The sequence below is a fragment of the Catenulispora rubra genome, from assembly GCF_015356825.1.
GTDB lineage: Bacteria > Actinomycetota > Actinomycetes > Streptomycetales > Catenulisporaceae > Catenulispora > Catenulispora rubra.
In genome coordinates this window covers 1-46,067 of the sequence record NZ_JAACYW010000063.1, presented here as the reverse complement: position 1 = coordinate 46,067, position 46,067 = coordinate 1, and the positions used below count along the sequence as shown (strand labels likewise).

The window sequence follows — 46,067 nt, the reverse complement described above, 5'->3', positions numbered from 1 at the left end:
CAACAACTCCACAGCCCCCGCCCCAATCCCCGCATGGTCCTGCGCCACCGTCGTCAACCCCGGCCGCACCAACGATGCCGCTTCCACATCATCGAACCCGACAACCGAAACCTCCCCAGGCACCGCCACCCCAAGATCCCCCAGCGCCCGCAGCACCCCGACCGCCATCCGATCGTCAGCGGCGAACACCGCGGTCGGCGGCTCGGCCAGCGCCATCAGCCGCCGCGCGCACTCGTACCCGCTCTCCTCGGTGTACTCACCGGAAACGACATACTCGGCCCGCACCGCCGTACCCGTCCGAGCCATCTCGAACCGATACCCGACCAACCGCTCCACAGTCGGCATAAGCGAAAGCGGCCCCGTCACAGTCGCGATAGCACGGTGCCCAAGCCCGTGCAGATACCCCACCGCCGAAGCCGCCCCAGCCCGATGATCGGAAGCGACATACGTCGTGCGATTCCGATACAACGGCAAATCCACCGCCACACACGCCAACCCAGAAGCAGTCAGCGCAGTAAGCGCCGGATGCCCCTCATCAACGCCCATGACGATCACGCCGTCCAAGCCATGCCGGTGCGCAGCATCGACATAAGCATCCACCCCATCCTGCGGACGCGCGGCAGCAAGCATCACCAGGTCAGTACCCGTCGCGCTCAACCTTCGCCGGATACCGGTGAAGACATCAACGAGCAACGGATCGCGCCGCCCTGCACCAACGCGAGCGCCACCGCCAGCGCCGTTGCCATCACCACCACCATCGGCGTCAACGCCCACGCCACCATCCGCATCCCACACCATGCCGACAGCGCCAGCCACAGCCCCAGCCACGCCCTCAACATCCGCGACTTCACCGCTCTCCGGGGTCTCGCTCATGCCCGGCACCGTACCCCGACCCCGTTCAGAACGGATACCGCGCCTGAGTCCCCCGCGCCGTAATCCACCGCGTCTCAGTAAACGCCTCGATATTCGCCGCACCCCCGAACCGCACCCCGGTCCCAGAAGCCCCGAAACCGCCGAACGGCGCCACCGCCTCATCATTGACGGTCTGGTCATTAACATGAACCAGCCCAGTAGGAATCCGCTCGGCAAGCTCCAACCCGCGCATGACGTCAGCAGTCAGAATCCCCAGCGCCAGCCCATAAGGCGACGCCGTAGCCAACGCGACAGCTTCGTCAAGGTCATCAAAAGCCCGCACCGGCGCCACCGGACCAAAAACCTCCTCGGCATAGGCCGGCGAGCTATCCGTCACATCAGCCAGCACAGTCGGACGATAGAAGAGCTCTTCATAAGTCCCACCAGCCACCAACCGAGCCCCACCATCAACACTCGCCCGAACCAGACCGTGGATCTTATCCCTCTGGCCAGCATCAATGATCGGCCCCAGCGCCACCTGCTCCGTCGCCGGATCCCCAACCGGCAGCTGCTCAGCCTTCTCCGCAAGACGCGCAACATATTCCTCAGCAACGGAACGATGCACCAGGTGGCGTCCAGTGGTCATGCAAACCTGGCCCTGATGGAAGAACGACCCCCACGCAGCAGTAGAAACAGCAAGATCCAGATCCGCATCCGGCAACACGATCAACGCCGAATTGCCACCCAACTCCAGATGAGCACGCTTCAGATGTTCGGCCGCAGCAGCGCCGACCTTGCGCCCCGCCGCCGTCGAACCGGTAAAAGAAATCACCCGCACCCGCGGCTCAACCACCAACGCCGCCCCGGCCTCAGCACCGCCCGGCAGCATACTGAGCACCCCCTCAGGCAGCCCAGCCTCCTCGAACACACGCTGAATCACCACGCCACCAGACACCGCCGTGCGCACATCCGGCTTTAGAATGACCGCGTTACCGAGCGCAAGCGCCGGCGCCACCGAACGTATGCCAAGAATGAGCGGCACATTGAACGGCGCGATGACCCCGACCACCCCAGCCGGCACCCGACGCACCAGACTGAGCCGAGGCTCAGCCGACGGCAACACCTCGCCAACCGGACGCGAGGCGAGCGCCGCAGCCTCGTAGCACTCCTGAGCAGCAGTGACCGTCTCAAAGGCGGCCTTCCCAGGGATACTCCCGGCCTCGCGAATCAACCAGCCCTGAATCTCCTCGGCATACCGGCCGAACAGATCACCAGCCCGCCGCAACACAGCGGCACGCTCGGTGTACGGCAGCCGCGCCCAAGCACTCTGGGCCTCCACAGCACGCTCTGCCGCGACGGCAACGTCATCAGGACTCGCGATACCAACGCGCTCAAGCACCGAACCAGTGGCAGGTTCAACAACGGACCCAGTGCCACCGGAAACGGCGGTCCAACCGCCGATGAAAGCCTTGCCGGACCATATGGCGGGATCGAGAAGGGACATGCTGGACTCCTGTTCTCGGGTTGTCGAGAGTTTCGCAGAGCCCTGCACTCACGTCTACGCGGCCGTTACCACGCCGATGCCGCCGCAGACAGCCACGCCACAGACAGCCTCCGACATCACCGCCGGCCGCAGACCGACCTCCACCTCCTGCCTGCGACCGATGCCGCCCCAGGCATCCGAATCAACTTTCCGGAGACAGGCAGCTCGCGGAGACACGTCGCATTTCGGCCAGCGTCGTACGGCTGTGCAGCATCAGACGAGCCTTCCGCACCTCACCCAACGTGACCCGTAATGAGCTCGTAGAAGATCGGCTGCCCCGTCGTCGTCACCCGATGCAGAAAGCGAGTCCGTTCCGTCACGACGAAACCTCCATCGGCCACCAGCCGTTTCACCGCAGCACCGAACCCGTCCGGGTCGGCCTCATCCATCCACCGCTCATCGATCGTGAATGCCACCGGCGCGCCTGGCAGCAAAACCGCGAGCGCGTTTTCCAGCGCCCGCGGCGTGGCATGCGTGCCGCCGAACGCTCCCGCGGACACCAATCCCCCAAAGGAGTACCGACCTAGCGCCTCGCGCAATGCGTCACCGAGCAAGAAGTCTCCCACCACATAGTCGACGTAGACATCCGGCCGGTCACGAAGACACGCCATACGCGCCGCCAGCAGCGAATCGACCCCGACGATTCGCCCCACACCGCCGCGCCGCACAAGTTCGCCAACCAATCCCGTACCGGCCCCGACGTCAAGCACCGTCACCGAATCCAGGCCCAGGTCCAGGTCCAGGTCAAGGCGCGCGGCCGCCTTCACGAATCCCTCGGCCACAACCTGCGGCGATCTGCATTGCAGCCGCTCCTGAACGACGTACTCGTAAAGGCCAGGCACTGCATAAACTCGCTCGTAGTCATGCAAGTGCACTACATCGTGCTCACTCAGCGCTATGTACTCGCCGTCCATTTCCGGCGGGCCGAGCAGTCGAACACCCGCAAAAGCATCTGTCATATCCACGACGCTACGCGACCGGTTCCGTCCACCACCACTGGGCCGAACCTCCCGCCGCCGCTACCGCTGCCGCCGCTGACGTAGCCGCCGCTCCCCCCGCTCCCGCAACCTTTCACCCCACCCGGCCGTGTCTGGTGGTGACTGCTTGAGTGACTGGCAGCACGGCGGAGAGGGGGCACAGTGGCAGACGCTGAAAGTTTCGACGAGTTCTACCGGGGGACATCGCCCCGGCTGATGCGGTACGCGTACGTAGTGACCGGCGACATGTCAGCCGCTCAGGACCTGGTTCAGGAAGCGTACGTCCGAGCGTGGCAGCGCTGGCCGAAGTTGGCGCAGTACGACCAGGCTGAAGCCTGGCTACGGATGGTCGTCTCCAGACTGGCTACGGATCGCTGGCGCCGGATCGGCGTCCGGCGCCGGGCGGCGGCGGCCGCGCGGTCACCGGACCCGGTGCCGCCGCCCTCGGAGAACACCGTCCTCCTGGTGACCGCGTTGCGCGCCCTGCCGGTGCCGCAACGCACGGCGCTGGCGCTGCACTACCTGCTCGACCTGCCGATCGGCGACGTCGCCGCGGAGACCGGCGCGAGCGTCGGCACGGTCAAGTCCTGGCTGTCCCGCGGCCGCGCCGCGCTGGCCGAATCCCTGGACCGCCGGGACCCGGCGGCCGCCACCGAATCGGGCCCGAGAGGAGTCACCGATGCCTGAGTTCGAAGAGCTGCTGGCCGCCGTGCGCACCGACTGCGCGGCCCGTCCCTTGCCCGCGGCCGAGGAGCTGCGCCACATCGGCAGCCGACGCAACCACCGGCGGCGGGTGCTGGTGACCGGAACGGTGGCCGCCACCGTCACCGGTGTGGCGGTCGCCGCGGCGTTGGTCGTCCCAGGCCGCGCGGCTTCTCCGCCGCCGGTCGGCCCGGCCACCACATCCACGTCGCCGTCCACATCCACCAGCCAGATCGGCGGAGCACCCCCAACCTGCCAAGCCAGCCAGCTCGGCCCGACACCGGCTATCCATACGGGAATCGCCGGCGGCAGTCTCGGGATCACGGTCACGTTCACCAACCAGAGCACCACAACATGCCGCCTCGACGACTCCGTGACCTTGTGGAGCGCCGAACCCAAGCTCCCCCCGACCCGGGTCCCGACGACGCCCAGCGGGAACCCCGCACCCGTATTGGCGCCAGGGGCAAAGGGCACGGCGCGGATCGAATGGACCGACGGCTACGGCGGCTACCAGTCGTCAGCCCCCGAATGCAACCAGCCCAAGCACTACCACGGGCTCTTCATCGTCGAGGGCGGCGCCAGATTCCCGTTGCCAGGCATCACCCTCGACGTACTGTGCGGAGGCGTGTTCGCGGACTGGGAAGCGTCGTAACTCTCCTGGCGGCGTCGCCCTGCGACGCCGCCCACAGTCAACCGGTCACGAACCAATGTGAAAGTCAGCCGCAAGCCGCTCCATAACCGCCTTCGTAACAGCCGCGTCCACCTGCTTGGTCAGCTGCTGGCGGCTGCCGAGGTTCGTCAGCAGGGTGCGCAGGTCGAGGTCGTTGACGGTGCGGCGCAGGACGTCGTCGGTCGTCAGGGTCTTGTCGATGAGGGCGTCGGGGATCGCGCCGATGGCGATCTTGCGGAAGCCGGTGATGCCCCCGGCGTCGACCGCCTCGCGGACGAGTTGCGATGCCTTCGGGAGCTTGCCGGCTGCCTTCAGGGTGTCGATGGCGGTGAGCAGGCCGGCTCGCAGTGCGTTGATCTGCGCGTCGGTGTGGGCGCCGGGCTGGGCGATCTGGAGGGCGAAGGCCTCGCGGGAGATGCCGAGCTGGCAGGCGGCGGCCTCCAGGCCGGTCAGGACGACCTCCTCGGTCAGGCCGTCGATCCCCGTCGACACCGAGCTGGCCGGTTGGACGACGCACGAGGCGGCCGGGCGGAGCGGGCTGTAGCTGCCGCCGCCGTTGGCGAGTTGCACGGCCAGCACCCCGCTCACCAGCACGACGGCCAGCGCGGGCAGCGCCGCCGCCCGCAGGCGGTCCACGACGGTCATCGCGCACCCCCTCGACGAACCGGGATCAGGGCCAGCAACGCCGTGAGCGCGAGTCCCGCACCGATCAGGAAGGCGTTGCGGAACGCATGCGTGGCGGCCCGTTCGAGCTGAGCGTTGAGATCACGCTCAAGCTGCGCCGCAGCGGGCTTCTCCACCGCGGGCAGGTCCAGCTGTCGGAACGCGGGGTCCAGGTCGGGCACCCGGCCGCCCTCCATCTTCAGCTGATCGGCGAGCCCGCGAGCGATCGTGATCTTGTCCTGGGGCGCCAGCGGAGCGTTCAGCACCAGCGCCGTGATGGCTTCCTCAGCGGGCGGCTGGGCACTGCGCAGATCCGCGACGAAAACCGGCGTGAGAATCGCGAGCCCCAGCACCACCCCCGCGTGCCGGGCCGCGATCGTCCAGCCGCCGTGCAGGGAATGCGGCGTGCGGCCGTCCATCGCCTGCAGCGTCAGGGGATCCAACGTCAGCCCGAGCCCGAGTCCGACGAGCGCCTGCGGCGCGATCGTCCACGCCAGACCGGCCGACGGCAGCAGCGCCAACCCGGCCAGCCCGCCCGCGATGAGCAGGCACCCCGACATCGTCTGCGCCATCGGCCCCGCACGCAGCGTCCGGATCAGCGGCCGGGCAAAGAGCGCCGCGAGCGGGATCACCGAGACCGTGACGGCTGCGACCGCCGGCGACCGACGCCAGCCGTCGACCAGCAGCAGCACGAACAGGAACAACGCCGCGGTCAGCGCTGCCGAAAGCAGCGCCAAGGCGATGTTCGGCTGGATCCGTACAGGGTGCTTCTCTACGTCCTCGGCGGGGCCCTGCCCGTTCTTGCGGCGCCTGGCCAGCGCGGCAGGAACGGCGAGCGCCGCGATCGGCACCTGAACGATGAAGATCGAGCGCCACGAGAAGGCATCGGTGAGCAACCCACCGGCCACCGGACCGACAGCGGTCCCGAACACGCCGGCGGCGATCCACCACGCCGTCCCCCGCCGCTCGCTCAGTTCGTCGACCAGGAGCTGAAGGCTCCCGACCACCGCGAACGCACCACCGACCGCCTGGATCGACCGGGCGGCGATCAGGACGCCCATGGAACCGGCGACCGCGCACATCGCCGAAGCCCCGGCGAACACCGCGATGCCGACGGCGCACCAGACAGCCGGATCCTGCTTCTTGAAGAACCACGCGGCAGGCCGGGCGACGACGGCGAGAACGAGGTTGAACGCGATCAGCACCCACGCGACCTGACCCACCGTCGTGTGCAGGCGCTGCAAGATCTCCGGCAGGGCGAGGGTGACCACGGCCGAGTCGGCCAGAACGCACCCCACGGTCAACGCGAGAAGGACTGCTCCCGCCCGGCGCATCTAGAACCCCGGCTTCGGGTCGGTGAGCCGCTGCGCGACGGGCCGAAGCCGGGCCTGCGCGACGGGCCGAAGCCCGGCGTGCCCGAGTCGGCCGTCCGCGGTCAGCATGCCGTCCGGCCTCGGCCCTCGGCGCTGCCGAACCGCCGTCCGGTCTGGTCAGAAACGGTGTACACGCAAGCTCCTCCCTGTGGCAACAGCACTCTACGTGGGCGTGGCAGTGCATGGCGCTGTAGGTGGGCAAGGGAGCCGTTTGTTCTCGTCCAGTTTCCCCGAGCCTGCCCGGTCGACACCACTTGAGAAGAGCGCGATCCCGCAGGACATCCGCCTTCCCCGAGACCCGCGAAATGCCGAGATCGCCGACTCGGGGGCGCTGGCCGAATGGGGCGTCCAGGAGGTGAGTCCCGGGCCGCTCGTAATCGACGACCGCTCGAGCCGCTCTCAACGGCCGGCGCCGGACAGCACCCCGTCGAGCTCCCGCCGGGAGGAGATCCCCAGCTTGGCGAACGTCTTCCCCAGGTGCCACTCCACGGTGCGCGGGCTCAGGAACAACTGCGCACCGCCGGTGCTTTTCCTGGTACGGGTCCCGCTGGCGGGGAGCTTTGCCCTCATCCTATGAACAGTCGTCTGCCAGGCTCGTATCTGGGGAGTTGTCATGCGTCACGCCGACGACCGTCACCCCGTTCCGCTCCAGGATCCGGACGAGTTGTTCGAAGTGCGCCACGCCGTCGACGGCGTCGTCTTCGTTGTCGTCTCGGCTGTCGGCCAATGCCTGCCGGATCTTCGCCGAGTCCTGCCAGACCACGGTGAACGGCGGGTGCACGCCGAAGCCCGCTCCCAGGCAGTCGTCCAGCGCGTCCAAGCCCCAGCCGTAGTAACGGCCCGGTCCGCGCAGGGCCTCGCCGAGGGCGCAGTGCAGGGCGCGGACGTCCGTGACGGCTTCGTGGCCGACGTGGTAGGTCCGGCCGGACACGTCGGGTTCGCGGCCGACATGGTTGCCGAGTGCGAGCATCAGCCACTCCAGACGTCCGGCGGGGCCGTACCTCGCCCAGGTCCCGAGCACGTCCGGGACCCCCTCGTACCAGTCGTCCCAGACCTGGCCCGCCGCCAGCGGCGGAGGGTCGTAGACGCCGTCGAACAAGGCGATGTCCACGAGACCGGCTCCCAGCTCCGAGGGCTGTACGTCCGCGACCCGCAGCAGGAGGCTGCGGCGCGCCATCGGCCGGCCGGTCCGGTCCAGCGCCACCAGGGCGAACCACTCGTCCTCGTCGGGGTCGGCGAGCACCGCCGCGAGTTCCTCGGTCATCGTGCAGCCGAGGAGGTCCAGGGGCCTCGGTGAGGGCTCCAACCGGCCGTCGTAGAGGCCTGCGACGCTCTGACAGGTTCCGACGGTCTCGCCGTCATGGTGGACGACGAAGCGCGTCGCCTCGAACGGCTCGGCGCGGCCGCGCGTCGGCTCGCCGACTCGGGCCCGCGCCCTGAGCTGCGGCAGCTCGCGATCGGCGGGGTCGACGACACGGGCCGTGACGGTGACGTCGGAGAGCGTCCACCAGTCCAGGGGCCGTCCAGCGTCCCAGACCGCGATCAGCAGCTCACCGAGACTCGTGCCGTCTGCCATCGCCCGACCGACCGACGCGTGGAACGCTTCGGTGAGCTTGCAGCCGCCGAGCGTCAGAGCCTCCAGCGGAAGCACCGGCGGATCCGCGAACAGGCCCGCGACGTCCACGCAGTGGCCCAACAGGCGCTCCTGCCCGGACGCGTCCTCCCGCATCAGCGCGTATCTCGTCGTCATGCACCCTCGCTGCAGTGAGCTCACCGGAAGTCGGAACGCCATGATGTCCCAACCATCCCTAGCGGCGGCGGCCGCGGGTGGCGGGGAAGGCCGACCAGGCGTCGCGGAGGTTGTGCAGGGCGGCCAGGATCTGCTCGTCGCTGGAGGTCAGGGTCGTGCGGAGGTGTGGTGAGGGGCGGCCGTCGCTGCGGTAGATGCCTCCGTACCCGACCGTTGTGCCGTGCGCGTGGGCGAAGGCGACGAAGTCGGCGCTGTCGCGTAGTGGGAGTCGGATCCACTGGGATGGGCCGATGCCGGCGGCCTCGTTGCGCCAGTCGGGCAGTTCGTCGTGGAGGAACGCTGAGGTGAGGTGAGTGCGGCGTTGCATTTCGGACTGGCGGTGCGCGGTGATGTCGGCGTGGTGCGGCAGTAGCTTGGTGAGGAGGATCTGGCTGGGGATCGATGATCCGGCGTCTGTTCGTGACTTGATGCGCACCGCGGTCTCGACGAGGCTCGGGTGCAGGCGGATCCAGCCCATCTTCAGGCCGCCCCAGTAGATCTTGTTGAACGACCCGACGGTGATGATGTTCCGGTGTTCGGCGAGCGCTGCGATGGGAGTGGGGGCCGGGGTCGGGTGGTAGTCGGCGAGTGTGCGGTCGTCGAGCACTACGACGCCGGTTTGTGCCAGGTGGACGAGTGTCGCGCGGTCGGCGTCGGGGAGGCTGCGGCCGGTGGCGACGTTGCAGGTGGCCATGACCACGGCCATTGTCGCGCGGGTCTTGCGGGCCAGGCGCACGAGCGCGTCGGCGCCGAGGGTGCCGTCTCCGGTGCGGACCGGCACGATGCGCACGCCGATGCGGCGGAGGAGTTCCAGGGTGGTGGGGTAGGTCGGTGATTCGACGATGACGATGTCGTCGGGGGAAAGCAGCATCTCGAACGTTAGTGAGAGCGACTGCGTGGCTCCTGTGGTCGCGACGAGGGCTTCTGGTGTGGTCGGCAGGCCGTTTGCGGTCAGTGCTGCGGCGATGGCTACGCGGGTGATGTCGAGGCCTGCGATGGCGTAGCCGCTGCCTGGTTTGGCGCCGTTCGGTTGTGCGGTGAGGAGATCGTCCGCGCTGAGGGTCAGCGCCTCGCGCGGCAGGCCTGTGACGTCGGGGAAGGTGGCGGCGGCGATGCCTGGGTCGGTGTCGCTCCCGAGCCGGTACTTTCCACGCAGGCCGCGCGGTAGCAGTGCCCGGGTGGTGGCCGCAGCCGTGTCGGCTGCTGCGCTGGCTGCTGTACTGGCTGCCGCGCCGGACCGGCCCGCGACGAAGGTGCCCGCGCCGTGAACGCGACGGACTACGCCGCGTTTGGCTAGCAGTTCCATAGCGCGCGCCGTCGTGCTCCGGCTGATGTCTAGTGCTGCTGCCAGGTTTCGTTCCGAGGGCAGCATCCAGGCGTGGAGCAGTTCGCCGCGTTCTACGGCGTCTTCGATGGCGTCTGCCAGGCGCTGCGCGAGCGGGCCTGCGCCGTTGCGCCACTCCCCTAGGAGCGCCGGCATCTCGGTGCGGTGAACGGTCCGCGAAGAATCCAATTCTGGCTCCAGTGGACCCTGGCCAGCTGCTTAGCCTGCGTTTGCTTGCGTTTGCCTGATGAAGCAGACCATATCGCCATAGCCAGGAGTTGCGTCATGAACCTTCCCAGTCAGACGACTGTCTTGCAGGTCTCTGATACGCACCTGTCCCCCGATTTCGCGGCGGGTACCGAAATGTGGACGGCAGCAGTGCGCTATATCGAGAAGACCCGCCCCGACCTGGTCATCCACACCGGCGACGTCGTGCACGATGACCCGGATTGCGATCGGGACCACGAGTTCGCTGCATTCCAGATGCGGCGGCTCAGCACGCCGTGGCGGATCGTTCCGGGCAACCACGATATCGGGGACAGTCCGCCCGATCCGTTCCGCGGGCTGGTCAGCGCTGAGCGGCTGGAGCGGTTCCGGCGGTACTTCGGGGCCGACCGGTGGTCGGTTGTTATCGGCGGGTGGCAGCTGATCGGGCTGAACTCGCTGCTGTTCGACAACCATCTTGCCGCCGAGGAGGCCGAGCAGTGGGGCTGGTTGGAGGAACGTCTCCGGGAGGCGGATGGTCGGCCGGTCGGGGTGTTCATGCACAAGCCCCCTGCGATCAACTCCCTCGATGAGGATCTGCACGTCAACAAGTCGATTGGATTGACGTCGCGCGGGCGCCTGCGCGCTCTGGTCGAGGCGGGCGCCGTGAGGCTGATTGGCTCTGGGCACTTGCATGAGCACGTGGTGCTCTACAGCCAGGGTTACAGCCACGGTGCTCTGCTCGTCGGCGCACCGGCGCTGGGGCCGTTACCGGCGGGTACCGCAACTTGGAATCTCGGGCTGCGCTGCAACGGTCTCGTTGAGTACCGCTTCTTGGGGGATACGGTGCGGGTTCGGTTGCTTCGGGAGGCAGATTTCAGGCCGGCCTAGGCTTCGGCCCTGCCTAGATTTCAGCCCTGCCTAGATTTCAGCCCGGCCCAGACTTCAGCCCGGCCTAGCGGTCCAGGTCAGCTGTGGTTGTGGGTCGCCGGATCATCCCATCGGCCTACGCCCGCGCGTGCGGCGCGGCGGGCTTACCTAGCATCCAACGGGGGGCGTCAGAGCTAGCAGACTCGTGCGGAAGGAACCGGCTCATGGCTGAGAACGGCACTCGCGTCAAGGCGGCGGACAACCCCATGGTGTACGTCATCCTCGACGGCAAGCGGCGCGCGCTGGACGAACCGTCCTACGTGAACATCTTCAGCGACTGGGAGGGCATCGACGAGATCAACGTCGCCGACCTCGAGGACGGCGGCGCTATTCAGGCCGGGTACATCGGGAGCGCGAACGGCGAGACTTACCTGGTGGCTGACACGGTCAAGTATCGGATCAACGGCAACGCCACTGCGGACCGGCTGCATCTGAAGGTTGGGGAGCCTCGGATGCTGTCGAGCGAGGAGTTCGGGGCGCTTAGTGATGGAGCGCAGTTGGGCTGACGGCTTCAGCGTCGGTGTCGGCGTCGATCGGGCCGGTGTGAGTGCAGGTCTTCCGGAACCGCGCTCGCACCGGCCACTGGGTAGGGCTGGGCTGGGCGAGTGCAGTTGATCTGGGGTTTTACAGGCGATTTTTACGGCTTCGCGCATGGTTTGATGACCTCGCAGGGGGACGCAGTTCGGTTGAGTCCCGCATGCCGCGCTGGCGGCCGCCGGTTTTCGTGGACAAGACCACGCATGAGCCCGAGTCACTGCGCACGCGTTTGGGTCGGCGGCTGTCTGCCGCGTTTGGTGGGCGCCTTGAGGCCTCTGGCGGGCCTCCTCGACGAGGGGGCGACCCGCGCGTCGGGTTGTTTGCCGCCGGCCCGCGACTGTTCGGCTTTCTATCCGCTGTTGCCTGCGTCGCGCTGCCTGCTGGCGGTGCTGCTTGTGGTCGCCGAGGTTCTGGGTCCCTCGCCGCGTCATCGCCGTAAACGGAACCAGAACCAACACCCCGCATGGTCCTTCGGACCCCCTCACCACACCACCAGCCGCGCAGCCACGTCACCATGGGTGGCGGCCGAGGCGCCGGTCCTCGTCGGGACCGCCAACCTGGGCGCACCGTCACCATGGGCGGCGGCCGAGGCACCGGTTCTCACCGGCACCGGCAACCTGGCCGCACCGTCACCATGAGCGGCGGCCGAGGCACCGGTCCTCGTCGAGACCGGCAAGCTCGCCACACCGGCATCATGAGCGGCTGCCGAGGCACCGGTCCTCATCGGAACCGGCAACCTGGCCACACCGGCCCACTTGCCGCCCCGCTGATGCTAACCGCCGGCGCCCAGCGCAACCGCGCCGCTCACCTGAGCCCCGCGTGCATCAAGCCCCCGCGCCGCTCTAAATCTAAGCGGCGCCCCGAGCCCGGCGCGGCTGCTGGCCGCGCGCGCCGGGGTTCGCCTGGGTGTTGCGCGTCGCGTGGGCTGGCCGGCTGCGGCGGCTGCGGCCGGAGCCGTTGGCGCCGCCGGAGCCTGTGCGGCGGGGGCGCTCTACGACCGGGTCGGGGATGGTGACTGGGATGCCGGTGGGGACCTTGGCGCCGGTGATGCGGGTGAGTTCGGCGTCGCCGGGTTGGGTGTGGGCGGTGTGGGGGGTGATGCCGGCGGCGGCCATCATGCGGGTCATGTCGCGGCGTTGGGTGGGGAGGACCAGGGTGACCACGGTGCCTGATTCGCCGGCTCGGGCTGTGCGGCCGCCTCGGTGGAGGTAGTCCTTGTGGTCGGTCGGGGGGTCGATGTTGACGACCAGGTCCAGGCCTTCGATGTGGATGCCTCGGGCGGCTACGTTGGTGGCGATCAGGGCGGTGACCTGGCCGTTGCGGAACTGGGTGAGGGTGCGGTTGCGTTGGGGTTGGGATTTGCCGCCGTGCAGGGCTGCCGCCTTCACGCCGTTGGCGAGGAGGTCGCGGACCAGGCGGTCGGCGCCGTGGCGGGTGTCGGTGAACATGATCAGGCCGCCGTCGCGGGAGGCGATGTGGGCCACCGTGGCGTTCTTGTCGCCGGGCTGGACGTGCACCAGGTGGTGCTCCATGGTGCTGATGCTGGCGGCCGAGGGGTCCACCGAGTGGGTCACCGGGTCGGTGAGGAAGCGGCGGACCAGGCGGTCGATGTTGCGGTCCAGGGTGGCCGAGAAGAGCATGGTCTGCCCGCCGGGCGCCACCTGGTCGAGGAGTTCGGTGACGTCGGGCAGGAAGCCCATGTCGGCCATCTGGTCCGCCTCGTCCAGCACCGTGACGGTCACCTGGTCCAGGTGGCAGTCGCCGCGCTGGATCAGGTCCTTCAGGCGGCCGGGGGTGGCCACGACGACCTCCACGCCGGTGCGCAGGGCCTGGGCCTGGCGGCCGATCGACATGCCGCCGACGACGGTCGCCATCCGGACCTTGACCGCGTCCGCGTAGGGCGTCAGCGCCTCGGTGACCTGCTGGGCCAGCTCGCGGGTGGGGACCAGGACGAGCGCCAGCGGCTGGCGGGGCTCGGCGCGGCGCCCGGCGGTGCGCGCCAGCAGGGCCAGGCCGAAGGCGATGGTCTTGCCGGAGCCGGTTCGGCCGCGGCCCAGCACGTCGCGGCCGGCCAGGGCGTTCGGCAGGGTCGCGGCCTGGATCGGGAACGGGGTGAGGACGCCCTGGCGGGTCAGGGTGGCGAGCAGCGCCTGGGGCATGTCGAGCTCGCTGAAGTCCTCGACGGCGGGCAGCGCCGGGGTCTGGGTGACCGGGAGGGCGAACTCGCTGGTCGCGGACGAACCCTGGCGGCCGGCGGACGGGTTCCCGGCCCGGCGGCCGCTGCCACCGCCGCCGTTGCCGGCGCGGTAGCCGGATCCGGATCCGGACAGACGCGAGCCGGAGCCCGCGCTCTGCTTGAAGTCGCGCTCGGAGGAGCGGTTGGGACGGCTGGAACGGTTGGAGCGGGTCATAAAACCTTCTTCAAGAGGCACGTGGCACTAGGACGCCGGGCCGCACCGGACCGCAGAGGGGTCACGCGAACGAGCCGGAAAGACGTGGGGCGTGGACGGTGGAACCGTTCGGCACGTCACCTACGGTCGGTGCACACCCACGGCAGCGGGGCCAAATGGCGTCGGCACAAATGAAGTGCACCTATCGTCTCCAACCGGTAGGTGCACACAGGTTTCTGGAACCACAACCGCAACGAGTTCAAGTATAGCAGTCCAGGTCCTGATGAGAGCGCATCCTCAGACAAGACGTCGACAAAGCGTGCGGGGGCGGGGGCGAGCGGGGATCGGCCAGGACGAGCGAGTACATCAGTGCACTCATCCCTGTGGGCTCATCCCCAGGGAGGATGATCCACCCCGACACCCCTCCCGTGGGCGGATGTCATGCCTCTGATACCGGCCTAACGTGGTGATCATGACCGGTAACCCATTGCGCACCAAACGAATGGCGGCCGCGCTCGCCGCGGTGGCCGTCGTCGCGGGAGCCCTGGCGTCAGCCCCGGTATCCGCATCTGCCGCCAGTCCCCCGGCCACGACGAGCACGACAAGCACGACAAGCACAACGAGCGCGACGACCACCCTCGCCGCCCTGACCGCCGGCGGCGCCCACTTCGCAGTCGACATCCGCAGGACCGAATACGGCATCCCGCACATCCTCGCCGGCGACTACCCCAGCCTCGGCTACGGGTACGGCTACGCGTTCGCCCAGGACAACATCTGCGTCATGGCCGACCGGATGCTGACGGTGAGCGGCGACCGATCCCGGTTCTTCGGGCCGACCGCGACCGTGCAGGATCCGCTCAGCGGTCGGAACACCAATCTGCAGAGCGACACCTATTACCAGAGCGTGCGGCAGTCGGGCCTCGTGCAGCACCTGCTCACGCAGCCGGCGCCGCTCGGCCCGACGGCGCAGGTCCGCCAGCTGGTCGACGGCTACGTCGCGGGTTACAACCGCTACCTCCGCGACACCGGCGTGGCCAACCTGCCCGACGCCACCTGCCGGGGGCAGGCGTGGGTGCGGCCGATCACCGCGATGGACCTGTGGGACAACGTCCTCGACGTGGACAGGATCGCCGGAAGCGCGCACTTCAAGGCCCCGATCGCCGACGCGGTTCCGCCGGCTGCCGGGAAGACCGCGGGGACGACCGCCGGGACGACAGCGACGCCCGCCGCGCCAGCCCTGTCGACCTTGCTTTCCAACACCATGCAAGCCCAGAACAAGAGCCTCGGCAGCAACGGCTGGGCCCTCGGCAAGGACGCCACCGCCGGCCACGACGGCATGCTGCTCGCCAACCCGCACTACCCCTGGGCCGGCTACGCCCGCTTCTACCAGGTCCAGCTGACGATCCCCGGCAAGATCGACGTGGCCGGCGCCAGCCTCTACGGCTCGCCGGTGGTCGAGATCGGCCACACCAAAGGACTCGCCTGGACCCACACGGTGTCGACGGCGGACCGCTTCACCCTCTACCAGCTGACCCTGGCCCCGGGCGATCCGACCAGCTACCTGGTCGACGGCAAGGCCGTGCCGATGACGCGCCAGAACGTGTCCGTCACGGTGCGCGGCACCGACGGGAAGCTTTCGACCGTCGTCCGCACCCTCTACAGCACGAAGTACGGACCCGTACTCGCCAACGGCTGGACCGCCACGAGCGCCGTCGCCCTCGACGACGCCAACGCCGACAACCTCCGCTCGATGAACGAGTGGCTGGCGATGGACACCTCGCAGAACCTCGACCAGCTCCACAAGGCGCAGAACACGTATCAGGCCATTCCGTTCATCAACACCATCGCCACCGACGCCAGCGGCACCGCCTTCTACGGCGACGCCGGCGTGGTCCCGAACGTCACCGACGCCGAAGCCGCGCGCTGCATCGACACCCCCGCGGGCCAACAGGCGTTCCCGGAGGTGTTCATCATGGACGGCTCGACCTCGGCCTGCGCCTGGGGCAGCGACCCCGACGCCATCACGCCCGGCATCTTCGGACCGTCCCGCTACCCGCAGCTGACCCGCAGCGACTTCGTCGCGAACTCCAACGACAGCGCCTGGCTCACCAACCCGGCAGCCCCGATCACCGGCTACCCCGCCATCTACGGCGACACCGCCACCGCGCGCTCCCTGCGGACCCGGCTCGGGCTGACCATGATCGGCCAGCGGCTGGCCGGCACCGACGGCCTGGGCGCGCCGGGGTTCACGCTGAGCGATCTGCAGACCGTCGAGCTCAACGACCGCAACCTCAGCGGGGAGCTGGCCCGGGACGCGGTCGTCGCGATGTGCAGGGCGAACCCGGTCCTGACCGCCGACGACGGCACCCGCGTGGACGTCGGCGCCGCCTGCTCGGCGCTCGCGGCCTGGGACGGCCGCGGCGACGCCGGGAGCCACGGCGGCGCGCTGTGGCAGGCCTTCTTCACGCAGCTCGCCAACAGCTTCGACCAGCAGACGTGGTGGCGGGTGCCCTTCGACCCGGCGCACCCGGTCACCACCCCCGGCGGGTTCGTCGCCGACGACCCGAACGTGCAGCACCCGCTGGCCGACACGGTGCAGCAGTTCACGGCCAGGAAGATCCCGGTGGACGCCGCGCCCGGCGACGTCCACAAATGGGACGGCGTCCCGCTGAACGGCTGCTCCGACGAGGAGGGCTGCTTCGACGTGGTCGGGGCGTCCCCTGACTCGGGCCAGAACTCCTCGGTCTCCGACGGCGCCTTCGGATCCAGCTTCGTCATGACCGTCGAGCTGACCCCGTCCGGCCCGCACGCCCGGACCATCCTCACCTACTCCGAGTCGTCGAACCCTTCTTCACCGCACTACACCGACCAGACCGTTCTCTTCTCCCACAAGCAGTGGGTCACGGAGCGGTTCTCCGAGGCTGAGATCTACGCCGATCCGCAGCTGCGGATCACGATCCTGATCGGGTAACGCCGCTCAAGCATCAAGAGCCGTTCGGGGTCCCGGTGCCGCCGGTGCAGGCGGCGCCGGGCTCCGGCGTCTGCGGGCCCTGCATGTACTTGCTGATGAACTTGGCGATCCGCGCGTCGGTGGCGGAGTCGACGTTGAGCTGCTTGCCCCAGGCGGTCACGGTGATGGGCGAGGGCTGCGTCGGGTACGGGCTCAGGACGGTGTAGGCCTTGCCGTGGACGTCGGCGGAAAGGGTGGCGATCTGGCCGGCGCCGATACCCGGCTGGTAGGTGACCCAGACGGCGCCGTGCTCCATGGCGTGGACGGCGTTCTCGTTGGCGACCGGCGCGGTGTAGACGCCGCAGTTGAGCCAGACCGGGGCGTGGTCGCCGCCGACCGGCGGGGTCTGCGGGTAGGTCACCGGCGTGGTGACGTGGTTGCGGCTGAGCCCGCTGAAGGATTTGACCCCGGCTATGTTCGCCGAGGCCTGCGAGGCCAGGACGACGGCGGTGATGGTGCCGACGATGCCGGCCAGCAGCAGGACCAGGATCCCGCGGAAGATCATCTTGCCGCGGCGGGCCTTGCGCTTCGCCTCGGCCTGCGCGGCGGCCACGCGTTCGCGTGCGGCGGCGGCGCTCTTGGCCTTGCTGCTGGTGTTCTTCCCGGTGGCCATGCCTGCTCCTTACGGCGAGGCCGCGTGGGCTCAGCGGCCGGATACCTAATCTCCTAAGAAGATTAGTCGATGGGTGGTGGTTCCGGCTACGCCGGGTGCGGCTCAGGCGGAGAACAGCAGTGCCAGGCCGCCGAGGGTGTAGCCGACCATAAGGGCCAGCAGCGGCAGCTGGCTGCGGACGAGGGACTTGGGGAACAGCTCGGTGGCGCGGTCGTGCGCGGACACGGTGCCGATGACGTGGCCGATCACCACGCCAGCGACCTGGACCAGGGAGATCGTACTCAGGCTGATCAGACGGTAGTCGACGACGTGCCCGGCGGTGCCGAACAGGTTCGCACCGTCCACGAGCGGGTCGGAGGCGAGGATCAGCGCCTGTTGGCCGTTGAAGACCAGCAGCGAGAAGTAGTGCGCGATCACGTAGCCGGCCGCGATGGGAATCAGCGAGTGCGCGAACCGTCCGGCCGCCGCACCCGCAGGCACATCGCCGGTCCCGGCCAGCCGGGTCGACAGATACATGACCGCACTGAAGCTGGCCGCGACGAAAGCCACCACCACGACCAGGCCGAGCGTGTTCGCCCACGTCACACCGAGCGGCCCGGACTGGACGCGCGAGGCCCAGGCCGGGGAGGCCGAGGCGCCGTCGAAAGCGGTCGAGCCGAGCATCACCGAGACGATCGCCACCAACCCCGGCCCGGCTTCCAGCGAGGCCAGGCCGTCCAGCGGGTTGCGCACCACGATCTGGCCGTCGGCGCGCCTGCCGATCGGCGCCATATGTCCGATCAGCGTCGAATAGGCCTCGAAGGCGTCGCAGCGGTCGAACCAACCCGAGCCGAACACGGTCGCCGCACCAACGTGGACGACGCCGTAGACGCCGAACCACAACGCGAGCACGCGCGGATCGTCGCGGTTCGGACCAGCCAGCTCCAGCCAGGTGAACGCCAGCAGCCCCACCGCGGCCGGGTAGTAGCCGACGCCCGCCGGAAGCTCGGCGAAACCTTGAACCGGGTCGCGGCGCAGCACGGCGGAGATCGCCAGATGCACCGTGCGCAGCGGGTTGAGCTGTCGCCAGATCGGGCCGAGCAGCAGCGAAGCGGGCACCAGCCCGACCCAGAACACGACGAAGACGAAGGTGGCCGTCGGGTTGAGGTCATCGACGCGGCCAAACAACGCCGCGACCGCGGTGAACCCGCCGAGCAGCAGCCCCAGTCCGCGCAGCAGCCACCGAGTCTCCGGGGCGTCGACGGCCATCGTGACCCAGCCCGGCAACGCCCTCCCGGCCCGAGCGCCGCGCAGCTTCGGCGTCGGCCACAGCACCAGCAGCGCCGCGAAGGACACCGCCACGGCGAGCCCTCCCCCGACCAGAACCGAGTTGAACGGGATCGGCAGGTCGCGGCGCCCGCCGACGCCGTGGGCGAGGATGACGACGTTCGACGGGGATATGTCCGCCGGCATCGCCGGGCTCACTTCACTTCGATCTGCAGCAGCTGCAGGTTCGACTTGTGCGTCTCGACCTCGAAGATCCCCGGCAGGTTCGCGGTGAAGTCGATGGTCCCGGGCTTGCCGGCGGCGATCTCGATCTCCTTGTCGTAGCCGTGCAGGTGCACCTCGTCGTCGGCGTCGCTGGTCACGGTGAGCACGACCTCGTCGCCGAGGTGGACGTCGTGGACCGCGTCGGCCGGGCTGACCTTGTGATGCGCGATCTGCACCGAGATCCGCACCGGACCCGTGCCCGCGCCGCCGGCCGCCGCGGTGGGAGTCGACTTGGCCGACGAGCACGCGGCGATTCCGAAGACGGTGACGGCGAGCGCCGCCAGCGGTATCGCCCGGGATCGACGACGGGCCATGGAGACTCCTCGGGGTCGCGGCGGACCGGTCCCCAATCCACCTAAGTAGTTTGGGAGAATACGGCACGAGGGCCGGTCCGCCAACACCCGCCCGCAGTCCGGGCGCCCAAGCCACGGCCTGCGACGGCTTCCAGCGATCTTGAACGCCGCGCTATCGTGGCCGTAGTTCTAAGTTGGTTAGGACATGCGGAGGTGGTGGGATGGCGCTCGGTGAGACAGTACGCGGCTTCGGCGAGCTGGAGTCCGAGATCATGGACTTCGTCTGGTCCGCCGACGGCCCGGTGCTGGTCCGGGAGGTCCGCGACGCCATCAACGGCCAGCGGCCGATCGCCTACAACTCGGTGCAGACGGTCATGGAGATCCTGCACCGGAAGGGCTGGCTGACCCGGGCCCGCGACGGCCGGGCGTTCCGCTACAGCGCCGTGCACTCCCGCGAGGACTACGCCGCCTCCCTGATCGACCAGGTCTTCGAGTCCGGCGCGAACCGCACCGCGACCCTGGTCAAGCTGGTCGAGCAGATGGACCCGGCCGAGGCCGAGGAGCTGCGCACCGCGCTGGCCGCCGCCAAGACTTTCGAGGCCCAGAGCGGCGGAGCCTTGTGAAGATCGCCCTGATACTCGCCGCCTACGCCGCAGTGCTCGCGGTCGCCGGGCCGCGCGTGATGACCCGCGCAGCGTGGACCACCCGCGCGCCGCGCCTGGCCATCGTCGCCTGGCAGGCGCTGTGCGCGGCGGTGGTGGCCTCGGTGCTGCTGGCCGGACTGGCGCTGGCGGTGCCGACGATGCGGATCAGCGGCGGCCTGGCGATGCTGCTGCGGGCCTGCGGGATGGCGCTGCGTGCGCAGTACGCCACGCCCGGCGGGGCGGCGGTCAGCACCGTCGGCGCCGGGCTCGCCGTGGCCGTGGCCGCGCGGTTGCTGTGGTGTCTGGGCGGGAGCCTGGCCTCGGCCCGCCGCGAGCGCACGCGGCACCGCCGGACCCTGGCCCTGGTCGGGGCGGTGCACGGCGACACCGGCGTGTCGGTGGTCCCCGACGGCCGCCCGGCCGCGTACTGCCTGCCCGGGCGCGGGCATCGCATCGTGCTGACCTCGGCCGCGCTGGCGAAGCTGGGGCCGGACGAGCTGGCGGCGGTGATCGCCCACGAGCGCGCGCATGTCCGCGGACGCCATCACCTCGCGCTGGCCTTCGCCGACGCGCTGGCCGCCGCCTTCCCGCGGATCACGCTGTTCGCCACCGCGGAGTCCGAGACCCGGCGCCTGGTGGAGTTGGCCGCCGACGACGCGGCGTGTGCGAGCACTGACGAGCTCACGCTGGCCGAGGCGCTGCTGTCGATGGCCGGAGCCGGCGCCCCGGTCGCCCCGGTCGCGGCGCTGGCCGCCGGCGGCGACGTCGGCGATGTCGGCGACCGGATCCGCCGCCTGATCGACGGCCGGCGTCCGCTGCCGCGCTGGGGTTCGCGGCTCGGGCTCGTCGCGGCGCTGGCGCTGATCGTGGTGCCGTTCGTCTTGGCCGCCGAGCCCGCGGTCGCGGTGGCCAGCATGAACTACTGCCCGCTGTATGCCCACACCTGCCCGATGCTTGGTCATAGCGGTAGTTCGTAGCCTGAGACCCAGGTTCGGGCTTCGTTCATCAGGTGCGTCCAGACGCCGGTGACCTGCAACAGACCCAGCACGATCAGCAGCACGCCGCCGACGCGGTTGATCGCGCGGACGTGACGGCGCAGGAACGTCGCCCGGCCCATCGCCGTGCCCGCAGCAGCGGCCAGGATCACGAACGGGACGCCGATGCCCATGCCGTAGACCGCTGCCAGCAGCGCGCCGCGGCCGGCGGTGCCGGAGTCGGCGGACAGCGCCAGTACCGCGGCCAGGGTCGGTCCGATGCACGGGGTCCAGCCCAAGCCGAACATCACGCCCAGCAGCGGCGCACCGACGAGGCCGGCCCGAGGGCTGTAGGAGGGCTTCAGGCTGCGCATGGTGAACGGGATCCGGTTCAGCGCACCGACGAACAGCAGTCCCAGCAGGATCGTGAACGCGCCGAGCACCTGCGTGAGCCCGCGCTGGTGCGCCAGAAGGGTCGCGCCGAAACCGCCGAACGCCGCGCCATAGCTGGCGAACAGCGCAGAGAATCCGGTGGTGAACAACAGCGCGCCAGCCACTGCCCGCCGCCGCATCCGCCGCGCGGCTACGGCTCCGTCCGCCGGCTGGAACTGGCCGTCGGGCGCCGTGGTCCCGGTGAGGTAGGACAGGTAGCCGGGCACCAGCGGAAGGCAGCACGGCGAGGCGAACGTGATCGCACCGGCGGCGAGCGCCAGCGGTATGGCCACCAGGAGCGGGCCGCTCGCGGCCAGCTGTCCCGGGTCGCTCACTGGATTCTCCTTGTCGCCGCTTGCCGCCGGTTGTGGCCGGTTGTCGCCGATCGGGGGTCGGCGAGATGGGATCCGAGCCTATCTCCTATAGTCCTTAGGAATATAGGAGGGGTCATGAGCGGTGACAGCACGACGCGGGAACCCGACGCCGTGAGCGTGACGAAGTCCGAATCCGTGAGTCCGCGACGGCGGCACCGCAGGCTGCCGGCCGGTGTAGTCGTGGTCGCTGTCGTCGTCGGCGCCGCGGTGTTCGGTCGTGACCTGCTGGCAGGCGGGTCGAAGTCCACGGGAGCGCCGGTTTACGGCCGGGTGTTGGCTATGGAGAAGCGGACCGTCACCCCGACCCTGGCCGGAGCCACGCTGACCGGCGACCATCTGGACATCGCGGACCTGCGCGGGCATGTCGTGGTGATCAACGTCTGGGGGTCCTGGTGCGACCCGTGCCGGGCCGAGGCGCCGGATCTGGCTCGGTTGTCGGCCGAGACGAAGGCTGAAGGCGTGCGCTTCGTCGGCGTCGACATCCGGGACAACTCCGCGGCCGGGACGACCTTCGAGCGCGAGTACGGCATCACCTACCCGTCGATCTTCGACGGGGACGAGACGGCGACGCTCGGCTTCCGGCCCTGGATCCCGATCGCCACCCCCACGACCTACGTGCTGGACGGGAACGGCCGGATCGCGGCAGAGTTCTTCGGACGCACGCGCTACGCCGATCTGCAGCCGGTCGTGCAGGAGATCGTCGAGCTGGGCTGACGTCGACACGCACTGACGCGGAGATCGAACCGGAACCGTCCCCCAACCGTGTCCACAGTGCGGACGTTGCGATCGCGACTCCAGGTTGGGAGGTGGCAGAGGCGATGGCCACATTGACCCCTGACCACCACTGGTTCGAGCCATGAACGCGATCAACGGCAGGTCCGGCGAGCCGCGGCAGGCACACTGCGAGCAGGAGGACCTGCGGATCGCCCTCGGTGCGTACGTGCTCGGCGCTCTGGACGAGGCCGAGTCGCAGCAGGTGCGCAAACACCTGCGGGAGTGCCTCGCGTGTCAGAAGGAGCACGACGAGCTGGTCGAAGTGCGGATGGTCCTGGACCGCGCCCGCGCGACGTCGGCGCTCGCCGCCTGGTCCGCCCGCGACGCCACGCCGAGCGCGGCACCGCAGCCGACCGGCCCGGCGCCGAACAAGCGCCGCCGCCACCACCGCCAGCCCCGCCGACGCCGTCGTCTCGGACTGGCCGCGGCCGGCGCGCTGCTGGCGAGCACCGCCGGGATCGGCGGCTTCCTCCTGGGCGGCCTGGGCAGCGTGGGCGGCGGCGACTCCGGCACGCCGCCGGGCACGCGCGCCGTCGCCGCCACGGGCTTAAACGGCATCACCGCCTCGATCCGGTTCCACCCCGAGGCCTGGGGAACGTCGATCCAGGTGACGATGAGCCATGTCCCGGCCGACTACACCTGCACGCTGACCGCGGTCACCAAGGACGGACACGCCGAGGCTGCCTCCACCTGGTCCTCCGGCGCGAAGGGCGGCACCGTGACGGTGCCCGCGGCCGTCGCCTTACCGGCGTCGTCGATCGACCACTTCGATGTCGCCGTCGCGCCGGGGATCGATCTGATCGTCCCGGCCGGCTGAGGCTCAGCTTGTCGGGGGCGGCGGCAGCCCGAGCTGCTGGCGGATCGTTTTGACGGCGTTCTCCACGGGGACGTCGGCGGCGGTCAGCTGCTTCTCGTATCCGGCCAGGCCGGCCAGCGAGGTGACGCGGGCCGCCGTCGCTGTCAGGTCCGCGCGCGCCTCGTTGACGGCGAACAGCGACTTGGCAACCGCCTCGGTCGGTGGCGGGAACGTGATGGCTTGAAGGTTCCGGTCGAAGAGATGCTCGGTGGCCGAGGCGTCGCGGAGATCGGCCTGCGCGGCGGGCAGATTGCCTTGGTCAGGTCCGTCCAGATGGTCGAAGTCGATATCGAGGCGCTGGTTTCCGGCATTCGCGATGGCGAGGTAGCGCGCTGCTGCGGCGTGGCCGTCAGGCACGGGCCGCCCGCTGGTCTGCGATGCGCATCCGGACGCGAGCAGCACCGCGGCCAGCGCCACAGCCGCCGACGCTGCGAGGCGTGCGGCGGGCTGTGGCGCGGGCGAGCGGTGCTGCATCTCAGTAGTTGTAGCCGCCCCCGGACGTGCTCGGCGCGGGCGTGGACGGCGTCGTGGACGGGGTCGAGGACGGGGCCGCGGTGATGGCGTTGCCGTCGGTGCCGACGACGTACCAGATGCCGCCGAAGGTCGCGACGCCCTCGCCGTTCACGTCGCCGGCCTTGGCGTCGTGGCTGAAGGTGTAGAGGGGGTGGCCGTTGTAGGTGACCTGCGTGGTGTTGTCGGTCCTGGCGGTCGTGCCGACCAGCGAGGCGGTGACGCCGCTGCTGGCCGGCGTGCCCGTCGTGGTGTCCGGGGGCCAGATCCCCGCGCAGGTGCTGTAGCAGCTGGACGTCGAGCCCTTGTCCGCGGTGAGCACGTAGAGCGTGCGGCCCGAGCCGTCGACCAGGATCTGGCCGTACTTGGAGTTCTCGGTGTGGACCGCGGCCGAGGCCGCGGGTGCGCTGCTGGACGATGACGGAGCGCTGGACGGTGCGCTTGACGTTTTGCTGCCGGAGCTGCTGGAACTGCTGGAACTTCCACACCCGACGGCCAGCGCCGCGACGGCGCCCACACCGGCTGTGACGGCGATGAGACGGTTCATGGTGCACTTCTTCCGTTCGAACCACCGCGTCGCCTGGTGCGATGCGGCCAATCCATCGGCCCGTGGAATGGGTCTTCATTCGCAAAACGTCCCGAACCGCCCACGGGTTCACCGCTGAAGCACCGTCCGCGATCAGCTCACGGGTTGACGGTCAGGCTGAACTGCTGGGTGGCCTGCTGCCCGATGAAGTCGGTGAGCCGCATGGTGAAGGTGTAGGTGCCGGCCGTCGTCGGCGTTCCGGCGAGTTCGTCGTCGGCGTCACGCGGGTCGCTGAACGTCCGCAACGCGAGGCCCGGCGGTAGCTGCCCGCCCACGACGGCCCAGGTGTAGGGCGCGGCGCCGCCGGACAGGAAGAAGTTCTGCGCGTACGCCTCGCCGACGGTCCCCGAGCTGAGCGTCGAACCGACGCCGGGCAGCACGATGACCAGCGGCTGGTCGGGATCGACAGTGATCTGATACGCCTGGTAGAGAGGCTGGCCCAGGTCACCGGTGCCCTGCACGGTGAAGTCGTAGGTGTTGTTGACGTTCGTCGCCGTGGTGGGCGTCCCGCTGACGAGCGCGCCGGACGGTCCGAAGGTGGAGAACAGGGACAGCCCGGCAGGCAGCGCGCCACTGATGATGCCGATCGTGCCACCTGCGTTGTGGCTGGTAGGCAGGTGGCCTTGGTAGGCCCGGCCTGCGATCGAGTCGGGCAGCACGCAGGTCCCGTTGATCAGGAAGCTGCCGTTGGCGGTGCTGCACTGCAGCTGGTCCGGCAGGCCCTGCACGGTGACCGTGATCTGGTAGGCCAGCGTGGAGGTCAGGTTCCCGTCCGTCGCCTTGACGGTGAAGTCGAACGTTCCGGCCTGCGTGGGGTTCCCAGTGATGACGGTGCCGGGCCCGGAAGACTGGGCCGGCAGGGTCAGGCCGGGCGGGAGGCTGCCCGCCGTCACGGCGTACGTGACGGTGGCTCCGGCGGCGCCGGCCTTGGCCGCTGCCGGTGCGGCAGGCACCCCCACCAACGCCGCTGCGGTGCATACCGCGCTCACCATGCGTCTCACTGTGTAGTCCTCCTTCGGTCAAACTTGCCGGTTCGGACACAGACCTCGCCGCCCCGAAACGGGACCCGGACTGCCTAGGTTCAACAGGTCGGTCGACTGGTGAGATGCGCAGATCAGGAAGCTTTTTGATCTTCCAGGAATAAGACCTCTGATAGTCTTCGCCGCCCTTCGCCGCCGCGCAGGCGTAGCGTGCTGGGCATGTCAGAGAACGTACAAGACGGCGGTCCGTGGACGGTCGCGTGGTCCACGGCGTCGGTGGACGCACGCCTGCGCTTCGCGTGGGACATCGCCGAGGCCCCGGACACGCTGGGGACGAAGGTGGTCGACGGCCGCACGCTGGTTGTGGCCGAGCCTCGCGGCGAGAGGGTGTGGGTGTGGGATCTGGCCACCGGTGAGGGCCGCGACGAGCCCGCGTCCGACTTCGCCGACGTGGTGCGGGGCGTGCCCTCGACGTTCGAGTTCGACGGCGAGGTGTACACCGAGAAGCCGTCCGCGCCGCTGACCGTGGACGGTCGTGCCCTCGCGGTGAGCTGCGACGGCCTGCGGGTGCGGGTGGCCGACGCGCACACCGAGCAACAGTTCGTCGAGCCGTTCCAGGTCGCCCCCGACTCGGTGACCGCGGTGGCGACCGCCGTGGTGGACGGCGAGCGCCTGGTCATCGCCACCACCGGGGACCACACGCGCGGCACGTTGTGGGCATGGGAGCTGGCTCCACGCGAGAAGCCCGGCCAGCAGATCACAGGGCACGCCGATGCGGTGGCGGATCTGGCCACCGCGGTCGTGAACGGCCGGCGGGTCGTCGTCAGCTGCGGCGACACCACGGTGCGGCTGTGGGATCCGGCCGCCGGAGGGCTGGTCGGCGCGCCGTTGGCCGGACACCTCGGCACGGTGCACGCCGTCGCCACGATCACGCTGGACGAGCGGCCGCACGCCGTCACCGCCGGCATGGACTGCACGGCCCGGCTGTGGGATCTGACCACCGGGCGGCAGGTGGGGCCCTGCCTGAGCAGGTATCCCGCGACGGACGTGACGGCGATACCTCCTGCGGAACGGATGGCGACCGCGTTCTCGGGCGGCAGCTTGCATCAGGTGTTCACGGTGGCGACGGCGAAGCTCGGCGACGGCGGTGACAGCGACGGCGGTGCCGGTGCCGGTGTCGCAGTGGTCGGGGGCGAGGACGGAGCCCAGGTGTGGGATCTGGCCACCGGCACACCAAGGGGTGAACCGCTGACCGACGACTTGGTGATGTCAGTGGTGACGACGGAAGTCGACGGCCGAACCATCGCCGTCACCGCCGGCGGCCCCAGCAAGGTCCGGCTGTGGGACCTCGCCACCGGCGCGCTGATCGGGGACCTGCCGGGCGAGATCGCGACCGAGGGGCCGGTGATAGCGCTGGCGGCCGAGGAGATCGACGGCCGGACCGTCATCCTCACCACAAGGGTCCGTCTGCGGGGCGGTAGCAGAATACAGATGTGGGACCTGGTCACCCGCACGCTGATCCGCGAGATCACGGAAGATCGGGGATCGGGGATGTTGGTGGGCTCGCTGACGGTCGCGGTCCTCGACGGACGCCGCTGCCTGATAGCCGGCGGCGTCATCCCCAAGGCCCGCGGAGCGCTTCTGGCTTGGGACCTGGCTACCGGTGAGCAGGTGGGAGAAACGCAGGTCTTCCCTTCACCCGTGTCGGCGGTGATCTCGTATCCCGATGGGCCCGATGGATCATTAGCGATCGCCTCCGGCCTCGACGTGATCGTATTGGCTATGTCTCCGGCTGGCAGCGAGGGCACCAGTAGATGACCCGGTCCTGCGGCGGCTCCCCCAGGCTCGACGTCAGAATCCGCGTCCCGCACCGCCGGCACGGCTGCCGGGCCCGGCCGTAGACCCAGTTCCGGCGGTCGGCCCGGGTGTCCCCGGTCGTGACGTGTCCGACGCGCAGCCGGTTGAGCGTGAGCAGCCGGTGCGCCGTATCCACCGTCTTCTCCAGAGCGGGCACCTCCCCCACCGGCCTCCAGGGCGGGACGCGGGCCAGAAAGCTGAGCTCGTTGGCGTAGACGTTCCCCACTCCGGCCAGGTTTCGCTGGTCGAGCAGGGCCAGGCCCAGCGGCCTCGACGGATCGGCGGACAGCCGCCGCAGCGCCTCCTGCGCGTCCCAGTCCGGGCCCAGCAGGTCCGGACCCAGATGCCCGACGACGGTCGACTCCTCGGCCGTCGGAAGCAGCTCGACCACGGGCAGCCGATACCCGACCGCGGTGTTGCGCGCGCTACCCAAGACGGCACGGATCTGCCACGCCGGGCCGCCGCTCCAGCGCTCGCCGGCCCGGTAGACAGCCCAGCGTCCGTCCATCCGCAGGTGCGTGTGGAGGGTCAGGCCGCCGTCGACCCTGGTCAGCAGGTGCTTCCCGCGCGCCACCGTTTCCAGCACGCGACGTCCGGTCAGATCCGACGTGGCCAGCGCGGGGACATGCAGGTCGGCGACGACGAGCTCGTCGCCCGCCAGTGCCTCGTGGAGCTGCGCGGCGGCGCGGAACACCGAATCACCCTCCGGCACGGGACCTCCTGCATTCGTGGCAGAACTGCCGCCTGGATTCTGTCAGCCCGCTGTCAGCTCGCCGTCGACTCCGCCGCAGCCCGGCCCGCAGTCCGCCCGGAGAAAAGGCAGCCGCCAAGGAACGTCCCCTCCAGCGCGTTGTACCCGTGCATGCCGCCACCGCCGAACCCGGCGACCTCCCCGGCCGCGTACAGCCCGGCAATCGGCGAACCGTCCGCGGTCAGGACGCGCGAGTCCAGGTCGGTCTGGATCCCGCCGAGGGTCTTGCGGGTCAGGATGTTGAGTTTCACCCCGATGAGCGGACCGGCCGCCGGGTCGAGGATGCGGTGCGGCGTGGCCGTGCGGCCCAGGCGGTCGCCGATGTAGCGGCGGGAGTTGCGGATGCCCTGGACCTGCGCGTCCTTGCTGTAGGGGTTGGCGATCTGCCGGTCACGGGCCTCGATCTGCCGACGCAGCGTAGCCGCGTCCAGCAGGGACTCGTCGGTCATCGCGTTCATCTTCGCGACCAGCTCTTCCAGGTCGCGCGCGACGGCGAAGTCGGCGCCCTTCTCCACGAACGCGGCGACCGGCGCCGGGGCGCCCTTGCCGACCAGCCGCTCGCGCAGGAAGGCCTTGCGGTCGTTCGCGGTGATGTCAGGGTTCTGCTCCGAGCCCGACAGGGCGAACTCCTTCTCGACGATCTGCCGCGTGAGCACGAACCACGAGTGGTCGTAGCGCGCGATCTCCGGGTCGGTGCGCAGGTGGCGCAGCGTCCCGAGGGTGTCGTAGCCCGGCAGGTACGGCGCGGGCAGCCGCCGGCCGAGGGCGTCGAACCACATCGACGAGGGCCCCGGCAGGATCCTGATCCCGTGCCCGGCCCACACCGGGTCCCAGTTGCGCAGGCCCTCGGTGTAGTGCCACATCCGGTCGCGGTTGACCAGCCGCGCGCCGGCCTGCTCGCTGATCTGGAGCATGCGGCCGTCCACGTAGGCCGGGACGCCGGTGACCATGAAGCCGGGGGCCTTGCCGAGCCGTTCGGGCCACAGCCGCCGCACCAGCTCGTGGTTCGCGCCGATCCCGCCGCTGGTGACGATCACCGCCTGCGCCGACAGCTCGAACCCGCCGATCGCCTCGCGGTTCGAGGCGACGCCGCGCGCCGCGTCGTCGTGCGCCAGCACGGTGCCGCGGACGCCGACGACGGCGCCGTCGGTGACCACGAGCTCGTCGACGCGGTGCCGGTGGTGGAACGTCAGCAGCCCGGCGGCCGCGGCCCGCTTCGCCGAGGCGACGAAGGGTGCGACGACGCCGGTCCCGGTGCCCCAGGTGACGTGGAACCTCGGCACGGAGTTGCCGTGCCCGTCGGCGCGCAGGTCGCCGCGCTCGGCCCAGCCGACCGTCGGCAGGAACTTCAGGCCGTGGCCGACGAGCCAGGAGCGCTTCTCCCCGGCGGCGAACTCGACGTAGGCGCGGGCCCAGCGGTATCCCCAAGAGTCCTCGTCGTCCCGGCGGTCGAACTGCGCGCTGCCGAGCCAGTCGTTCCAGGCCAGCTCGAAGGAGTCCCGCACGCGCAGCCGCCGCTGCTCGGCGGAGTCCACGAGGAACAGCCCGCCGAACGACCACCAGGCCTGCCCGCCCAGGTTCGCGGCGTTCTCCTGCTCGACCAGCGCCACCTTGCGGCCGGCCGAGGTCAGCTCGTGCGCGGCCGTGAGCCCGGCCAGGCCGGCTCCGACGATGATGACGTCAGCGTCCACGGGGCGGCTCCAGTTCTGTCGGGAAGGCGTTGAGGACGAACTTAGCGTCCGCCGGTGCGGCTGCCCGCCAAGAGCCCAACCCTCAGGCCGTGCCGGGCCGGATACCGAAGGGGAACGCCGAGGTGGACGCCGAGGCGGTGGCGCCGGCGTCCCCCGGCAGCGACGCCCGGATGCGCGCCGCGGCCAGATCGCCGAGCGAGACGATGCCGACCGCGACCCCCTTCTCCAGGACCGGGACTCGCGACACCGAGTACGCCCGCATCAGCTCCACGACCGAGTCCACGTCGTCGGACGCCGCCACGCACAGCGGCCGGACCGTCGCCGAGGCCCCGACCTGCGAGTCCGGGCCGTGGTCGTTGGCCAGGACGCGCACCACCAGGTCGCGGTAGGTGACCAGCCCCACGATCCCGGTCCCGTCGACCACCAGCACCGATCCGACGCCCCGCGCCCGCATCAGGCTCGCCACGTCGCCCACACTGGTCGCGGGCGGGACCTGGACCGGCGTCGGTGTCATGACCTCGCGCACCTTCTTGCCGTTCACAGTCGCACTCCTGGCTTGATTCCGATACAGGGGCCCCCGTTTACCCAGCCGACCGAGGAACATGCGCGCGTGATCAGGACGCGCTTTGACCGATGCAACCCGGCGACGAGCCGTTCGAGGCGACGCTGAAGCACCTGATGGAGCTGGTCAACGCGCACATCGCCGAAGAGGAACAGGTCATGTTCCCGCAGCTGCAGGCCGACTGCACCGCCGACGACCTCGTGGAGATCGGCAAGATGGTGACGGCGGCCAAGAAGCTCGCCCCCACCCGGCCCCAAGCCCGACGCCGGCCATGGTGAGCGAGGTCGCGGGCAGCCACCGGAAGTTCGACGCCGGGATCGTCGGGCAACTGCCCAGCGAGCGCATCACCTGGCGCCGTTTCCGTACCTCAGCCAATTGCCAGCCAGAAAGCATTCACCGCTGCCGTTGCCGTGGCCGGCGAAGCCGCACCACGCCATAGACGATGTCCGCGGCGACGAGTACGCAGCCGATGAGCAGCAGGTAGAACAGCCCCTTGGCCACGGCGCCGACGATGCCGAGCACCACCGCCGCGAGGATCACGAGCAAGAACAGGACCATGACGCTCCTTCCCGTCGAGCGCGAGTTGAGCACGAGTCGAGCACGAGTTGAGCGCGAACGGTCAGCGGCGGGCGAGCTGCCTCTCCCCGGCGGCGCCCGGCTCGTAGGGCAGCTCGTAGTGCTGGAACACGGCTTCCTCGTCCTCGAACGGCAGAATGTCGTCGGTGCCGATCGCCGGGCTGCCCTTCACCAGCGACTTGGCGTAGTTGACCTTGACGTAGCCGGGCCCCACGATCACCCCGTCCAGGGGCACGAACACCAGCCGGTGCCGGGTCGGCAGCCCCACCTGGACGGTGGCCATCGCCGGCTCGTCGGTGCTGGTGTCCACGTAGACCGCCTCCAGAGAGCCGATCTTGTGCCCGCCGGAATCGACCACGTCGCAGGTCCGCCACTCCCGCAGGTCCGCTGCCTGGATCATGGTGTCTCCTCTCGCGCCAGGCCGGCGACGTGCGCCGCCCCGACCTCTGCGTCTGACGCTTCCCTTGTGCGCAGACCTGCGCAGATGAAACGCAGAGCGAAGGACGCGATCTTCTTCAGAGCCGAGACCCCGAGCGCGTTTCACTTCGCGAGCCCGGACACCAGGTTGATCGACGTCGCGATGATCACGGCCCCCAACGGGAACGAGAGCCACGCATGCCGCAGCGCCGTGCGGCGGATCTCCTTGGTCTCGATGTTCGTGTCGGAGACCTGGAAGGTCATGCCGATCGTGAAAGCCAGGTACGCGAAGTCGCTGTACTGCGGGTCGTCCGGCTCGTTGAAGTCGATCCCGCCGACCTGCCCGGAGTAGTACAGCCGCGCGTACTTCAGCGTGAACACCGTGTGCACGAGCGTCCAGGACACGAAGACCGAGGCCAGCGCCAGAGCAGCCTGCAGGTACTTGGCGTTCCCGTGCGCGTGGCCGGCCCCGAAGAGCACGAACCCGACGGCCACCAGGCTGGCGACCGCGGCCCCGAGCAGAGCCAGATCGGCCAGGTCCCGGCTGGGGTTCTCGCGCTTGGCGTGTCCGGCGGTGCTCTCCGCGTCCAGACTCCAGACGGTGGACCACACCCACGCGCAGAAGACGACCGCCAGCACGTCCCACCCGATCAGGAGCGCGGCACGACCGGCTCCCAGCAGCGCCGTGGCCACGCCTGCTGTCGTCGCCGCGGCAGCCGAAACCAGCAGCTTCGTCCGGGCCGAGCTGGAGCCTCGCGCTGTCACGTTCCGCCCTCGGTCATTGATATCTGCGCCTCCGATACGGCCGTGCACGGGTCGCGGGGGTGAACCGCGAAGCCTCCTGCTGCCCTGCCCGCCTGAGAGTAAACAGAGGCGGATCGCGCCCGACGCGGCTGGTCAGCCCGAGCCGATATGTACGATCGTGCGCATCGAGCGCACCAACCGCGAGCGCATGCTCGCCGGGGACTGGTACATCGCCGACGACCCCGACAGCTTCGAGCAGTTCAAGCGCGCCGTACGCCTGCAGGCGCAGTACGCGGCCGCCTTCGTCGAGGACCCGGACGCCGCCCCCGGTGGAGCCGCAGCCGTGCAGGGACCGGCTGGAGTCCGCGCGACCGATCACCATCGGCGACAACGTGTGGCTCGGCGGCGGCGTGATCGTCTGCCCTGGGGTCACCATCGGCGACAACAGCGTGCTCGGCGCCGGGGCGATCGTGACGCGGGACATCCCGGCCGGCTGCCTGGCGCTCGGCTCGCCGGCCCGCGTGGTCCGCAAGCTCTAGCCCGGGTGGTCCGGGAACCCTGATCCAGGCCGGCGCGGCAATACGATGGGCGCAATGGACGCAGACGCGACACCCTCAGGCGTGCGGCGCCCCGGCGTGCAACCCTCAGGCCCGCGACCGGCCGCCGCCCGCACCCGTCGCTTCGACCCCGATCGGCGCGCACGCATCGTCGAGGCCACCCTCGACGTGATCGCCGAGGTCGGGGTCGCCGGCGTGTCGCACCGGAAGGTCGCCGCCCACGCCGACGTGCCGCTGGGGTCGATGACCTACCACTTCGAGGACATGGACCAGCTGCTGCGGGTCAGCTTCGAGAAGTTCGCCGACACCATCGCCACCCGCTACGAGCAGTGGTTCCGGCAGGCGGCGACCGCCGACGAGGCGCGCGCCGCCGTGGTCGGGCTGATCCACGCCGACCTGCTCGACTCGCAGCGCGAACTCGTCCTGACCACCGAGCTCTACACCCTGGCCGCGCGCAAGCCCGAATTCCGCACCCTGACCTGCGACTGGATGGCCCGCAGCCGGCGCGCGCTGCGGGCCTTCTTCGACGAGCCGACCACGCACATACTCGACGCGCTGATCGAAGGGCTCTTCATCCACGCCGCGCTGGACACCGTCCCGCCCGAGCGCGCCCGCACCGCCGAGGCCGTGCGCCGCATCACCGCGGGCTGAGTTTCGGAACCGGGAGCCCCTTTCCCGCGGCGAAGCCCTCAGTGTACGTTCGTACGTATCGCGATACGTACGAACGTACACAGTGCGCCGTTCTCCAGGGGGCTCCCGCCGTGGCATCAGCACTCGCCGACGATGAGGTCGCCGCCGCCCCGTCCGCGCTGCGCACGGTATTCGCCTCGCCGCTGTACCGAGGCGCGACCGTCTCGCTGTTCCTGTCCGGGCTCGGGGTCTCCGCCGCCGCCCCGCAGATCACCCTGTTCCTGGTCGACGATCTGCACACGTCGCTGACCACGGCCGGGCTGTACTACCTGACGAACATCACCGCCCCGCTGGCCGGCTACCTGATCGGGACGCGCTCGGATCGCAGCGGCAAACGTCTGGGACTGTTCCGAGCGTGCGCCGTGGCCGCAGCCGTCGGCTGGTTCGGTATGGCCGCCTCGAACCAGGTGTGGATGCCGTTCGTGATCAGCGCGCTCGTCCTGGCCTTCGCCGGCGCCGCGGGGTCGCAGCTGTTCGCCGAGCTCCACGACAGCCTCCAGGAGACGGCCGACACCGTCGGCACCGCCGGGGACGGAGTCGTCTCGATCGTGCGGATGGCGCTGACGGCCGGCTGGATCGTCGGGCCGGTGCTGGGTTCGCTGTTGGCCGCGACTGCCGGCCCTCGTGTGATGCTCGGCGCCACAGGGTTGTGCACGCTCGCCCAGATCTTCCCCATGGGCTTCGCACGGACTGCGCGGACTGCACGAACAGCAAAGACCGCACGCACCACACACGTCCGCGCCAGGCCCGACACACAAACCGAGCACGTCCGGCGCCGCCCCGGACTACGCGCCATGCTGCCGCTGCTGGCATTCACCGGGCTCTACTGCTTCGTCTACGCCGGAGAGCCGATCAAATACGGCTACCTCACCATCTACATGCGCACCGACCTGCACCTGCCGACCGCAGTGAGCGGCGCGGTCATCGCGATCCAGCCGCTCATAGAGCTGATCCTCATGCCAGTAGCCGTGATCGCCGCGCGCCGCATCGGCATGATGCGCCTGATGATCGTCGGCGCCGGTTGCGGCGTGGGCGCAAATCTCTGCTTCGCCCTCACCGGAAACACAGCCGGCATGTTCGCCGGCCAGATCCTGATGGGCGGAGTGTGGGGCGTCTTCGCCGCGCTCGGCATCATTGTGGCCCAACGGCTGCTGCCCGAAGCCGTCGCCACCGCATCAGCCATCTTCATGACGTCCCCGGCGATCGCCAGTGCGCTCGGCGGGGTCACCGGCGGTCTCGGCGTCAACCTGCTCGGCCTGCCGCACGTGTTCCTCCTCCCGGCCGTCTTCGGGCTCGTCGCCACGGCCGGCTTCGCCGTCATGAGCAGGTCCCGGCACGCCGTGGCTTAACCAGTGGTCGCGACTTGACCAGATAGTCGCGACCACACGCGATCACGCCGATTCCCGAACCACCAGCGTGGGCTCGAAGATCCGCGACGTGACGCGCGGCTCCCGGTCGTCGATCTGCGTCAGCAGCAGCTCGGCCATCGCCGCGGCCATGTCCTCGATCGGCTGCCGCACCGTGGTCAGCGGCGGTCGGCAGGCCGTGGCCGCGCTGCTGTCGTCGAACCCGATGACCGCCACCCGGCCGGGGACCTCGATCCCCCGGTCGTGGAGCGCGAGCAGCGCGCCCTGCGCCATCAGGTCGTTGGCCGCGAACAGGCCGTCGATATCCGGGTAGCGGTCCAGCAGTTCCCGCATCGCCTGCTCGCCGCTGTCGCGGGTGAAGTTGCCCTCGACCGACGGCACGAACGCGTGCCCGTGCCGGGCCATCGCCTCGCGGAACCCGTGCAGGCGGTCCTGGCCGGCCGGCATGTCCAGCGGTCCGGAGATCGTGGCCACCTGCCGGCAGCCGCGCTCGGCCAGCCGGTCGGCGGCCAGGCCCGCGCCGGCGTGCTGGGCGGCGTCGACGTAGCTGATCGGGATCGGCGTGGTCGGGCGGCGGGAGAGCACCGTGGGCAGGCCGGACTCGATCAGCATCGGCGGCAGCGGGTCGTCGGCGTGCGTGGAGATCAGCAGCACGCCGTCGACGTGCCCCTGGCGCAGGTAGTCGATCAGCTGGCGGCGCGAGTCGTCGGTCTCGGCGAGCATCAGCACCAGACTCACCGCGCGCGGACGCAGGACGCTGATGATCCCGCTGACCACCCGGCCGAAGAACGGGTCGGTGAACACCCGGCCCACGAACGGGTCGTCGAAGCTCCGGTGTTCGGCCTCTGATACGACCAGCGCCACCGACCCCGTCCGCCGGGTCACCAGCGACCGCGCCGCCTGGTTCGGCACGTACCCGGTCTGCGCCACCGCGGCCTGCACGACCTCCCGGATGCGGCGGTCGACGTTGCGGGTGTCGTTCACGACGCGGGAAACCGTCGCCCGCGAGACCCCCGCGACCCGCGCGACGTCCTCGAGCGTCGGTGCGCGCGGTATCCCCTCCTCGGCGGCCATGTTTTGTTTATAGCACGACGGAGAGCGCTCTCCATCCGAAACGATCCTGACGCGATCCCGACGCATCCTGACCCGATCCCAACGTGATCCAGAACCGGTCCCGAACCGCTCCTGAACCGATTCAGAGCCCTTCCGCCGAGTTTCGGTCGCAGAATCCGTTGACATTCCGGAAACTTCAGCGCGACGATCGCCCTTGCGAGAGAGCGCTCTCCGTGTTCCATGCACGACGACGGGGACCCCCATCCGCGCCGCCGAACCCGCGGCGCGCCGCCTGAACAACCCCCTGACCAAGCAGGAGATGTCATGAAGGCCTTCTCCTCCGGTGGGACACTCCATCGGAGACCCCTGATCCGCCCCCTGCACGCCGCGTTCCTGCTCCTGCTCGTCCTGAGCATGGCGGCCTACGCGGTCGTCGCACCGTCGGCGGCCCACGCCGCCGACAGCCTGCTCTCGCAGGGCAAGCCCACGACCGCCTCGTCCCAGGAGAACGCCGGCACCCCGGCGGCCAATGCCACCGACGGCAACACCGGCACCCGCTGGTCCAGTGCCTTCAGCGATCCGCAGTGGCTCCAGGTCGACCTCGGCGCGTCCGCCTCCGTCGACAAGGTCGTGCTGAACTGGGAGGCCGCCTACGCCACGGCCTTCCAGATCCAGACCTCGAACGACGGCACGACCTGGACGTCGATCTACTCCACCACCACCGGCACCGGCGGCATCCAGACCCTGACGGTCGCCGGCAGCGGCCGCTACGTCCGCATGTACGGCACGGCCCGCGCGACCCAGTACGGCTATTCGCTGTGGGAGTTCCAGGTCTACGGCACCATCGGCTCCGGCGGCGGCTGCGGCACGGCCAACGCCGCGCTGAACCAGCCGGCCACCGCGTCCTCACAGGAGAACGCCGGCACCCCGGCGACGGCGGCCGTCGACGGCAACCTCGGCACGCGCTGGTCCAGCGCCTTCAGCGACCCGCAGTGGCTCCAGGTGGACCTGGGCAGCACGCAGTCGATCTGCCAGGTCGTCCTGAACTGGGAGACCGCCTCGGGCAAGGCCTACCAGATCCAGACCTCGAACGACGCCACCACCTGGACCACGATCTACTCCACCACCACCGGCCCCGGCGGCACCGAGACGCTCACCGTGAGCGGATCAGGGCGCTACATCCGGATGTACGGCACGGCCCGCAACACGGCGTACGGCTACTCGCTGTGGGAGTTCCAGGTCCACACCGGCAGCTCCTCCGGCGGGGGTTCCGTCACGGTCACCAGCCCGGGAAACCAGACCACGACCATGGGCACGGCGGTGAACCTGCAGATTCAGGCCTCTGACTCGACCGCCGGGCAGACGCTGACCTACAGCGCGACCGGCCTGCCGACCGGCCTGTCGATCAACTCCGCCTCGGGCCTGATCTCCGGAACGGCCAGCACGACCGGGACCTTCAGCACCACGGTGACCGCCACGGACACCACCGGCGCGACCGGGACCGCGTCGTTCACCTGGACGGTCAACGGGATCGCGACCGGCTGCACCAACCAGTCGAACACGCCGAACTTCGGACCGAACGTCCACATCTTCGACCCGAGCATGTCCAGCGCGAGCATCCAGTCCACGCTCGACTCGGTGTTCAACAACCAGAAGCTGAACCAGTTCGGCAACGAGCGCGACGCCCTGCTGTTCAAGCCGGGCACCTACAGCAACACCGCCAACATCGGCTACTACACCTCGATCCAGGGCCTGGGTCAGAACCCTGACGACGTCACCATCAACGGCGACGTCACCGTTGACGCGTTCGACGGGACCGGCAACGCCACGCAGAACTTCTGGCGCTCGGCGGAGAACATGGCGGTCAACCCGTCGGCCGGCAACACCCGGTGGGCGGTCGCGCAGGCCGGGCCGTTCCGCCGGATGGACATCCACGGCGGACTCCAGATGTTCCCGGCCAGCTTCGGCTACGCCAGCGGCGGCTACGTCGCCGACTCCAAGGTCTCCGGGCAGGCCTCCAGCGTCTCCCAGCAGCAGTGGTACACGCAGGACAGCAACCTGGGCAGCTGGAGCGGGTCGGTCTGGAACATGGTGTTCTCCGGCGTGACCGGGGCACCGGCACAGAGCTTCCCCACCCCGCCGATGACGACGCTGGCCACCACGCCGACGTCGCGTGACGTGCCGTACCTGTACGTCGACTCCTCGGGCGCCTACCACGTGTTCCTGCCGTCGCTGCGGACCAACGCCTCCGGTGCCAGCTGGGCGAACGGCCCGACCCCGGGCACGTCGCTGCCGATGAGCCAGTTCTTCGTCGCGACCCCGAACAACACCGCGGCGCAGATGAACGCCGCGCTGGCGCAGGGCTGCAACCTGTTCTTCACCCCCGGCGTCTACAACATCGACCAGACGCTGAACGTCACCAACCCGAACACCGTGCTGCTGGGCACCGGGTTCCCGACGCTCATCCCGACCAACGGCAACACCACCATCCAGACCTCCGACGTCGACGGCGTGCGCATCAGCGGTCTGCTGCTGGACGCCGGCACCACCAACTCCCCGTCCCTGCTGACCGTCGGGACGGCCGGCTCGTCGGCCAACCACAGCACGAACCCGACCTCCGTGCAGGACGTGTTCTTCCGCATCGGCGGCGACATCGCCGGCAAGGCGACGGACAGCCTGGTGGTCAACTCCAACAACACGCTGGTCAACGACATCTGGGCCTGGCGCGCCGACCACGGCAACGCGGGCACGGTCGGATGGACCACCAACACCGCCGACAACGGCCTGACCGTCAACGGCAACAACGTGCTGGCGACGGGGTTGTTCGTGGAGCACTACCAGAAGAGCGAAGTCGTCTGGAACGGCCAGGGCGGCGAGACGATCTTCTTCCAGAACGAGAACCCCTACGACCCGCCGAACCAGGCGGCCTGGATGAACGGCTCGACCAACGGGTACCCGGCGTACCAGGTGGCGTCCAACGTCACGTCGCACCAGGCGTACGGCATGGGGAGCTACTGCTACTTCAACGTCAACCCGGCGGTGGTCAACGACCACGCGTTCGAGGCGCCGAACACGGCAGGAGTGCAGTTCCACGACCTGCTCACCGTGTCGCTCGGCGGGGTCGGCGTGATCCAGCACGTCATCAACGGGACGGGAGCGGCGACTCCGTCCAACACGACGCCGTCGGACGTCACCTCCTATCCGTGACCGACGAGGTCGATGACTGAGAAGGGCGAGAAGGGCGAGAAGGGCGAGAAGGGATGACGGAGGCCGCGGATGATCTGATCCGCGGCCTCTGCCGTTTACCCGGTCCCTACCTAGCTCACCACTACCTCGACAGCCCTGCCAGCAGCTTCAGCACCTTCTGCCAAGCGTCCCCCTGCGCGGCGGCGTCGGCCTGCCGGGTCCCGCCGGCCTGGGCTTCCCTGCCGTTCTCGGCGAAGGCTGTCAGGGCCGGCATATAAGGCTCGGCGTCCACGAAGTGCCCCGCGTCCCGGTAGACCGTCGCAGTGTGCGGATACGGGTCGTGTGCCTGATCGAGCTCGCCCATGATCTGGTTCGCCCACGGCCCCGACGACCACACCAGGTCGCTGTCCCCGGCGAAGGCCAGGACCGGTCCGTCCACCTTGTTCACGGGTATCGCCGAGCCGAGAGCGGCGACCGGGGCACCATGCAGAATCCAAGCGTTCCCACCCTCGGCCGGGTAGGAGCCGTTGACCTCGGCGCTCGGGGAATACAGGATCGCGCCGTGGACCAGGGCGGGGAAGTTCTGGGCCGTCAGCAGCGCCGCCTCCGAACCGCGGGAGGCACCCCAGATCAGGATGTGCGAGGCGTCGACGTTCGGCTGCTTCGCCAGCCACATGGCGGCCTTCGCGAAGTACTCCAGCGGCACGTTCTTCAGGCCGGCCGGCGTGCCGGGCACGTCGAAGTACCCCACCGACAGCGCCGGGTAGCCCTCCGCCGCCAAGGCCATCGCGATCGGGGCGGTCGCCTCGCCTCCCTCGGAGCCGCCGAGCGTGATCACGGCAGGGCGCGGCTTCGCCGCCGCGGGCGGCTCGTAGAAGTGCCCTTCGACGCCGTCGTGGGCGACGGTCAGGACCCGGGAGGTCTCGCCGGCGGCCATCACGTGCCGGCTGACGAGGAGGGTGGCGGTCATGCCCTGGTCCGACGCGGTGACGGTGGCGTTCACGGTTCCGAGGAACCCCAGGGCCTTGCTTCCGGGCGGCGGGTTCATCGACCACAGCAGGCCCATCTCGTCGGCGCGGCCGTAGCTGCCGCTGATCGGAGCCTGCTTCGCCAGGTCGACGGTGCCCGAGGCGTCCGCGTGGAAGGTCGCGGCGCTCGTCCACCGCAGGTGGTCGGCATCGATGGCCCACGCGGACAGCGTGACGGTCGAGCCCGGCACCGCGCCGGTGACGCGGATGACGACCGGGTCGAACGCCGATTTGCCGCTCTGATCCGCCGTCAGCCGCAGGCTCCGAGTCTGGTCCAGCCCCTGCCCTTGACCTCGACTTTGACCCTGCCCCTGAGTCTGAGCCACCTTCGCCGTGGTACTGCTCGCATATCTCGCCACGAGCACCGCGGCCGCCGCCAGCACCGCCCCCGCCACGCGCCAACGCCGCATCGGACCTCCCCCTGACAGGCTTCGATTTTAGCCATTGCCGTAGCTGTCATACCCCTATGCGATGCTCCAAGGATGCTGAATGTCGAGACATTGCAGCCGCTGGTCGAGGCCGCCTGGGGCCGCGACACGTGCGATCCGGTGGGCCGCGACGAGTGGCGGCCGGAGAATCCGTCGGGGAGCCAGTGCGGCGTGACCGCGCTCGTCGTCCAGGACCTCCTGGGCGGCGACCTGATCCACGGCGAGGTCCACATGGACGGCGCCAAGGTCTGGAACCACTACTGGAACCGCCTGCCCGACGGCGCCGAAGTCGACCTCACCGCCGACCAGTTCCGCTTCCTCGACGGCGCCACCGTCACCAACGGCCAGGTCGTACACCGCCCACCGGAAGGCCCGCGCCGCTGCCGCGAGGAGTACGAGCTGCTGCGCGAGCGCGTACTGACCGCACTGGCCGCGGAGCACGCCAGCTGATGGAGATCGATCTGGACGTCCACGCCGCAGCATGTACCGTCGCCGTCTCGGTGAGCACACCGTCCAGGTCGAACAGACACGCCCGAATCCGCCCCGGCAAACCAGTCGTCGTAGATGCAGCTCCATCATCCATGGGCCCCTGGTGTCCAGACCCGCGAATCGCTAACATCCACGACGCCGGTTTCCGGGTCAATCACGCGACTCGATCTACCGCGTGACCGCCGACCCAGTGCCCGTCAATCAGTCATCGTCGTAATCAGACTCACGCCAAGCAGTCCCACCGTGTCCGTGATGGTGATCGGCATCCAGCCCGGCAGCGATCCCGTCATCGCCCCGACTGAGCTTGAGCAACGCCGCGGCGATCCGCGTGGCGAGCATCCCGGAGATCTCCGGAGGCGTCAGCAACGGCCAGCCGTCGATGACCCCCGCCATCGGAACGTCGACAGCGGGACCGAAGTCCGCGGGGACCACAACAACCTGACGCGCACCAAGCTGCTCACAGCGCTCGACGCCCTCAGCGACATCCGGCTCGCCGCCCCGGAACGCCACCTCCACCCACGGCAGATCACCTCGCGACTTGACCAAGTGCGCGATCCGGAACAACTCAGCGTTATCAAACGAATTGGCCGCCCTGGCCGTCAACAACACCGCAAGATCCGGCGCGTCGAACGGATCCACGACCCGCGCCACCGCCACCCGCAGCCACCCGGTCAGCAACGTCGCGTTCCCGAACGGCTCGGCCAGCATCACCCGGCCGGCCATCGGGCCGCGTGTCAGCCACGTCAACGTCCGAGCCGTATCGGCGACCAGCTGCGGATCACGCCCCAACGTCATCGGCACCACACACACCGGCAGATCAGTACCATCGAGCGCCTGCTGTACAGCGTCCTCCAACGAGTGCCCGACCGACGAGGCCCGCAGCAGCGGCCCCTGCTCGACCAACGGCTCCACCGCCACCTCTGCACCGCCCTCATGACCGCCGACGATGACCACGGCGGCGCGCGCCGCGTCCGGCTCCGAGGGCGCCATCGCCACTCCTCGACCTACGACGTCGGCGACCTGGGCGACCTGGGCGATCTCGGCGACTTGGCCGACCCGGCCGACCCCGGCGGTATGGGCGGTATGGGCGGCATCTCGAAGGAAAGAGTTCATATCCACTGCTAGGGCCTCAATTTCTGCTCTCACCGCGTGAACGGCCAACTCCGCATGACCGCTCCGAGCAGGCGGCCGGGCCGCCTACGCGCTTGCCCCGTATGACCAGTTATCCACAGGCCAAACCCCGCCGATCATACGGAACCGGTGTTTCGCGTGGGTTTCCTCCAACAAGAGTCGAACAAACCCGAATCTTCACCGGTTGAATGGCGCGACCATGGGTACTGAGGGGTCGCGCTGCAGTTGTCCCGGATCGTCTTCGGAGTCCGGTTTCTACGGAGGACGGCAGCGCACCGTGGCGTGTCCGCAGCGACGCGCCGGGGACAATTGGCATAGCGAGAGGCGTTTGGCTTGTGGATGCGATAACGGAGCGCGGCGCGGATTTTCTGGTCGTCGCCAACCGGCTGCCGGTGGACCTGGAACGACTCGAGGACGGGACCGAGCGGTGGCGTCCGAGCCCCGGCGGTCTGGTCAGTGCGCTGGAGCCGTTCCTGCGCCGCCGCAACGGAGCCTGGATCGGCTGGTCCGGCCGGGCTGATCTGGACGTGGCCTCGTTCGACGACGACGGTCTGCTGATGCACCCGGTCAGGCTGTCCGCCGACGAGGTCCAGGACTACTACGAGGGCTTCTCCAACGCCACGCTATGGCCGCTGTACCACGACGTCATCGTCCCGCCGGTGTTCGAGCGGTCCTGGTGGGACAGCTACGTAGTGGTCAATCAGCGCTTCGCCGACGCCGCCGCGAAAGCAGCAGCCCCGGGCGCAACGGTGTGGGTGCAGGACTACCAACTCCAACTCGTCCCGGCCATGCTGCGCGAGCAACGCCCCGACCTGAGCATCGGCTTCTTCCTACACATCCCGTTTCCGCCGGTCGAGCTGTTCATGCAACTGCCGTGGCGCACCGAGGTCGTGCGCGGGCTGCTGGGGGCCGACGTCGTCGGGTTCCAGATGCCCGGCGGCGCCCAAAACTTCCTGTGGCTGACCCGACGGCTGCTCGGTCTGGAGCCCACCAAGGCGGCCGTCAGGGTCCGTAGTCGCCCCGGCTCGGTGCCGTTCGACGGCCGACAGGTACGGGTCGGCGCGTTCCCCATCTCCATCGACGCCGCGGGCTTCAACCGGCTCTCCCGCAGCACCCGCACCTCCGAACGCGCCCTCAAGATGCGCTCGGAGATGGGCGACCCGCACCGCCTGCTGCTCGGTGTGGACCGGCTGGACTATACGAAGGGCATCGACGTGCGGCTTCGGGCCCTGCGTGAGCTGCTGCTGTCCGGGCGGGTCGATCCGGAATCCGTGGCCATGATCCAGGTCGCTACCCCGAGCCGTGAACGCGTGGGGCAGTACAAGGCGATGCGACGCAACATCGAGGAACAAGTCGGACGGCTCAACGGCGAGTTCGGCCGGGTCGGACGGCCGATCGTCCACTACCTGCACCAGCCCATGGACCGCGACGAGCTCGTCGCGCTGTACTGCGCAGCCGACGTCATGGTGGTCACACCACTGCGCGACGGCATGAACCTGGTCTGCAAGGAATACGTCGCCACCCGGCACGACCTCGACGGAGTACTGGTGCTCTCCGAATTCGCCGGGGCCGCAGCCGAGCTGACCGGCGCCCTGCTGGTCAATCCGCATGACTCGGACGGCGTCGCACGGGCTTTGGAACAGGCACTGACCATGGACCCGGGTGAGGAGAAGGCGAGAATGCGGACCCTGCACCGGCAGGTGATGACCCACGACGTGGGCCGTTGGGCACGGTCGTACCTGGACTTCCTGGACCCCAACGCGGCCACCGCCACCGAGCCTCTGGCGGTACACCAGTGACCGCCGAGTCGCTGCCGGCGGGACTGCGGCAGGCCATCGACCGCCTCGCGCGCACGCCCCGGCTGCTGGTGGTCTGCGACTACGACGGGACGCTCGCGCCGATCGTCGCGGATCCGGCGAAGGCGGTGCCGCGTCCGGAGTCGATACAGGCCCTGGCGACGCTGGCCACGCTGCCCGACACGACGGCTGGCGTGATCTCCGGCCGGGCGCTCGGCGATCTGACCGCACTGTCGGGACTACCGCGCGAGGTGCACCTGATCGGCAGCCACGGCGCCGAATTCGACGCGGGATTCGCCCAAGCACTGGACCAGCAGGCACAGGCGCTGCGACAGCGGCTGGAGACCGACCTCGAACAACTCATCGATCACTCGCCCGGCGCGTCCTTGGAGCTGAAGCCGGCCAGCATCGCAGTACACGTACGCCGGGCCGAGCCGACAGTCGGCGCCTCCGTCCTCGACGCGGTCCGCACCGGCCCGGCAAGCTGGGACGGCGTGCACGTGACCGAGGGCAAAGCCGTGATCGAGCTGGCGGTCATCGAGACCGACAAGGGCGAAGCACTGGACATGCTGCGCCGCCAAGCCGACGCCACCGCCGCTCTGTTCGTCGGCGACGACGTCACCGACGAGAAAGCCTTCGCGCGCCTCACCGATCCAGACGTCGGAGTGAAAGTCGGCCACGGCGAAACCCTGGCCGAATACTCCATACCGGACACCGAAGACGTCGCCGTCATGCTCGTCCACCTCCTGATGCAACGTCGCGGCTACTGAGAGCGTCTACTCCAAAGGTCCGGACTTGGTTCCGAAGCTGAGTCCGGTGCAGTGCCGACGGCCCTTCGCCGTTAGCATCGCGCCAACCGGTGGACCGAGAACTGGAGTTGAGGACTCGAACGTGGCGCGTTGGAAGCCATTGCCCGAAGAGCTGGACCCGCTGGTGGTCCAGCTCGTGGCGGAACTGCGGAAACTGAAGGACGACAGCGGTCTGAGCTTGAACCAGCTCGCGAAGAAGACCGGGTTCAGCGCCTCCTCCTGGGAGCGCTACCTCGGCGGCCGTGCGTTCGCCCCGGAGAGCGTGGTGCGCGCGCTGGCAACCGCGGTCGGAGCCGACGATACGAACCTTCTGGTGCTGCACCAGACGGCTCAGCAGGCGTGGGTCGCGTCCCGCGGGTTGCCGGCCGTGCAGGTCGAGGTGGACAGTTCTGAGGACGAGCTGGGGTCTGCCGCTTCAAGCGACGAAGCGGACGACGGCGTCGGTCGTGCCGTGGATGACGGTGACGTGATCGGCGGCGGCAGTTTCGGTGGGCGAAGCAGCGCCGGCCGGCGGATCCCATCGTTCCGGACCATAGGCGCGTTGCTGGCGTCCGCTCTGGTCGGCTCGGCCCTCACGGTGCTCGTCATCCAGCCCTGGCAGGGGACGAAGACGGTCCTGCGCCCCGCGGCCAAGACCGCGCCCCAGCACTACGATTGCCGATTCACCCAGACCGGCGGCAAGTGGTACGCCGGCAACAGCACCACCAACAAGGCGGCGGTCACGTACGGCATGTCGGGGCCGGACGTCGCCGAGCTCCAGTGCCTGCTCCAGCGCGCCGGCCACTCCCCCGGCGACATCGACGGCACCTTCGGCCCGAAAACGCTGCGCGCCGTCATCCAGGAGCAGAACGCGGCGAACATCGATCTCGACGGGCAAGTAGGCTCGCAGACGTGGGGGAAACTGCGCGGGTGAACGGATCGCCGGTCGCGTGCGTCCTGCTCGCCGAGGAGCTCAGGACGTTGCGCAAGCGCGCCGGGCTGAGCTTCGCGGCGCTCGGCGCGCAGACGCTTTACAGCAAGTCTTCGTGGTCGCGGTACCTCAACGGTGAGGTGCTGCCGCCGTGGCAGGCCGTGCAGGCGCTGTGCGGACTCGCCGGGGAGCCGGAGCCGCGGCTGCGCGCGATGTGGAAGCTGGCGGAGCAGGAGTGGAGCCGGCGGGACGCGGTGGGAGCGGGTGCTGCGGGTAGCGGCGGTGCGGTCGGCAGCGGCGGCGCTGGTGCTCTCGCTGTCGACCTCGGCACCATGCCGCAGACGGCGGCCGCCGCGCAGGTGGGGACCGGTCAGGCGAAGGCCGGGCAACTGGAGGCGGGGCAGCTGGAGGCAGCGTCGCCGACTTCGGTGCTGTCGACCTCGCCAACCTCCCCGTCTTCCCCGACCTCACCTGCCCTGTCGACCCCGCCGTTCC

The 46,067-nt window shown here is 69.6% G+C and carries 42 protein-coding genes and 3 pseudogenes; 20 read left to right on the top strand and 25 right to left on the bottom strand.

The window, feature by feature from the left end:
• The 3 genes from GWK61_RS19640 to GWK61_RS19630 form a co-directional block, all read right to left on the bottom strand.
• The coding region (locus tag GWK61_RS19640; protein WP_228562581.1) for a substrate-binding domain-containing protein at positions 1-873 on the bottom strand (873 nt) is incomplete at its 3' end.
• A gap of 25 nt (positions 874-898) precedes the next feature.
• Positions 899-2,356 carry a benzaldehyde dehydrogenase gene (locus tag GWK61_RS19635; RefSeq protein WP_194910104.1) on the bottom strand — a complete coding sequence of 486 codons (1,458 nt, stop codon included), beginning with the start codon at positions 2,354-2,356 and terminating at the stop codon, positions 899-901.
• Between the two features lie 272 nt (positions 2,357-2,628).
• On the bottom strand, positions 2,629-3,354 hold the full coding sequence (locus tag GWK61_RS19630; RefSeq protein WP_194910103.1) for a class I SAM-dependent methyltransferase: 726 nt from the start codon (positions 3,352-3,354) through the stop codon (positions 2,629-2,631).
• A 180-nt stretch (positions 3,355-3,534) separates the two neighbouring features.
• On the opposite strand from GWK61_RS19630, the gene GWK61_RS19625 reads away from it, so the two are divergent.
• A complete protein-coding gene (locus GWK61_RS19625) occupies positions 3,535-4,059 on the top strand; it encodes an RNA polymerase sigma factor (protein WP_194910101.1) in 525 nt (174 codons plus the stop codon).
• Complete coding sequence (locus tag GWK61_RS19620; protein WP_194910099.1) at positions 4,052-4,726, top strand: DUF4232 domain-containing protein; 675 nt, start codon at positions 4,052-4,054, stop codon at positions 4,724-4,726. Before GWK61_RS19625 ends, GWK61_RS19620 begins: the two co-directional genes overlap by 8 nt.
• 45 nt (positions 4,727-4,771) lie before the next feature.
• Here the strand turns inward: GWK61_RS19620 and GWK61_RS19615 are convergent, their stop codons facing one another.
• The 5 genes and pseudogenes from GWK61_RS19615 to GWK61_RS19595 all read right to left on the bottom strand — a co-directional run bounded on the left by GWK61_RS19615 (position 4,772) and on the right by GWK61_RS19595 (position 10,049).
• Positions 4,772-5,389 carry a hypothetical protein gene (locus GWK61_RS19615; protein WP_194910098.1) on the bottom strand — a complete coding sequence of 206 codons (618 nt, stop codon included), beginning with the start codon at positions 5,387-5,389 and terminating at the stop codon, positions 4,772-4,774.
• The gene (locus GWK61_RS19610) at positions 5,386-6,741 is read right to left on the bottom strand and encodes an MFS transporter (protein WP_194910097.1); all 1,356 of its coding nucleotides are present in this window, start codon (positions 6,739-6,741) and stop codon (positions 5,386-5,388) included. The genes GWK61_RS19615 and GWK61_RS19610 overlap by 4 nt, the downstream gene beginning before the upstream one ends.
• A gap of 438 nt (positions 6,742-7,179) precedes the next feature.
• Positions 7,180-7,299, bottom strand: a pseudogene (locus tag GWK61_RS19605) (LuxR C-terminal-related transcriptional regulator); the annotation flags it as partial.
• A gap of 52 nt (positions 7,300-7,351) precedes the next feature.
• The gene (locus tag GWK61_RS19600) at positions 7,352-8,530 is read right to left on the bottom strand and encodes a barstar family protein (protein ID WP_194910096.1); all 1,179 of its coding nucleotides are present in this window, start codon (positions 8,528-8,530) and stop codon (positions 7,352-7,354) included.
• 58 nt (positions 8,531-8,588) lie between these two features.
• On the bottom strand, positions 8,589-10,049 hold the full coding sequence (locus GWK61_RS19595; RefSeq protein ID WP_194910095.1) for an aminotransferase-like domain-containing protein: 1,461 nt from the start codon (positions 10,047-10,049) through the stop codon (positions 8,589-8,591).
• Positions 10,050-10,178: 129 nt separating this feature from the next.
• On the opposite strand from GWK61_RS19595, the gene GWK61_RS19590 reads away from it, so the two are divergent.
• Complete coding sequence (locus tag GWK61_RS19590) at positions 10,179-10,988, top strand: metallophosphoesterase family protein (protein WP_194910094.1); 810 nt, start codon at positions 10,179-10,181, stop codon at positions 10,986-10,988.
• 203 nt (positions 10,989-11,191) lie between these two features.
• A complete protein-coding gene (locus tag GWK61_RS19585; RefSeq protein WP_194910093.1) occupies positions 11,192-11,533 on the top strand; it encodes a hypothetical protein in 342 nt (113 codons plus the stop codon).
• A gap of 879 nt (positions 11,534-12,412) precedes the next feature.
• Here GWK61_RS19585 and GWK61_RS19580 read toward each other — a convergent pair.
• On the bottom strand, positions 12,413-13,975 hold the full coding sequence (locus GWK61_RS19580) for a DEAD/DEAH box helicase (protein ID WP_194910092.1): 1,563 nt from the start codon (positions 13,973-13,975) through the stop codon (positions 12,413-12,415).
• Between the two features lie 451 nt (positions 13,976-14,426).
• Here GWK61_RS19580 and GWK61_RS19575 point away from each other — a divergent pair, with 451 nt between their 5' ends.
• Entirely contained in the window at positions 14,427-16,925 is a 2,499-nt protein-coding gene (locus tag GWK61_RS19575) for an acylase (RefSeq protein ID WP_228562579.1), read from the top strand.
• A gap of 13 nt (positions 16,926-16,938) precedes the next feature.
• On the opposite strand, the gene GWK61_RS19570 is transcribed toward GWK61_RS19575, so the two are convergent.
• From GWK61_RS19570 to GWK61_RS19560, 3 genes are all read right to left on the bottom strand, one after another.
• Positions 16,939-17,577 carry a thioredoxin-like domain-containing protein gene (locus GWK61_RS19570; RefSeq protein WP_194910091.1) on the bottom strand — a complete coding sequence of 213 codons (639 nt, stop codon included), beginning with the start codon at positions 17,575-17,577 and terminating at the stop codon, positions 16,939-16,941.
• Positions 17,578-17,679: 102 nt separating this feature from the next.
• Positions 17,680-19,029: a hypothetical protein gene (locus tag GWK61_RS19565; RefSeq protein ID WP_194910090.1), complete on the bottom strand. Its 1,350-nt coding sequence runs from the start codon at positions 19,027-19,029 to the stop codon at positions 17,680-17,682.
• 8 nt (positions 19,030-19,037) lie between these two features.
• Complete coding sequence (locus tag GWK61_RS19560) at positions 19,038-19,421, bottom strand: hypothetical protein (RefSeq protein WP_194910089.1); 384 nt, start codon at positions 19,419-19,421, stop codon at positions 19,038-19,040.
• A 200-nt stretch (positions 19,422-19,621) separates the two neighbouring features.
• Here GWK61_RS19560 and GWK61_RS19555 point away from each other — a divergent pair, with 200 nt between their 5' ends.
• Positions 19,622-20,023 (top strand): BlaI/MecI/CopY family transcriptional regulator, encoded by a 402-nt coding sequence (locus GWK61_RS19555; RefSeq protein ID WP_194910088.1) that lies wholly within the window; start codon positions 19,622-19,624, stop codon positions 20,021-20,023.
• The gene (locus tag GWK61_RS19550; protein ID WP_194910086.1) at positions 20,020-21,021 is read left to right on the top strand and encodes a M56 family metallopeptidase; all 1,002 of its coding nucleotides are present in this window, start codon (positions 20,020-20,022) and stop codon (positions 21,019-21,021) included. Before GWK61_RS19555 ends, GWK61_RS19550 begins: the two co-directional genes overlap by 4 nt.
• Here GWK61_RS19550 and GWK61_RS19545 read toward each other — a convergent pair.
• A complete protein-coding gene (locus tag GWK61_RS19545) occupies positions 21,003-21,785 on the bottom strand; it encodes a cytochrome c biogenesis CcdA family protein (RefSeq protein ID WP_194910084.1) in 783 nt (260 codons plus the stop codon). The two genes, GWK61_RS19550 and GWK61_RS19545, sit on opposite strands and share 19 nt — an antisense overlap.
• A gap of 114 nt (positions 21,786-21,899) precedes the next feature.
• Between GWK61_RS19545 and GWK61_RS19540 the strand changes: the two genes are divergently transcribed.
• Together GWK61_RS19540 and GWK61_RS19535 are read left to right on the top strand one after the other, a co-directional pair.
• Positions 21,900-22,538, top strand: coding sequence for a TlpA family protein disulfide reductase (locus GWK61_RS19540; RefSeq protein WP_194910081.1), 639 nt, complete (start codon positions 21,900-21,902; stop codon positions 22,536-22,538).
• Positions 22,539-22,680: 142 nt separating this feature from the next.
• Complete coding sequence (locus tag GWK61_RS19535; RefSeq protein WP_194910079.1) at positions 22,681-23,415, top strand: zf-HC2 domain-containing protein; 735 nt, start codon at positions 22,681-22,683, stop codon at positions 23,413-23,415.
• 3 nt (positions 23,416-23,418) lie between these two features.
• Here GWK61_RS19535 and GWK61_RS19530 read toward each other — a convergent pair whose 3' ends face one another.
• The 3 genes from GWK61_RS19530 to GWK61_RS19520 form a co-directional block, all read right to left on the bottom strand.
• A complete protein-coding gene (locus GWK61_RS19530; RefSeq protein ID WP_194910077.1) occupies positions 23,419-23,871 on the bottom strand; it encodes a hypothetical protein in 453 nt (150 codons plus the stop codon).
• A gap of 58 nt (positions 23,872-23,929) precedes the next feature.
• Positions 23,930-24,511, bottom strand: a complete 582-nt coding sequence (locus GWK61_RS19525) for a COG4315 family predicted lipoprotein (protein WP_194910074.1) — start codon at positions 24,509-24,511, stop codon at positions 23,930-23,932.
• Positions 24,512-24,648: 137 nt separating this feature from the next.
• Positions 24,649-25,542: a putative Ig domain-containing protein gene (locus GWK61_RS19520; RefSeq protein ID WP_194910072.1), complete on the bottom strand. Its 894-nt coding sequence runs from the start codon at positions 25,540-25,542 to the stop codon at positions 24,649-24,651.
• 207 nt (positions 25,543-25,749) lie between these two features.
• Here GWK61_RS19520 and GWK61_RS19515 point away from each other — a divergent pair, with 207 nt between their 5' ends.
• Positions 25,750-27,348: a WD40 repeat domain-containing protein gene (locus GWK61_RS19515; RefSeq protein WP_194910069.1), complete on the top strand. Its 1,599-nt coding sequence runs from the start codon at positions 25,750-25,752 to the stop codon at positions 27,346-27,348.
• Here the strand turns inward: GWK61_RS19515 and GWK61_RS19510 are convergent.
• The 3 genes from GWK61_RS19510 to GWK61_RS19500 are packed head-to-tail and all read right to left on the bottom strand — an operon-like array spanning position 27,311 to position 30,370.
• Positions 27,311-28,099: a DNA-formamidopyrimidine glycosylase family protein gene (locus GWK61_RS19510; RefSeq protein WP_194910067.1), complete on the bottom strand. Its 789-nt coding sequence runs from the start codon at positions 28,097-28,099 to the stop codon at positions 27,311-27,313. The two genes, GWK61_RS19515 and GWK61_RS19510, sit on opposite strands and share 38 nt — an antisense overlap.
• Positions 28,100-28,152: 53 nt before the next feature.
• Positions 28,153-30,018, bottom strand: a complete 1,866-nt coding sequence (locus GWK61_RS19505; protein WP_323747647.1) for an FAD-binding dehydrogenase — start codon at positions 30,016-30,018, stop codon at positions 28,153-28,155.
• Positions 29,912-30,370 (bottom strand): CBS domain-containing protein, encoded by a 459-nt coding sequence (locus GWK61_RS19500; RefSeq protein ID WP_323747646.1) that lies wholly within the window; start codon positions 30,368-30,370, stop codon positions 29,912-29,914. The genes GWK61_RS19505 and GWK61_RS19500 overlap by 107 nt, the downstream gene beginning before the upstream one ends.
• A 92-nt stretch (positions 30,371-30,462) precedes the next feature.
• Here GWK61_RS19500 and GWK61_RS19495 point away from each other — a divergent pair, with 92 nt between their 5' ends.
• Positions 30,463-30,669: a hemerythrin domain-containing protein gene (locus GWK61_RS19495; RefSeq protein ID WP_194910058.1), complete on the top strand. Its 207-nt coding sequence runs from the start codon at positions 30,463-30,465 to the stop codon at positions 30,667-30,669.
• A gap of 115 nt (positions 30,670-30,784) precedes the next feature.
• Here GWK61_RS19495 and GWK61_RS19490 read toward each other — a convergent pair whose 3' ends face one another.
• From GWK61_RS19490 to GWK61_RS19480, 3 genes are all read right to left on the bottom strand, one after another.
• Complete coding sequence (locus GWK61_RS19490) at positions 30,785-30,949, bottom strand: hypothetical protein (protein WP_194910057.1); 165 nt, start codon at positions 30,947-30,949, stop codon at positions 30,785-30,787.
• A gap of 61 nt (positions 30,950-31,010) precedes the next feature.
• Positions 31,011-31,367 carry a PRC-barrel domain-containing protein gene (locus GWK61_RS19485; protein ID WP_194910056.1) on the bottom strand — a complete coding sequence of 119 codons (357 nt, stop codon included), beginning with the start codon at positions 31,365-31,367 and terminating at the stop codon, positions 31,011-31,013.
• A gap of 140 nt (positions 31,368-31,507) precedes the next feature.
• Positions 31,508-32,149 carry a DUF1345 domain-containing protein gene (locus GWK61_RS19480; protein WP_323747645.1) on the bottom strand — a complete coding sequence of 214 codons (642 nt, stop codon included), beginning with the start codon at positions 32,147-32,149 and terminating at the stop codon, positions 31,508-31,510.
• Between the two features lie 187 nt (positions 32,150-32,336).
• On the opposite strand from GWK61_RS19480, the pseudogene GWK61_RS60825 reads away from it, so the two are divergent.
• The 3 genes and pseudogenes from GWK61_RS60825 (at position 32,337) to GWK61_RS19465 (ending at position 34,724) form a co-directional block, all read left to right on the top strand.
• Positions 32,337-32,667, top strand: a pseudogene (locus tag GWK61_RS60825) (DapH/DapD/GlmU-related protein).
• Between the two features lie 54 nt (positions 32,668-32,721).
• On the top strand, positions 32,722-33,336 hold the full coding sequence (locus GWK61_RS19470) for a TetR/AcrR family transcriptional regulator (RefSeq protein WP_194910054.1): 615 nt from the start codon (positions 32,722-32,724) through the stop codon (positions 33,334-33,336).
• 110 nt (positions 33,337-33,446) lie between these two features.
• Entirely contained in the window at positions 33,447-34,724 is a 1,278-nt protein-coding gene (locus GWK61_RS19465) for an MFS transporter (protein ID WP_194910052.1), read from the top strand.
• Positions 34,725-34,766: 42 nt separating this feature from the next.
• Here the strand turns inward: GWK61_RS19465 and GWK61_RS19460 are convergent, their stop codons facing one another.
• Positions 34,767-35,816, bottom strand: a complete 1,050-nt coding sequence (locus tag GWK61_RS19460) for a LacI family DNA-binding transcriptional regulator (protein WP_194910049.1) — start codon at positions 35,814-35,816, stop codon at positions 34,767-34,769.
• A gap of 303 nt (positions 35,817-36,119) precedes the next feature.
• On the opposite strand from GWK61_RS19460, the gene GWK61_RS19455 reads away from it, so the two are divergent.
• The gene (locus GWK61_RS19455) at positions 36,120-39,002 is read left to right on the top strand and encodes a discoidin domain-containing protein (protein WP_228562578.1); all 2,883 of its coding nucleotides are present in this window, start codon (positions 36,120-36,122) and stop codon (positions 39,000-39,002) included.
• Between the two features lie 121 nt (positions 39,003-39,123).
• Here the strand turns inward: GWK61_RS19455 and GWK61_RS19450 are convergent, their stop codons facing one another.
• Positions 39,124-40,419 (bottom strand): acyl-CoA thioesterase/bile acid-CoA:amino acid N-acyltransferase family protein, encoded by a 1,296-nt coding sequence (locus GWK61_RS19450; RefSeq protein ID WP_194910047.1) that lies wholly within the window; start codon positions 40,417-40,419, stop codon positions 39,124-39,126.
• 72 nt (positions 40,420-40,491) lie between these two features.
• Here GWK61_RS19450 and GWK61_RS19445 point away from each other — a divergent pair, with 72 nt between their 5' ends.
• Complete coding sequence (locus GWK61_RS19445) at positions 40,492-40,887, top strand: YunG family protein (protein ID WP_194910035.1); 396 nt, start codon at positions 40,492-40,494, stop codon at positions 40,885-40,887.
• Between the two features lie 240 nt (positions 40,888-41,127).
• On the opposite strand, the gene GWK61_RS19440 is transcribed toward GWK61_RS19445, so the two are convergent.
• Positions 41,128-42,087 (bottom strand): CbiX/SirB N-terminal domain-containing protein, encoded by a 960-nt coding sequence (locus GWK61_RS19440; protein WP_228562577.1) that lies wholly within the window; start codon positions 42,085-42,087, stop codon positions 41,128-41,130.
• 305 nt (positions 42,088-42,392) lie between these two features.
• On the opposite strand from GWK61_RS19440, the gene GWK61_RS19435 reads away from it, so the two are divergent.
• The 4 genes and pseudogenes from GWK61_RS19435 to GWK61_RS19420 all read left to right on the top strand — a co-directional run.
• Complete coding sequence (locus GWK61_RS19435) at positions 42,393-43,856, top strand: alpha,alpha-trehalose-phosphate synthase (UDP-forming) (RefSeq protein ID WP_323747643.1); 1,464 nt, start codon at positions 42,393-42,395, stop codon at positions 43,854-43,856.
• Positions 43,853-44,620: pseudogene (otsB, locus tag GWK61_RS19430) on the top strand (trehalose-phosphatase); the annotation flags it as partial. The gene GWK61_RS19435 and the pseudogene otsB, both read left to right, overlap by 4 nt.
• Before the next feature lie 124 nt (positions 44,621-44,744).
• On the top strand, positions 44,745-45,575 hold the full coding sequence (locus GWK61_RS19425; protein WP_194910029.1) for a helix-turn-helix domain-containing protein: 831 nt from the start codon (positions 44,745-44,747) through the stop codon (positions 45,573-45,575).
• The coding region (locus GWK61_RS19420) for a helix-turn-helix domain-containing protein (RefSeq protein ID WP_323747642.1) at positions 45,554-46,067 on the top strand (514 nt) is incomplete at its 3' end. The genes GWK61_RS19425 and GWK61_RS19420, both read left to right, overlap by 22 nt.

Coding starts and splice junctions, on each gene's coding strand:
- GWK61_RS19635 (WP_194910104.1), bottom strand. CDS start 2,356: ATGTCCCTTCTCGATCCCGCCATATGGTCCGGCAAGGCTTTCATCGGC.
- GWK61_RS19630 (WP_194910103.1), bottom strand. CDS start 3,354: ATGACAGATGCTTTTGCGGGTGTTCGACTGCTCGGCCCGCCGGAAATG.
- GWK61_RS19620 (WP_194910099.1), top strand. CDS start 4,052: ATGCCTGAGTTCGAAGAGCTGCTGGCCGCCGTGCGCACCGACTGCGCG.
- GWK61_RS19615 (WP_194910098.1), bottom strand. CDS start 5,389: ATGACCGTCGTGGACCGCCTGCGGGCGGCGGCGCTGCCCGCGCTGGCC.
- GWK61_RS19610 (WP_194910097.1), bottom strand. CDS start 6,741: ATGCGCCGGGCGGGAGCAGTCCTTCTCGCGTTGACCGTGGGGTGCGTT.
- GWK61_RS19600 (WP_194910096.1), bottom strand. CDS start 8,530: ATGACGACGAGATACGCGCTGATGCGGGAGGACGCGTCCGGGCAGGAG.
- GWK61_RS19595 (WP_194910095.1), bottom strand. CDS start 10,049: ATGCCGGCGCTCCTAGGGGAGTGGCGCAACGGCGCAGGCCCGCTCGCG.
- GWK61_RS19590 (WP_194910094.1), top strand. CDS start 10,179: ATGAACCTTCCCAGTCAGACGACTGTCTTGCAGGTCTCTGATACGCAC.
- GWK61_RS19585 (WP_194910093.1), top strand. CDS start 11,192: ATGGCTGAGAACGGCACTCGCGTCAAGGCGGCGGACAACCCCATGGTG.
- GWK61_RS19580 (WP_194910092.1), bottom strand. CDS start 13,975: ATGACCCGCTCCAACCGTTCCAGCCGTCCCAACCGCTCCTCCGAGCGC.
- GWK61_RS19575 (WP_228562579.1), top strand. CDS start 14,427: ATGACCGGTAACCCATTGCGCACCAAACGAATGGCGGCCGCGCTCGCC.
- GWK61_RS19570 (WP_194910091.1), bottom strand. CDS start 17,577: ATGGCCACCGGGAAGAACACCAGCAGCAAGGCCAAGAGCGCCGCCGCC.
- GWK61_RS19565 (WP_194910090.1), bottom strand. CDS start 19,029: ATGCCGGCGGACATATCCCCGTCGAACGTCGTCATCCTCGCCCACGGC.
- GWK61_RS19560 (WP_194910089.1), bottom strand. CDS start 19,421: ATGGCCCGTCGTCGATCCCGGGCGATACCGCTGGCGGCGCTCGCCGTC.
- GWK61_RS19555 (WP_194910088.1), top strand. CDS start 19,622: ATGGCGCTCGGTGAGACAGTACGCGGCTTCGGCGAGCTGGAGTCCGAG.
- GWK61_RS19540 (WP_194910081.1), top strand. CDS start 21,900: ATGAGCGGTGACAGCACGACGCGGGAACCCGACGCCGTGAGCGTGACG.
- GWK61_RS19535 (WP_194910079.1), top strand. CDS start 22,681: ATGAACGCGATCAACGGCAGGTCCGGCGAGCCGCGGCAGGCACACTGC.
- GWK61_RS19525 (WP_194910074.1), bottom strand. CDS start 24,511: ATGAACCGTCTCATCGCCGTCACAGCCGGTGTGGGCGCCGTCGCGGCG.
- GWK61_RS19520 (WP_194910072.1), bottom strand. CDS start 25,542: ATGGTGAGCGCGGTATGCACCGCAGCGGCGTTGGTGGGGGTGCCTGCC.
- GWK61_RS19515 (WP_194910069.1), top strand. CDS start 25,750: ATGTCAGAGAACGTACAAGACGGCGGTCCGTGGACGGTCGCGTGGTCC.
- GWK61_RS19495 (WP_194910058.1), top strand. CDS start 30,463: ATGCAACCCGGCGACGAGCCGTTCGAGGCGACGCTGAAGCACCTGATG.
- GWK61_RS19490 (WP_194910057.1), bottom strand. CDS start 30,949: ATGGTCCTGTTCTTGCTCGTGATCCTCGCGGCGGTGGTGCTCGGCATC.
- GWK61_RS19485 (WP_194910056.1), bottom strand. CDS start 31,367: ATGATCCAGGCAGCGGACCTGCGGGAGTGGCGGACCTGCGACGTGGTC.
- GWK61_RS19470 (WP_194910054.1), top strand. CDS start 32,722: ATGGACGCAGACGCGACACCCTCAGGCGTGCGGCGCCCCGGCGTGCAA.
- GWK61_RS19460 (WP_194910049.1), bottom strand. CDS start 35,816: ATGGCCGCCGAGGAGGGGATACCGCGCGCACCGACGCTCGAGGACGTC.
- GWK61_RS19455 (WP_228562578.1), top strand. CDS start 36,120: ATGAAGGCCTTCTCCTCCGGTGGGACACTCCATCGGAGACCCCTGATC.
- GWK61_RS19450 (WP_194910047.1), bottom strand. CDS start 40,419: ATGCGGCGTTGGCGCGTGGCGGGGGCGGTGCTGGCGGCGGCCGCGGTG.
- GWK61_RS19445 (WP_194910035.1), top strand. CDS start 40,492: ATGCTGAATGTCGAGACATTGCAGCCGCTGGTCGAGGCCGCCTGGGGC.